The following is a 57,671-nucleotide window of genomic DNA, read 5'->3' as shown; positions in this document are numbered from 1 at the left end:
ACCAACCACATTGTAAAAGGAGCCAAAAATCAATCCATATACAAAAATCAACACTGCAATTACTATTTCCATCCAAACACCCTATTTCCTGCTTTTTAAGCTTTCTTTATCTTCGTACATATTCAAGTCAGCTTCGTGAAAAAGATCCTCAAAAGTTACTCCTTGATCGGGGCAAAAGGATACTCCGATACTTGGTGTTATCTCAATCTGAATATTATTATATGTAAATTTATTTTCGCTAAATGTTCTACGCAATCTCAAGAGCCAAGCGTCAAATACTTCACGCGATGGAAAATTGTCTAAAAATAATACAAATTCATCGCCACCAAAACGTGCTATTAAATCTCTTTCACTTACTGCATCTTTTAATAATTCCGCAGTATATTGGAGCACCTGATCCCCAATATTGTGACCAAAGCTATCATTAATCGTTTTAAAATGATTTAAATCTAGCAAAATAAAATATGCCTCAATTGAAGGTCTTCTTGATAACTCTATGAGTCTCTTGTTAATATGAGTGACAAAAAATGCCCGATTATGCAAATCCGTAAGCACATCATGGTAGGCCATATGCATAATCATCTTTTCCTTTTCAACCTCGCTAGTTACATCTCGAAGCATAGCGTAGTATGTTCTTTCCTTACCCGTGACTACATACTTAGCATCTATAGAAAAATGTAAGATTCCATCCATAAATAGATTATCTAATGCTAAGGGGTAATCTCGAAGCGTTCCTGTTTGTTGAAGTTCGTAAATTAGCCTCCGAACTACATTTTTGTTATGATCCGTCTGAGCATATTTCAGCAAGTTCTTATCTATACTATCACTCATATTAAGGAGAAATCTGCCTTGTTTATTAATCTCTAATATATCTAAGTTTCCATCTACAATTATGATAGGAATAGGACTAATATCGAACAGTGTTCGGTAACGCCTCGATATATTCGGTAACAAATCATTATGCAGGAAGGAAAATGCGATAAAAACAGAGAATACGATTCCTTCGTAGAGAAACGGATAAGGTGGTATATACTCTCCAAAATTTGGATATCCCAGCCCAATCTTTATTGTAAGAGATAATACCGTGCAACCTATCAAGAAATGTAACATTTTGTGTCGCTGTATATTCTTCGCCTTACGCAACCCGAGTAATAGAATTACTAACATCGAGATATTCAAGATACCTGAAAAGGTCAACATGGTGTAATATACACCGTTAAATACAGGCACATACCAAATACCTTTATGCTCATGTATAAAAGAAGGAAGCTTTCCCCATAAAAGAACTTGAACAACCAGCATCAAAAAAAGTGGTAAATAAAAGATAAATGGATAACCAAACTTATGTAACCGCTTTTGTATGTTGGCAACATGGATATACAAATGAAAGGAGAACCCCACTATTAACAAACCAATAAGGCTAAAAACAACCCCTGATATTGGAGAGCTATATTCAATGGGGAGAAGATGCCGAAAGAACTCGATTAAAAAAAAGATACTGTAGGTTGTCAAAATGGCAGCTACCAATCTATTTTCCAGCCGCCTTGACTGCCGGGACATTACGACACATGCTAAACCAAACAAAAATAGGGCCGGAAGGATATATACAGCTATATAAATACACACTTGAGATATCGACATATATATTCTTCCAATCCATGCTTTATTATCTATTAAAATGAGAGAAGATAAGATTTACACAAGAAGAAGGTAAAATTATTCATCCCCATAATAGAATGTGGTGACTTGAATAGTTGCACTTACAGCCTCCTGAGTATCTCTATCATAGAGTTCTTCTTCTCCAGCTAGTGAAAATTCAATTTCATCTATCCGATAAATACGCTCTAAGCTTTCAATCTCTTTGATAAATGTACTTAGGTGATCATAGTCCTTCGCCCACACCGTAATTTTAAATGTGATTAACTTTAATTGGGGTGGGAGTGTAGTATTAGCTACTGGCGAGACTGGTGTATCAGGCGCTAACTCTCCATCTAAAAGTTCCTCCTCTGTTATAACTGGTTCATTTGAAGGTACCTCTGTTTCAGTAGTTGCCAATGAAGAATCTGCCACGATTTCATCATAATTATTAAAATCAATCGACGCTATCCTTGCCTCGCTAATTAGTTCAACTTTTTCAATTGATTGAACAAGCCTATCTAGTTCACGTGTAAGAGGAACTTTTTTTTCTAAAAGAAAAGTATTTTCTTCCTCCACTACCGATGTATTTAGCTGCGTACTAAGCAAGTCTATTTCATTACGGACATTGCTGATAATAACTTCTTTAGATTCCTTTTCTTCCTTCAATGGATTGATGAGAAAAAAGTATAAGGCACCGAGTAATACTGCTACTAGAGCAACTAACAGAAGATATCCTGTCTGTTTATTACTTACTAATCCATTCACTTTTGGGGACCCCCTTCTCGTAAATAAACATTCTCGATTTCTAAATATAAAATCACAGAATTTCTCCATTGTGCATCAAAGTCAATCGTTTCACTTTCCGTATCCTGTTCTCCTAAGGGCTCAAAGCTAGAAAGTTTTTCAACCTTAACATCATGGAAATAAGGGCTATTTAACAGCTTTTCAATAAAAGCAGATATCTCAGTTATTGTTTCAAAATCTGCCTTTAGTAAAACTCCTTCTTCATTAAACTCATAATTACGCAAATAAGTATTTACTACTAGTAAGGATTGAATTTCATCTATTAAAGGACTTACAGGGTATGAAACACTCTCTACAAAGGTAACGGAAGAAGAAAGACTTCCTTGATTTCCTGTTTGCATTGCATCAACCTCAGAGCTCAGCAAGTCCCTTTCCACAGAAATCTCTGTTTCCTTACTACTCAAAGATTTCAAATCACTCTTTAAAGAAAAGTATTGAATGCATAGAAAAATTAAGAGTAATCCTACTAAGATAGCTCCTATGATCACTAAAAGATTACTAGATTTTCGTCTTTCTATTGGAGGCAATAAATTAATTTCAGGAACCATTATAATGCCTCCTTATGTACAAGTCCGATAAGAGATATATATTTTGCTTTCAGATTTGGGTAAATCGCTTGAACATTACTATCATCTACAAATCGAATAGGAGTATCATAATTAACACGCATTTGCGAAACAATATAATCCATTTCCGGAGAATCACCTAAAATAATAATTTCATTTACTTCTTTTTCTCCTTTATATAAAGAAAAACGATAGAAGTTTAATATACGGTCAATTTCTGCAATCTGATCGATCAGCTGTGCACGATATTCTTCCAAGTCACCTTCAAAATAAAATTCTAGATTTTGCTCCGTCTTCTCACTAGGTTTCCAATCTAGTATTGAGGTTTCTATCGATTGGTAGCGTAAAAATTCAAGCTTACCAGGAGTATAAATAGAAATATTTATACCGTTAATCGACCAATCAGTAATTAGATAAATCTTACCTGTTACAAAACTTTTACTTTTATCCAAAAAGCGAATAGTTGAGAGGGCTTTTATATCTGCATGAGTTGGATGCAAAGACAAATCATCTAAAATGCCTGCCATTTTAGTCACTTCCTCAGAGGGAGCTGCAAAAAGTGTAGCTTCTCCATCGTTCGGTGTATCATCGTACACATCTATAAGAGGTTGCGTAAAGGGAAGATGTATTGTACGGCCAAGCTCCATTTCCACATATCCTTTTAACCTAGAGGATTCCATGTCTCCCGGATGCTCAAATGTCTTCATCATAATAGAGCTATCTGGAACAAAAAAACGAACATCGGCCTTTTTTATCCCCCATTTTTGGATAAGCTCTTTTAATAATTCAAACAAAGCCATTTCATCTTTAATGACATCTCCATCAATAATTCCAGGTGGTATACTAGACTCAAAAACCTCTCCTTCACTCACATTTGAAGTACTCATGACAATGGCTCTGATAACATATTCATTTATGTCTAAAACGACAAAACGTTTCTTTTTTTTATTGAACAATTTGGTCAATCCTCCATGGTCTTGCGTAAGTATGATTAATTTCACGTTTCAACAAATGAATGACTTCATTTGCTCAAAGGAGAGATTAATTGAATATTAATAGAAGTACAGCAGACTGATGCCTGCTGTACCAATTATTACTGGTTCATTGCTTGGTTTAAATCTGCTTCTGTAATAGAAGTCTGACCAACCGTGAAGCCACCATCAACCGAAAATTTTTCATCGTTTTCAATATCATCTAATCTTTCATAATTAACAGTCCAAACACCATCAGCAGATTTGGCAACAGAATCATCTTCGCCTATTGTAATACCTTCAACTACTTCCTCTAAAACAGTGTTATCACAGGTAATTCCTGTACTATCAGTTCCTTCACAAGCACCATCAATTACTGCTAATTTTGCACCAGCTAATATATTGGAAGCATCTGCTAAAATAGCTTTGTCTCTGGAATTATTAATAATATTCCCTATTGCTGGTACTGCGATTGCTGCAACTATGGCTAAAATTACGATAACGGCTAAAAGTTCAATTAAGGTTAAACCCTTTTGGTTTTTCAATAACTTTCTTGTCTTTTTCATTTTATTTCCTCCTTTAGTTGTTAACTCTAAATTTTCATGCATTCTATTCTTAGTAATTTTATTTCACCTCCTTAAATGGGAATTTATATCAAATTTGCTCGTACATACTAAACATCGGTATCATGATCGCCATTACAATTGTTCCTACTATTGCAGCTAAGAAGACAATCATTAATGGTTCAATTAAAGATTTGAGTGTATCAACCGTTCGATCCACGTCATCCTCATAAAAGTCTGCTATTTTTTCTAGCATGTAATCAAGTGATCCGGTTTGTTCTCCAATAGCTGTCATCTGCGTTACTAAAGGAGGGAAAATCCAACTTTTTTCCAAAGGTGCAGATAAAGTGCTTCCTTGTTCAAGGCTTGTCCTAGATTCACTAACTACTTTAGCCACAACAGGGTTACCTATTACTTTTTCAACTATTGTCAGTGCTTGTAATATAGGCACTGAGCTACTAAACAATGAGGAAAGCGTTCTAGTCATTCTTGCAATGGCTGATTTCTGAAGTAGCTTCCCAAACACTGGCATTTTCAATAAAAAAACATTAAAAGAATAATAGAATTGTGTATTCTTGTTATAAAGCAAGTAAAAGCTTATTAATATGATAAAAATTGCGGCAAAATAGAAATACCAAGAGTTTTGCAGTGATTCACTGAATCCCATTACCATTTTCGTTATTAGTGGTAGCTCTGCCCCCATGTCATTGAACATGGTGACAAATTGAGGAACAATTGTAAGCATTAAAAATACAGATACAATAATCGTAAGTACTAGTAAAATAACAGGATACGCAAGTGTAGATTGAACCTTCTTTTTCAAGTTAAATTGCTTTTCATAAGAAAAGGCTAGTCTTTCTAATGATTCATCTAGGTTACCCGTCGCTTCTCCAGCTCGAATCATATTAACAAACAAAGCGGGGAAAACCTTAGGGTATTTTGCTGCCGCTTCTGAAAAAGAAAGACCTGAACGTACATCTTCTTCTACATCTTTTAGACTTTTTTTCAAAGGCTTGCTGGAGGTTTGGTCAGCTAAAATTTTGGTAGATTCCAAGATGGAGACTCCAGCACGGATTAGTGTAGCAAATTGTCTAGCGTAGATAACAAAATGTTCATTTTTAACTTTGCCACCAAGGGATAATTCTTTGTGAAGAATACTTTTAGACTCCTCAAGCTCCCTAGGATTAATTCCTTGAGATCGTAATTTAGCTACAGCTGCTTGTTTATTAGTGGCTTCGATAATGCCTTTTTTTAAACTTCCATGAGAGGTTCGACCGTTATACTTGAAAACTACCATTAATATTCACCTACATTTAAAAAGGGCTTAGCTGCTTCTAGAGAAATCTTTCCGCTATTCAATAATGATTGAACTGATGATTCTAAAGTATGCATACCTAATGCTCGACTAGTTTGCATGACGTTCTGGATTTGATGTACTTTTTCATTTCGGATAAGGTTTGCTACAGAAGGTGTTTGAACTAATATTTCTGTTGCTGCCACACGCCCCATACCGTCATTTTGGATAAATAATCTTTGAGAAATAATGCCTTGCAAGACATTAGCTAGCTGAATACGAATCTGCCCCTGCTGGTGTGGGGGAAACACATCAATAATTCGGTCGATTGTAGTAGGAGCACTGCTCGTGTGAAGCGTTGCCATTACTAAATGTCCCGTTTCCGCTGCCGTAATAGCGGTGGAAATTGTCTCCAAATCTCTCATCTCTCCAACTAAGATTACATCTGGATCTTGCCTTAAAGCAGCTCTTAATCCATTTGCAAAACTTAAAGTGTCCGCCCCTACTTCTCGTTGATTGATTACTGATTTCTTATGCTTATGAACATACTCAATTGGATCCTCTAACGTAATAATGTGCATAGCTTTTGTTGTATTAATATAGTCAATCATAGATGCCAATGTTGTAGACTTACCTGAGCCAGTTGGTCCTGTTACAAGAATTAAACCCTGAGGCTTGTCCGCCAATGAATATAAAACATTCGGCATTCCCAAATTCTCTATTGCAGGAATCTTAGATTCAATCATTCGAGCGGCAATAGATACCTGCCCCTGTTGATGATATGCATTTATACGGAATCGACATAGACCTGGCAGCTCATAACTAAAATCGATTTCTCCTTTTTCTTCAAATTCCTCTATCTTAGAAGGCTCTAATACTTCTTTTAACATATCTGCTGTATCGTTTGTGTTTAGCTGTATGTCTCCAAAAGCTTTTAATGATCCGTTCATTCGAAATACAGGAGGCAACCCAACAGTAAGATGTAAATCCGAAGCTTTGTCCTCAAAAGATTTTTCGAGTAAATAAATAATAGAATTTTTCATTTTTTACACCTCAATCTACAGTTGCCACGCGTAACACTTCTTCAGTAGTAGTTAATCCAGCTTTTACCTTAAGCAGGCCATCCTCTAGCAGACTAGAGAATCCTGTTTTTTTCATATGCTCTTTAATTAATGATGGGCTTTTAGAAGTTAAAATTAGATCCTTAACAAATTCATCCACAACTAAAACCTCGTGAATTGCTAAACGGCCTCTATACCCAGTTTGGTTACAGGCAGGACAGCCCCTACCTTTTCGAATTTGTTCAATCTGTATGCCTCGTTCAGCAAAAATTTCTTTTTCTCTTTCATTTGGAGCTTTCATCTCTCCACAATCTCTGCAAATTTTACGTACTAAACGTTGTGCTACTATTCCTACTAATGACGAGGAAAGAAGGAATGGCTCAACTCCCATATCCTTAAGGCGAGACACCGATTCTACTGCGCTATTCGTATGAAGAGTACTTAAGACCAGATGCCCAGTTAGTGATGCTCTTACTGCAATTTGAGCTGTTTCTAGATCTCGTATTTCACCAACCATTACTATGTCTGGGTCTTGACGTAATATAGATCTTAGCCCAACAGCAAAAGTTAAACCTACTTCTTCCCTCACTTGAATTTGATTGATTCCATCCAATTGATATTCCACCGGATCTTCTACCGTAATAATATTCACATTTTCATCATTTAACTGATTCAATGCAGCATATAGAGTGGAAGATTTACCAGAGCCAGTGGGACCAGTTAAGAGAACAATTCCATTTGGACGCTCAATCATTTTGCTAAAAGCAGTTAAATTTCTATCATTGAAGCCTAGCTTTCCTAAGCTATTTAAAGCACTGCTTAGATCTAATATCCTCATTACAACCTTTTCACCATATATTGTTGGAAGAGTAGCTAATCGGATATCAATTGCTTTCATATTAACTGTCAGCTTGATACGTCCATCCTGTGGAATACGATTTTCGGTTATATTCAAATTCCCCATAATTTTTATACGAGCTAACACGACATTTTGCATATATTTTGGAAGAGAACGCTCTGATTTCAACATTCCGTCTACTCTGTAACGAACACGGAGATCATTCTCCTGTGGGTCAAAGTGAATATCACTTGCCCTTTGAGCAACTCCATTAGCAACGATTTGATTTACTAAACGTACGATAGGTGAATCCTCATCAGTAATCTGAGTATCATTTTCTATCTCTTTAGGTGACATATCGATCAATGCTTGGTCCATTGATTCCTGCAAGTCATAATATTTAGTTATAGTTCGATATATATCATCCTTAGCGGCAATACTAGTTTCGATTTGGCAGCCAGTTGCCATTCTAACTTCTTCAATTGCAAAATAGTCCATTGGATCAGCCATCGCAATTAATAATTTATTTCGGTCCTTTTTAAGTGGCATGATATATGTCCGCTTCGCCAATTCTTTGGGAACTAATTGAATCAATTCAGGTTCTATTGAATATTGATTTAAATTCACATGTGGAATTCCTAATTGGAATTCTAATACTTCTATTAATTGTTGTTCTGTTAAGAGGTTTTCTTTAATAAGAAAATCCCCTAACTTTTCTTCACGACTTTTATGTGTTAATGCATATTCCAACTGTTGATTACTAATAACATTGGATTCTACTAATAAATCTCCTAAGCGTTTACGGGCATTCATTTTCACAGTTTACCACCCCTAAAAATTATTTAGATCCATCTATGATGTTTCCTGCCTTGTCATAATAACTTCCCTCAGGTAGTTCATCTGTGTTTTCATTATTTATTGTATTGGAAATAGAAGGGTCCGTCGAAACCTCATCGCCCTCTGTCGAAATAGGTCCCATGTCTGCTAAGCCATCTCCATTTAAATCAATTTCCAGATCTGGATCCTGAACAGTAGGTGTTTCTGGTACAATCACTGATTTAATAATAATTCTATTTTTAGGAGGATAATAATCTTGTGATACGAGCTCTTCATTTTCAAAAGGTCCTATTTTATCTGAAATTGTACGATAAACAGATACTCTCAATCCTGGCTTTCCCTCTTCTACTAGCTGTTCTTCACCTGGTGCTAAGTCAGGCGAATATCTATAAATGGTTCTTGGTTTAATTTCCTGCCGTCCTCTAACCTGATACTTTCCTTCAGTTTCAGTGGGTACAGCATAGATTTCTACTAAGAAACTGTTGTCCTTCAAACTAAATTTTAAGCTAGCCGGTTGATCAGTCGTATTTATAAACTTAAAATCTTTACTATTACTAATTTCCGCTTCGATGCCTGCCTCCAAATAAGGTGGAAGCACTCCTTGAGAATGACGTTCCACTATATCAAAATCAGTTTTAAGTACTACACTGTATAGAATGGATGCCACATAATTTAACGTTTCATCAGAGGGGACAATATTTATTTTCTCTATTCTCTCTTTTAGAGAAAACACTTCCTCACTCCCGATAACTTGTTCATTAAGAACGGTAACAATATCATTTAAACTCGTAGTATTTATCATAATTTCTTCGAGAGTAAAAGCAACACGCTCTAATGGTATTAGGGATAAGTCTAATGGAACGCTTTCTATAGGCTCACTAGAAAGGATTCCTACTTTTTCTCTTATATTCCCTAAAGTTTGCTCTGCATTTAAGTGAGACTGTTTTTCTATTAGCCTATTAACCTCTTGACTCATAGTAAATTCTATTGGTAAATGAACTACTGATGAAGTTTTCCAAAAAGTGAACCAGGGTTTCTCTGTTCTTGACAAAAATTTATCGACAGTTCCTTCCACATTAAAAGTGAACCATTCTGCTTGCAGAGTTAATTCTTCTCCATTGTCATTAACTACAGGAATATTATTCTCCCATTCATTAATCTTTTCATTTAGGAAGGAAATTATTTCTGCCTTGTCTGAGGACTGGACCTCGAATCCTCCAATGGAAGAAGCAGGATTATTATTAGCTTCGGCACTCAAAGGAAACAAACTTCGAATAGGAATTGAGATTAATAAGAAAATGAATAGAAAATATAATAACTTTTTTTTAAAAATAAACTTCATAAATCGCACTCCTTTAAACCTATCCACGAAATAGTTAAAAAGAACCTCATAATTAGTCTTTCTAACTACATTTCTTCGAAATAAAGTACAGAATAATTTCTTTGATTCCATCTTTATAAACCTTTTTACTTATTTATATACGAATAAGCTGTCGAATACAAGTAATTTATGGAATATATAATACTATGATTACATAAAAAGCATTTAATTTACAGCCATATACTACTTGTGCTAGAAACTATAGTAGTAAAACTAAATAGGAATAAGTTATAAATTTACTGTAATATATCTAATAACTTTCTATTGTGAGAAAACAATCATGTATATCGGATGTATATCTACATCAAGGAACTTTTATTGAATAATTATGAACAAAAAAAAGGAATTAAAGTTATGAACCAGAAGGTTAACAACATAATTCCCATTTCCCTTTTATTTTTCTATCAATACTTCTCTTTCTATTAAATCAACTTCATTTTGTTTAGCAGGGATAAAAATCTCTTTTTTAGGTTCAAATTGAGGTATTACTTTTCCATGAGTAAGAACGGTACCACCACTTGCCGAGAACGTATTTGCAACTATCAATCCATTAACTTGTCCGCCACCTGAAAGATCAAAATGAGCATTAGGAGCAAGATATAAATTAGTATATCCTTTTACACCACCGCTGATTTTAAAGCTAGAACCACCTGTATAAATATCTCCAAAGTATCCGCCTCCACCAGCCCCTAGGTTAATATTGGCCCTTTTAGCATAAATGGAACCATAAATGTATTCTCCACCTGAAGTTTTAATTTCTTCAGCTCCACTGTAAAAGATTTTAATTTTGTCTACGTTTTTGCTATTGCTATTTATAGTACTTGAGCTATATATTCCAATGGAGTTTTTAACATATAACGTAAGTTTCCCTGTTCCTATAATTTCTATATGCCCACTTAAATCTAGTTTATCAATTACTAAGGCTTTATCAGTTGAGCCGACGTCAATAATTAATTTATTATTGCTATTAATAATTAGGTTTTTAAACTGTAAATTCCCGTTATTGTCACCTAATTCACTCATTTTCAATATATAATTATTTGTTAAGTAGTTACTGATTAGCAAATTTCCATCTTTAATAACATACGTTGATTCATGTGGGTTTTTCGACACTACCAAATCTTTCGGTATATTATAGGTGGGTATGACTGGATAATCTGGAAGTTCATATATTCTCTTTACGTTTGAAATAATTTCTCCGTTATGTTTTGTACCACCGCACATAATTACTTCATTTTTCCAGTCTAAGCATTTTTTGAAATTATCTTTTGCTCCTCCTAAAGCAACATTCCCATTGATAGTAGCACTTCCGGACAATTCAATTGTTTTATTCACATACAAGGCTAAGTTTTCATACTCATTATCTTCAGGCAAAGGATCCTCAGGAGAGCCCTCTTCAGTATCTCCGAGTCCTAAATCGACTATAAAGTCTTGACTAGCATTTCGGACCTGTTTTCCAATTTTACCTGTAGATTCAATTGTATATTCAAAGGGATCTATACTTTTTTTAATAAAATTAACTGTAGCTTGGGGTCTTACCAAGCTATTATTGTCATCATAATTTTCTTCAAAAGAATCAACTATGGTTACTTCTTTATCTTTAATTTGAGTATTAATTCTACTATTGAATTCATTCTTTAAAATTTCTTTAAAATTAAATCCAGTTTGTTGCTCCAAAGGTAGATTCTCATATATATTTTTTTTTCTAAGTGTTTCATCATAAGCTTCGTTATATATTTTTTTAATTTTTTCTTCCATAGCTGTTCTAGTTGTAACTATTCCAGCCTCTGCAATATAAAATGTTGTTTGATCAGCCCTCTCACTGCTAGATAATTTTGATACATTCCACGTAATTGATAAAATTGCAAGTCCGAGAACTGAAGTTAAGATCAGCAATAGCAAAGCACTTATGAGAGTAAAACCATTTTCCTTTTGAGTAAGATGAGCTCTATATTTATATTTAAACAATTCAGTCACCTCTTCTAATAATTATCTCAGTTTTTTCACTTTTATTTTGTAAATTTGTAACTTCTATATCCCATTTGTTATTTGATACCGAAACTTCAAAACTTTTAATATGATTGACAAATATTTTGTCATCTTTATTTATAGCTTGCTTATCTTCATCAAATGAATATGTAATTCCATCTAAATCTATTTCCTTTTCACTAATCCAAACAGGTTTTTTTGATTTCCTTATATCCTTTGTTATTGTTTTCAAAGCGAAAGATATATCTGTTAAATTCATATTTTCATTGAGTTGTTTTTTATGCTGTGTAGAGATAGAAAATAAAATATTAGAAAAAAGCCCTATGAACAAAGAAATAATTATAATTACTGCAAGTATTTCAATTAGAGTGAATCCATTATTCTCTTTTAGACGTTTCAACTTTTACTACCTCCACTCTATAATATTCTCCATTTTCACACGTAGAGGACCCTCTTTATTATCATAAACTTCAATAACCAAGTGGTATAAAGAAGTAGATTTACTTTGCAGTTTTAATTTAACTTTTATAAAACCATTATTTGTAACGTCAGCTTTTTCAAAAATTTCTTCTTCAGTATTTGCACTTACTACACTGTATCCTAAATTTTCAATTCCTAATATTCTATCACTGTTTTTTATACGTACACTTAACTCATAAAATCTTTCCATTTCTGTCTGGGCTAGATACGTGGCATCTACTATTTTTTCTGAACTTTTACCCGTTTTTGCTGATTGAAGAAAAAAAGTTAAAAATGACAATAAAATGATAGTAACTATAATTATAGCTACTAATAATTCAACTAGGGTTAAGCCTTTTTCATTATGTATATCTTCATGAATAAACACAATAATCAACCTTCCATGATAGTAATTAATGTTATTATTACAGATAAATGTAGCTATTACTATTGTAATCCATCATTTAAATAAAAAGACGAATATAGTCACAATTAAAGTGACAATATTCGTCTCCTATTCTATATTTTAAATAAATGTTTTTATTTCACATACTCCGCAACTCTATTCCGTCCCGCCTGTTTTGCCCCGATGTATAGAGCGCGATCGGCATTACGGATAAGGGAATTCCCCTCATCACTATCCTCAGGTGCTGTTGAAACTCCAATACTCGCTGTGATAAAGATAATCTCTTCTCTTGCTACATCTGCTAAACCCTGTTCTACTATGAAAGGAGTTTGCTCAATTTTCATACGGAGCTGCTCTGCTAAGTTAATAGCTTGTAATTTGGTGTAGTTTGGAAGGATAACAACGAATTCCTCTCCGCCATATCTCCCAACCGTGCCCTCTCCACCGATTTCTTTTTTTATAAGTTGGGCAAATTCTTTTAAGATTAGATTTCCACTATGATGACCATAAGTATCATTTACTGCTTTAAATTTATCGATGTCCAGCATGATTAATGACAGTGAATGATACGCCCCAGCTACTACTTTTTCCATTTCAGTAGCAATTTGTCTATCTAAATATCTATAATTATATAGCTTAGTAAGTTCACATATTTCACTTTGAGCTACTGCTTCTCTTACATATCTTGCTTTTTCTAAGGAAACAGCAAAGTAAGAACACAATAAATGAACAATATTCAATTGGTAAGGCTCAAATGCAAATTTACTTTTTGTTGCAAGAACCAATACACCTTCAATTTTCTGATTTCGATAAATCGGTACAGCCATCACGCTTTGCATCTCCATGGATAAAAACGAAGGTTTCATATGAAGCCATTCCGTTTGTTTATTATAGAGGATTGGTTCTCCTTTTTGATAGACATTCCCAACAAAGCTATATTTTATTTCTTCATGTGAGGATTCTAATTCTTTCTTAACCCCATCTTCAACTGCTCGTAAAATTATAAATTTATCGATCACATTGTCAACTATATAGGCAGTATCAATAGGAAACATTTTAGAGACTCGCTCTACAAACATATCTAATATTTCAGCAGAAGTTAATCTTTCCGCCAATTCGTGCCCAAACTCGCTTGCCTTGTTCAGATCATTATTTACTTTTTCAGAATCACTATACAATCGAACTATTACTGTGATTGTTATTAACGGTATTCCCATTAACAACAATGCGATTGGTCCAGTTGCCGTTTCAAATAAATATAGGCTTAAGCCAAATGGTAGTGTCATTAAAAGGCAAGCTGTTTCCCAATAAAAATCCTTCGTTAGAAAAAACGGCTTAAACCCACAAATAAGCTCTCTAATATACAAAATCACATGGTTTAACAATATATATGAGATAGCATATAGAGAGCCGTATAAGATTACATCCATTATAGCTATACTGCCGACTTCAAATCCTAAGCCCAAAATAAGTGATCCACAAATTACTGAAAGTAAAAAAAACATAAATGAATTGAAGAAGTATTTAAATAAGGTTTCACGGGTAATTTTCATATGGTATATAACAGGAAACATACTCAGCTGCATAGAAATTAGTTCAGCTAATAGACCATACTTCATAAATATCGCAGCATTTACCCATAATACAAGAATAATTGTAGAACCGGCTATAACAAATGGAAATACGCTAGATAGTAATGCTAATAGCAAATAGTATCCGTAATTTTCCCATTCGGTAGGTTTGGTTGGGGAGTTTATATATACTAAAAAAGTCCCAATTGGAACAAAAATGAACCAAAGTGAGATCATTATATTTTTAGCTCTCTGAGTAAATACCATCAACCATATCCCCCTTCCTTTTAGGCCATTACTTTTTTCGCAGTTATATTATATAAAAATTATATCACAAGAAAACAGAATAATTAAAATTACATTTTACCTGTTTATTCCTTTTAACTCGGTAATTAGATACAGAGAACCAGTGACTATAGTAATAACTTCTTCATTTTCTGAAATTAGGTCTATATTATTTATATCTTTAGTTATACGTTTCTCACTGTGTGTACAGTGTTTAAACAAAATATTAGCATCTAAAGCTCTTTCATGTTTAAAATCTACAAACTCAAAACTTGCAGCAATTTCCTCTAGTCTTTTTAAAATAAACATATAATCCTTGTCTTTTAATATACCTATTATAAAATGGATACGTTCGTTAGGAAAGTATTGCTTAATCGTCTCTACTAAGGCGTCAATGCTTGCCTTATTGTGTGCCCCATCCATATACGTTCTCTCACTCCACTTTTCCATTCTTCCAGGAAGTGCTGCCATACTAACTGCTCTTTGTACCTTCTCTTCATCTAAAGTGTATTCACTTTCAATTAATGCAGTAATAGCTAGTGCCATATTCGATAACTGATGGCTTCCAAGCATTTGTGGCATTAAATCACTAAATTGATGGTTGTGATATGTATAGCTTTTACCTATCATTTTAAAATCTTTGTTTATTTCAATAAGCTCCGCCTGTTTCTCTTTTACCTCTTTATCTACTACCTCTTTGGCACTTTGGGGGATTTCCCCTATTATCAATTTCCCATGTTCTTTTAAAATTCCTGCTTTATGCCAGCTTATTTTCTCGATAGTGTCACCAAGGAAGTTCGTATGATCAATAGATATACTCGGTATAACTGCTAAAGAATGTTGAATTACGTTCGTGCTATCAAGTCTTCCACCCATTCCGCTTTCCAGGAATACAATATCTAAATCGTGTTCTTCAAAAATTAAAAATGCAACTACTGTTAAAAGCTCAAAATCAGTAAGCATACCACTTATTCCTGCTAGTCTAAGCTTTTGAAACGCCTTGTCCATTTGATCCTCGGTAACATTATTGCCGTTTATTTGTATTTGATCGTGTACATCGATTAAACAAGGAGATGTGAAGCTACCATATGTTAAGTTGTGCTCCTTTGAAATTGCTCTCATAAAGGCAATCGTTGAGCCTTTCCCATTTGTGCCAGCAACATGAATTATTTTGTGTTTTTCCTGCGGATTTCCCAATTTATTTAAAGCTTCCTGAATACGCTCTAGACCAGGTTTAATCATAGTTTCACTAGTAATATCCCATTTTATCTTATAGTTATTAAATTTTTTTATTTCCAAGTCATTCACCCTATTCCGTCTTCGTTACTTTTCTGCTAAACTTCTTGTGAACACATTATAACACGTACCCGTGGAGGTCATTAATTATGCAAACTTGTTGGATCGTTTACAATGGTAGCCTAACTCATGATAAGTTTCTCGATCAGGCTCTCCTCCTGAAAGAAGCAGCAGAAAAAAAAGGCATACTAGCAGTTTTAGTAAAAAATTATGAGCTTCTGATGAATGTTCATGAAAGCTTATCAACAAGGCCTGATTTTGTCGTCTTTCTAGACAAAGATATTTTGCTTGCAAAATATCTAAAGAATGAAGGCATACCAGTGTTCAATGATCCAAGCGTGATTGAGATTTGTGATAACAAGGCGCATCAATATCTCGCGCTGGCAAAAGCTAACGTGCCAATGCCTCTGACGATTATAGCACCTAAAGTCTATCCTGAGTTCTCTATTTTGAACACTGGCTATTACGAGCAGGTTTTACAAGTACTTCAGCTACCTATGATTATTAAAGAAGCACATGGCTCATTTGGTCAAAGAGTTTATTTGATAGAAACAAGAGAGCAATTTTTTGAAAAGGTGGAAGAGCTAAAAGGGATTGAATATGTCTTCCAGCAATTCATCCATACGAGTAGAGGAAGAGATATTCGCGTCAATGTGGTGGGAGGTCAAGTTGTGGCTTGCATGCACCGTCAATCAGCTACCGATTTCCGTGCCAATATCACAAATGGTGGGACTGCAACTGAAATCGTTTTAACAGAAAAACAAAAAGAAGTGGCTATTCAAGCTGCTGCTGCATTGAATGCTGAATTTGCTGGGGTCGATTTGCTCTTTGGTGAAGACGAAGAACCACTAGTTTGTGAGGTTAATGGAGTAGCACATATTCGTAACATTTATAATGTCACTGGCATTAACGTAGGAGATGCCATGATTAGCTATATATTATCTAAAATCGGAGCTGTTGTTATATGAATGGCTTGTTGATATATGAATTAAAGGAAATCGAGAGAAATCAAAATTTCATCGATCGCCTTATTAAAGCTGCAAGGAGTCACGGACATACATTGAATGTGATAGATGATCAACAGCTAGAATTTCCAGAAGTAGATTTTATCTTTTTTAGAGCTCGTAATCCTGAGCTTTCCAAAAAGCTTGAACAACGAGGATTACCTATGTTCAACCGGGCTGAGGTCAACGTCATTGCAAATGATAAATACAAAGCAATTCAGCTAGTTCAAATGCTAGGAATTGCAACAGTACCAACGAAAAAAATAAAAGATATTCATGAGATCGATCAGTACCCTATCGTTTTAAAAACTATTGAGGGACATGGCGGCTTACAGGTAGAGCTTTTGGACAATAAAGAAGCTGCGGTAGAGTTTCTAACAAAGTACGGCTCACAAGAGATTATTGCCCAAAGCTATATAGAAACGAATGCAACTGATGTAAGAGTATTTATGCTGGGCACTGAGGTCATTGGAGCTGTAAAGAGAATCGGTGCTCCAAATAGCTTTAAATCCAATTTTAATTTAGGTGGAACTGTTGAAAATTATGAGCTTTCTGCAAGCCAAGAAGCAGACGTAGTAAAAATTGCAAAAGCGATTAAAAGTGATTATATAGGAATCGATTTCCTCCTTTTACCCGATGGGAGATGGCTTTTCAATGAAATAGAAGATCCGGTTGGTGCAAGATCATATTTCCAAACAACAAAAACGGATATTGCTATACCAATCATGGATTACATCGATAAACAGTTAAAAAAGCACGTTGAGCATTGAGCTCAATGTGTTTTTTTGTGTTTGAATGCTATGCTATGCGGTCTCTGCAAGTTTCTGCTCCATCTGTACAACATTTCATTCGTTCTCTGCAAGGTTTTACTCCTCCTCCGCAATGTTCTTCCTCTTCTCTGCAATGTTCTACTCCGTCTCTGCAAGGTTCTTCCACACTATCCGTGCTAAAACCCATTTCTAAAATGGTTCTCAATTACTCCAGTAGCTCTACTTGTATTTATTCATAAAAATAGCATAGCAAACACCTCTAGGGTGCTTGCTACGCTTACTAATTACAAGTTATTTAATTCCTCAAGACGTTTTAACACAGTTGCGTGTTTTTCTAGGTAATCTTGTTCTTTGGCACGCTCTTCTGCTACTACTGCCTCAGGTGCTTTTGAAACGAAGCGTTCGTTGGATAGCTTACCTTGAACTAACTTCACTTCTTTTGCCCATTTTTCTAATTCTTTTTCTAAACGAGCTTTTTCAGCATCAATATCTATTAAGCCTTGTAGTGGAAGGTACAATAGAGCACCTGTAACTACTGCTGACATCGATTGACCTGGATCTTCTAGGTCTTGACCGATCACTAGAGGCTCTGGGTTACAGAAACGCTCTAAGTATTTCGCATTAGCCTCTAACACAGCAAGCGTGTCGGCATCTTTCGCTGAGATGTATAGAGGCACTTTTTTGCTCATTGGTGTTTGTACCTCTGAACGTATATTACGTACCGAGCGGATAATCTCTGCAAGTAATTTCATGCTTGCTGCTTGGCTTTGATCAGAAAGCTCTTCGTTTACAGTCGGCCATGAAGCTACGGTTATTGACTCCCCTTCATGAGGAAGGTTTTGCCAAATTTCTTCTGTGATAAAAGGCATGAATGGATGTAATAAACGCATCGTATTGTCTAATACATATGCTAGAACGGAACGAGTCATATGCTTCGCTTCCTCGTCCTCCCCGTTTAGCGGTAGCTTAGACATTTCGATATACCAGTCACAGAAGTCATCCCAGATGAAATTATAAAGTGCACGACCAACTTCACCGAACTCATACTTCTCAGAAAGTCTTGTTACTTGTTCAATTGTTTCGTTTAAACGAGTAAGAATCCAAGCATCTGCTACAGACTTTTTGCCCTCTAAGTTAATTTCTTCGTATTTCAAGCCATCCATATTCATCAATGCAAAGCGTGATGCATTCCAAATTTTATTGGCGAAGTTCCAAACAGCCTCTACTTTTTCTACTGAGAAGCGTAGATCCTGCCCTGGAGATGAGCCAGTGCTTAGGAAGTAGCGTAGTGAGTCTGCACCGTACTTTTCGATTACATCCATAGGATCAATGCCGTTTCCAAGAGATTTCGACATTTTACGACCATCTTCTGCACGTACTAAACCGTGAATTAGTACATCGTCAAATGGGCGAGTTCCTGTAAATTCTACTCCTTGGAATATCATACGAGACACCCAGAAGAATATAATATCATAACCTGTAACAAGGGCATTGGTTGGATAATACTTTTTCATTTCTTCATTTTCTACATCAGGCCAACCAAGAGTTGAGAAAGGCCATAGAGCAGATGAGAACCATGTATCTAAAACGTCTTCATCTTGCTTCCAATTTTCTTCATCTGCTGGCGCCTCGTGCCCAACATAAACTTCTCCAGTTTCTTTATGGTACCATGCTGGAATACGATGTCCCCACCAAAGTTGACGGGAGATACACCAATCATGAATGTTTTCCATCCAACGTAGATAAGTTTTTTCAAAGCGATCAGGTACGAAGTTTACCTTGCCCTCTGATTCTTGAAGCTTAATAGCTTCTTTTGCAAGTGGCTGCATTTTAACGAACCATTGTGTAGAAAGGTATGGCTCAACTACAGCTCCACTTCGCTCTGAATGTCCAACGGAATGTGCATGCTCTTCGATTTTGAATAATACTCCTGCTTCTTGAAGATCCTTCACAATTTGCTTACGACATTCGAAGCGATCCATACCTTCATATTTACCAGCATTTTTATTCATAGAGCCATCTTCATGCATCACTAGTATTCTTTCTAAATCATGGCGGTTACCAATTTCAAAATCATTCGGGTCATGAGCTGGAGTAATTTTAACTGCACCACTACCAAACTCCATATCCACGTAATCATCTGCTACGATTGGAATTTCACGGCCAACGATTGGTAATTTTACTTTTTTACCGATTAAATGCTTGTAACGGTCATCCTCAGGGTGTACCGCAACAGCCGTATCCCCTAGCATTGTTTCTGGTCGAGTTGTTGCAACATCGATCGAACCAGTACCATCTGCAAGTGGGTAATGCATATGATAGAATGCACCCTGTATATCCTTATGAATTACTTCAATATCCGAAAGTGCTGTTTTAGTAGCTGGATCCCAGTTAATGATGTATTCGCCACGGTAAATCAAGCCTTTGTTATATAGATTAACGAATACTTCTTTTACTGCGTTAGAAAGGCCTTCATCTAATGTAAAACGTTCACGTGAGTAGTCTAAGCCTAAGCCTAGCTTTGCCCATTGCTGACGAATATGCCCTGCGTATTCATCTTTCCATTTCCATGTTTCTTCAACGAATTTTTCTCGGCCAAGGTCATATCTAGTAATATTATCAGCGCGAAGTTTTTCTTCCACCTTTGCTTGAGTAGCAATTCCTGCATGGTCCATTCCTGGTAACCATAGGGCATCATAGCCTTGCATACGCTTCATACGAATGATAATATCTTGAAGCGTAGTATCCCAGGCGTGACCTAAATGTAGCTTACCAGTTACGTTCGGTGGTGGAATCACAATTGTATATGGTTCCTTTTCACTCTCTGGATGCGCTTCAAAAAATTTGCCTTTTAACCACCACTCGTAGCGACCTTTTTCAATTGACTGCGGATCATACTTGGTAGACATCGTTGTCTCGTTTGTCATATCGTTTCCTCCTAAAAAAGAATATAAAAAAACTCCTATCATCACTAAAGGACGAAGGAGTTTGTTCGCGGTACCACCTTTATTCGCAGATGCAATAAAACACATCACGCTCTCAATTAGATAACGGCTTCAAACCGGCAATTGCTACTGTTAGTTCACAAAAGCTGCTCTTGGGCTACCTTCAAATGGTGGCTAACGGAAACATTTCAGCAAATTGTTTCCTTTCTTTAGATAACCGTGTCATTTTACTCTTCCCATTCATAGCATCCATATATAGCTGTTTTTATTGTATAGGATATTATTATATGCCGTCAAGCATAGTCTTGTGAAAGGAGGAAAACACTATGAAAAGAGGATACAACCCCTATCTTCTGCCAGATTGGCTACGAAGAACTCGTTTTTACGTAAAAGGCATCATTATACCAATCGGTTGCTTTCAACTTGTTCGTGTATTGATCGTTCCTACTACATGGGATTTTATCTTGCTAGTCTTTTTGGCATTTCTCGGATTTTTATTGTTTAAGGACATTATTTGATGGAAAGGAAAGCTTAGTATATCCGTCCTCTAAATCTAATATAAATTGCAGTTCTGACTCACCTTCGACTGAGCTTTCCGTTTCATTATGTTTTATAGCAACTTTAGGCAGATCCTGTTGATCATCCTCATTTGTAGATTGTTGCTCAGCACTCACTACTCTTTGTGTTGGCTTTAACGGCTCTACTGTTACTTCTTCTAGTTCTTCACTTTCTAATTGAACTTGCATTGTATCTTCACTTGACTCTTCATCCTGGGTAAAATTAAATGGTAAAACCTCTACCACTTCTGTTTGTTCTTCTTCCTCTTCTATTAGATCTGTCATTACCACTTCTGTTTTCAGTGGTCTTGACGTTTCGTATTCACAATTCACAAACCAGACAATTTCAATTCCATCCGATTCTGCTTTACAATTTATATTTTCTACACTAATACTTGGAGACGTATCCTGTTGTATTCTCTCCTTACTGATTTCTACGCTCATCGGAACAGCATATTCAAAATATCCCAGCTCTCCTTGTAAATCTAAATCCTCAATTTCTGTAAATTCGCTTGTTGCATGGTGTTCAACTTCTCCTTCTTCAAACTCCACATGACATGTAATATGATAAATACCGTTTATATGCACCATTTCGTCTATTTCCTCTTGAAAATATTGCGGAGTCACCTTAATTGTCTTAACTTCCTTTGGTACACCAAAACTTTGCGGAAAACAAAACTGTTCCTTTACTTCCCAACTTTTCACTTCCATTTTTCATCCTCCTTCGTATAGGACAAATTATGTTTCAACGTAAGAAAATATGAAAAATACCTTTCATTTATGCTTCGCTTTCCAAAACTTTGATTAAGGACTTATTCAGACGAGACCGCTAAGTATGAAATCGAGCATTTCTTGTTATTTTTGCTGTATTGTTATAATAGACCAGCCACGAATAGACCGAGTATCCCTTGTAAAGCAGATATATCTTTTCAAATAAAAAAATACCCCGTAAAAATTAGATTAGTGTCTAAGTTTTACGGAGCAGTTAAATTTTTTAGTTTGTTTGTTATTATCTAGCTAGCTTTTCAAAAACAGTATGGAAAGCTTGGATTGTTTTATTGATATGTTCCTCTGTATGTGCAGTAGATAGGAACATCCCTTCAAATTGAGAAGGTGGTAAATAGATACCTTCCTCAGCCATTAAACGATAATATTTTGCAAATAAATCAAGGTCAGCTGTTTTAGCTACATCATAGTTAATAACGTTTTCGTTAGTAAAGAAGAAGCCAATCATAGAACCAGCACGATTTACTGTATGTGGAATATTGTACTTGCTTGCCGCTTCTCTGAATCCTTTTTCAAGCATATCTCCAAGCTTAACAAAATATTTGTACGTGTCTTCATTTAAGCGAGATAATGTTTCATAACCTGCTGTCATTGCTAAAGGATTTCCAGATAAAGTACCTGCTTGGTATACAGAGCCTGCCGGTGCAATCATTTCCATGATTTCTCGTTTACCTCCGAAAGCACCTACTGGTAGGCCTCCCCCAATTACTTTTCCTAGACAAGTTAAATCTGGTGTAATACCGAAAAAGCCTTGTGCACAGTTATAACCCACTCGGAAACCAGTCATTACTTCATCGAAGATTAAAACTGTTCCATTTTTCTCTGTCAACTCACGCAATGCTTCAAGGAAGCCTTCAATTGGAGGCACAACGCCCATGTTTCCTGCCACTGGCTCTACAATTACTGCTGCTAAATCGTCACCGAAGTTTTCAAACACATAGCGAACGCTTTCGATGTCATTATAAGGAACGGCAATTGTGTTTTTAGCGATAGACTCGGGTACACCCGGGCTGTCTGGAAGACCTAAGGTAGCAACACCAGATCCAGCTTTAATCAGTAGACTATCTCCATGACCGTGGTAACATCCTTCGAATTTTAATATTTTGTTACGTCCTGTATAACCACGTGCTAATCTCAATGCACTCATGGTTGCCTCCGTACCAGAAGAAACCATACGGACCATCTCAATAGATGGAACACGCTCCATTACTAATTTGGCAAGCTTATTTTCGATTAAAGTAGAAGCTCCAAAGCTAGTCCCAGTTGCAGCTACCTCTTGAATAGCTTTTACTACGTTCGGTTCAGTGTGACCTAAAATAAGTGGTCCCCATGAAAGTACATAGTCGATGTATTCATTGCCATCAATATCCTTTAAGATGGCTCCCTTTCCACTCTCCATGAAAATTGGATCCATGTCTACGGATTTAAATGCACGAACAGGACTGTTAACCCCACCAGGCATTAGTTCCTTTGCTTCTGTAAATGCTTCTTTAGATAATTTATATGATTTTGACATTATTTCTCCTCCAACCAACGCACTACATCTTTAGCATGATACGTTAAGATAATATCGGCTCCTGCACGTTTCATTCCTGTTAAAGTTTCTAGAACTGTTTCTTTTTCGTTTATCCATCCGTTGATTGCAGCGGCCTTCACCATTGCATACTCTCCACTTACGTTATACGCAACGATTGGAGCATCAAAATTATTTCTAATATCGCGGATAATATCCAAATATGCTAGTGCAGGTTTTACGATTAAGAAATCTGCTCCCTCTTCCATATCAGAAGTTGCTTCACGAACTGCCTCCATACGGTTAGAATAATCCATTTGATACGTTTTACGATCTCCAAATTTAGGAGCTCCGTCCGCAGCCTCACGGAATGGACCGTAATAAGCTGATGCATATTTCACTGCATAAGACATAATCGGCACATCTTGAAATCCAGCTCTGTCCAATCCTTGACGAATAGCAGTAACAAATCCATCCATCATGTTTGAAGGTGCGATGATATCTGCTCCCGCTTGAGCTTGACTCACAGCAGTTTTTGCTAGTAAGTCCAACGATGGGTCATTTAAGATTCTTTCATGCTCATCAACTACTCCACAGTGACCATGATCTGTAAATTCGCATAAGCAAGTATCTGCGATAACCACTAGGTTTGGATGACGATCCTTAATAAAGCGGATAGCCTTTTGTACAATTCCGTGATCATGGTACGCTTGAGTTCCTTCAGCGTCCTTTGTCGCAGGCAAACCAAATAAAATAACTGATGGTATCCCTAATGTAACGACCTCGTCTACCTCTTCTCCCAAACGGTCTAAAGAAAATTGAAAAACTCCCGGCATAGAGTTAACGGGATTTTTGATATTTTCTCCATCCATCACGAAAATTGGATAGATTAAATCCTCTTTATGTAAGTATGTTTCTTTTACCATTGATCTGATACCAGCCGATTGTCTTAAACGGCGATGACGTTGAAAATATAAATCTGCCATTTCATTCATCCCTTCCATTGAGCTAGCGCGTAAACTACCTCTGTTAAAGTATATGTTCTTGGCATTACTTGTGTAGTAATACCTAATGATTTTAAATGATTCTTTGTTACATGGCCAATAGCACATACCGTAAAACCATGATAGCCTAGGTTCTTGCCTATCGTTTGGTGGAAAGCATTGACCGTAGAAGGACTAGTCAATACAACTGAACAGTTTTTCCCACTATTGAGCATTTCCTTAACTTTTTCTACGTTATCTTCCAACGTGACTGTCTCATAGACTGTCCATTCATCAACTGGATTGACCAAACCATCTACGATTGTTTTCTTTGCAAGATTACCTCGAAAGAACAAGCAGGACTCCTCTGGTGCTGCAACCTGAGGAAACTCTCGAATAAATACATCGGCACTAAAGATGCTCGGCATAAAGTCAATCGAGAAACCCAATTGCTCTAGTGCTGATGCAGTCCTAGATCCAACAACAGCTATTTTCACTTGAATATATTCAATCTCTAAATTGTTTCTAAGTATTTTTTGATGAAAGGCAGCGACACTTGCCTGACTAGTAAATATAAACCATTTAAAAGCATTACTGTTTAAGAGTTTATCTTTGTCATCCGTCTCTATAATCTCCTTAGTGGCTATAAACGGGGCTAGAATTGGTACCCCTCCTAAACTAGCAGTTAGTGCTGCTGCCTCTTCTGATCTATTCACCCCTGTAAAAATGACATGTTCATTTTGTAGAGGTGAACTTTTAGACATTTAAATCAGCCTTAACCTTCTGGATTAAATCATAAGCTCCCTGTTCCGTTATAATACGTGCTGCTTCTTTCCCTACTGACTCTGGGTTTGTTCCGGACACTACTTCCTTATATACAACAGAAGCATCTGGTGCAGCTACAAGTCCTGTAAATGTTATTTCATCGCCTTTAATGATAGCATGCCCAGCAATCGGCACCTGACATCCTCCGTCCATGGCAGCTAAGAAAGCACGCTCTGCATGAACAGCATCCCAAGTCTCTTTATCCGATAGCTTTTGAAGCTCAGTTAATAATTCTAAATCATCCTCACGACATTCAATCGCTAATGACCCTTGTCCTACTGCAGGGACGCAATCTTCTACAGAAATATATTCGGTTACTACTTCATCGCTCCAGCCAAGTCGCTTAAGCCCTGCTGCAGCTAAAATAATCGCATCATATTCTCGGTCTTGAAGCTTTTGCAATCTAGTATCCACATTACCTCGTATCCATTTAATCTCGATATCTGGACGTAGTAATAGTAGCTGAGCGCTTCTACGTAAGCTACTTGTCCCAACAACTGCTCCTTTTGGTAGGTCCTTAAATTTAACATGACCCGTGGAGATGAAAGCATCACGTTCGTCTACACGTTTTGGTGTACATCCCATTACTAATCCTGGAGGCAAGACAGATGGCATATCCTTCATGCTATGTACAGCAAAATCAATTTCCTTGTCATATAATGCTTGTTCAATTTCTTTAACAAATAATCCTTTTCCTCCAACCTTGGAAAGCGTTACATCTAAAATTTGGTCACCTTTAGTGACAATCTCTTTCACTTCAAACTCAAATGGAGCCCCCATATCCTTCATTTGTTGGATGAACCAGTTTGTTTGTGTTAAAGCTAACTTACTTCTTCTTGAACCTACAATAATTTTACGCATTGACTCGCTACCTTTCTTAATACCATAAGTGGAATTGTGATAATCGACTACCTAGTAAGAAATTTATTAAAACAAATAAAAATGCATATACGTGAATCCACGCATAGTTCGTCCCTTTAAACCTTGCGCGCCTTCTTATTAATAGAACGACAATATATATAACTAATAGAATAAAGGAATTAACTATCTTAAAATCAAATATTGAAAACTCATTTAAAGATATATAAGCCCATTGTAACCCAAGAACGAGACTTACAAACAATAAAGGGATTCCTGTAATGATTGACGTCGTCATTCCAGTTTCCGTATGCTGCAGAGATGGCAATCTAGTGAATTGCTTTGTCCATTTTTTCTGTTTCAATACTCTATACAATATCAAATATAGTACAGAAAAAACAAACGAAAGAGCAAATGCAGCATAAGCTAAAAATGCAAAAGTAATATGAATAAACAATAACTCTGAACGTAGGGCATCACCCACAGGCGATTGCTCCAATTGGCTTGGGGCAAATGTATGGATGGTCATAAATATGAATCCAATAATGTTTAAAAAGAATCCTGGTAAATCTGACTTAAAGACCAGCTGCATGATCAAAGAAAGCAATATGATGAGCCATGCATAGAAATATATACCCTCAAATAGCGATAGAATAGGAAATCGCTTCATCTCTATCATATACATGACTAAAAACACCGTTTGTAGTAGCCAGACGATGGATAATAGTCCTACCGCCAAGCGATGAACTTGCCGATCTTTGTTGAGGTAATCGATGAAATAGAAAACAAGGCTAACGGATTGGAGGACGACCATAATCTCGTGAAGCCGTGTCATCGTCAAATCAGCCATATCATTTCTCCCTTTATACAATAAAAAAGGTGCTTTTATATCTCTCTAGTTTCGATAAAGATACAAAAACACCTCCTGTAGATTAATTGAACGATAAGTTCTCTTTTAATTCTTGATTCAATAGCGATTGCTTTAAATTGATTTTAGCTTTTTCTGCTTGAACTTCTACTTCCTTCTTTACATCTTCTTCAATTCCAAAGATTTGTTGGAACAATTGGAGCTGTTCAGCAGGATTCTTAGATGTAGAAAGTTCTTTTGCTTGTAGAATCGGCTCTTTCAAAAGTTGGTTAACAATCGATTTCGTATGTTTATTTAATATCTTGCGCTCGCGATCCGTAAGGTTAGGCATTTTGTTTTCAATAGAACTCATTGTCTCTACTTGAATTCTATTCGCTTTTTGGCGTAGTGCGGAGATAATCGGTACAACCCCAAGAGTAGTTACCCACTCATTAAATTGATCGATTTCGGTCTCAATCATTTTATTAATTTGGGCAGCTGCACGTTCACGCTCAGCAAGGTTCGCTTCGACAATCCCTTGTAAATCATCGATGTCATATAAGAACACGTTTGGTAAATCACCTATTTGTGGATCTAAGTCACGTGGCACAGCAATATCGACCATAAACAAAGGCTTGCCTTTACGTAATCTGTCTACGAATTGCATTAACTCATAGTCAATTACATATTCAGTTGCACCAGTAGAGCTGATTAGAATATCAGCCTCAAGTAATGCACATTGAAGCTCATCCATAGGTTTAGCATTGCCTTCAAATTTTGAAGCAAGCTCCTTCGCTTTTTCATAAGTACGGTTAATAACCGTTACTTTTTCAGCACCGCTGCCGTGAAGGTTTTGGATAGCTAGCTCGCCCATTTTTCCTGCTCCTAGGATTACTACATGCTTGTGGTTTAAAGAACCAAATATTTTTTTCCCTAGTTCAACTGCTGCATAAGAAACTGATACTGCATTTTCCCCAATAGATGTCTCAGCATGAGCGCGCTTTGCAAACGTCACAGCTTGTTTAAATAATTGGTTAAATATTGTACCCGTTGTCCCATTTTCTTGCCCGTTTAAAAAGCTTTTCTTCACTTGTCCAAGAATTTGAGTCTCTCCAAGCACCATGGAGTCAATACCAGCAGTAACACGGAATAAGTGATTATTCGCTTCATTGTCTTCATGAATAAATAAATATCTAGAAAGGTTCTCCATTGGGATATCGAACCAATTCGCTAGAAATTGTTTTACATAGTATCTTCCTGTATGCAATTGATCTACAGTTGCGTATATTTCTGTACGGTTACATGTAGATACAATGACGTTTTCTAAAATACTCTTCTGTTCCTGTAATGCCTGCATCGCATTCGGAAGCTCAGCCTCGATAAAAGAAAGCTTTTCACGAATCTCAACTGGGGCAGTACGATAATTGACACCTACCACGAGTGTATGCATGGAGTCATGTCACCCTTTCACGTTCATTTCATAAGTCCTATTATAGCATAGGTTCACAAGTAGATAATTTGTCATTTGTGAACAAGCTATGAAATCTTAATTAGAATTATTATAAATTAATAATAACAAAAAGTATTACTCAATACAAACATTCTGTCCAAAATTATTAAAGATTAACTATTCACATAAAAAAAGATTAACTAAGGATGGTATTCCCTAATCAACCTTTTTTAATCTTAAAACTGTAACATTAACTTCCACCGTTTTTATTAGCTCTTTCTGAAGGAAGATAGTAAAATATTACATTCTGCTTTCGATTTCTGCCCAAGCTGCATCGAAGCCTAAACCTGTTTCAGAAGAGAAGATTACTAGAGGATCATTTTTGTCCATTTGCAGCTCTTCTTTGACAATCTTCTTATGCTTGTCCCATTTCCCTTTAGGAATCTTATCAGCTTTTGTAGCTATAACAATACAAGGTATATTGTAATGCTTTAAAAAGTCATACATCATACAATCATCCGTTGTTGGGGGATGCCTTAAATCAACAATTAATAAGACAGCCTTCAGAACCTCACGGGAGGTAAAATAAGTTTCAATCATTTTACCCCACGCTGCGCGTTCTGACTTTGATACTTTTGCATAGCCATAGCCAGGTACATCGACAAACAATAAATCCTCTTCCAGCTTGTAAAAGTTTAACGTTTGTGTTTTCCCCGGCTTAGAGGAAATACGAGCCATACTCTTACGACCAATCATTTTATTGATAAAGGAGGACTTCCCTACATTGGAGCGCCCTGCAAGAGCAAATTCCGGTAAATCTCCCTCTGGATACTGAGCTGGTCTAACAGCACTTATTAATAGTTCAACGTTATGAATTTTCATTTATTTTGCCTCCTCTAATGCCAGTTGAAGCACCTCTTCAGCATCGGAAACAAAATGGAACGTCAATACTTCGCGAACACTTTCTGGTATATCTTCAATATCACGCTCATTGTCTTTTGGACAAATAATTGTCGTTAGACCTGCGCGATGTGCACTTAATGTCTTTTCTTTTAAACCACCAATAGGTAGCACACGTCCTCTTAAAGTTACTTCACCAGTCATACCAACTTCCCGAAGAATTGGGCGTTTAGATAATGCTGAAACAAGCGCGGTAACAATAGTAATACCTGCTGATGGGCCATCCTTAGGAACAGCACCTTCCGGAACATGAATATGGATATCCTTGTTTTCATGGAAGGTTGGATCAATTCCAAAATCATTGGCTTTCGATCGTACATAGGACAAAGCAGTTTGAGCAGACTCCTTCATAACATCACCAAGCTTACCAGTAAGCTGTAATTTACCAGATCCGGCAGATAAAGACACCTCTATTTGGAGTGTATCTCCCCCTACCGTGGTATAGGCAAGACCTGTTGCTACGCCTACTTGATTTTCTGACTCAGCTTGTCCATAACGAAACTTGCGTTTACCAATCATGTCTTCCAAATTCTTTGCAGACACAGTGACACGTTTTTTGTCTCCAGATACGATTTGAAGAGCAGCCTTACGACAAATATTTGCCAGTACTCTCTCTAAGCTTCTGACTCCAGCTTCACGAGTATAATAACGTAAAACATCTATTAGAGCATCATCTTTAACTTGTAGTTGGGTTTTCTTTAAGCCATGTTCTTTAAGCTGCTTTGGCAGCAAGTGATTTTTGGCAATAGAAAGCTTTTCTATTTCTGTATAACCAGCAATAGAGATAATTTCCATACGATCTCTTAAGGGACCAGGAATTGTACTTAAGTCATTAGCAGTAGCAATGAAAAGTACATTCGAAAGATCATATGTTTCCTCAATATAGTGATCACTAAAGGAATTATTCTGTTCAGGGTCTAGTACCTCTAGCATGGCTGCTGCAGGATCTCCGCGGAAGTCATTAGACATTTTATCGATTTCATCTAGCAAAATTAGCGGATTAATCGTTCCTGCCTTCTTCATCCCTTGAATAATTCTTCCTGGCATGGAACCTACATATGTTCTGCGGTGTCCACGAATTTCAGATTCATCTCTTACTCCTCCAAGGGAGATTCGTACGAATTTACGTCCTAGTGATTCAGCGATAGATTTGGCTAGAGAGGTTTTCCCTACTCCTGGAGGTCCAGCCAAGCAAAGGATTGGTCCTCTGAGCGATTTAGTCAATTGGCGAACAGCCAAATATTCTAAGACACGCTCTTTTACTGTTTCAAGTCCATCATGATCACGATCTAAAATTTCTTCAGAACGTTTAATATCTAATTGGTCCTCAGTAGACTTAGACCAAGGGATAGAAACAATCCACTCAATATAATTGCGAATGACTCCACTTTCTGGAGCTTGCGTTGGAAGCTTCTCATAACGATCCAACTCTTTTAACACATTTTTTTTGGTCGTTTCCGGTAAACCAGCTTCTTGGATGCGCCTTTTTAATTCAGCAACCTCACCTGTCTTACCTTCTTTATCTCCGAGCTCGGTTTGAATGGCCTTCATTTGCTCACGAAGATAAAACTCTTTTTGCGTTCTTTCCATAGCATTTTTAACACGATTATTTATTTTTTTCTCAAGATTCAAAATTTCTTGTTCATTATAAAGCTGCACGATTAAGGTTTCCATGCGTTCTTTAACATCCATGATTTCTAGAATCTCTTGTTTGCCAGATATTTTGAGCGGTAAAGCTGCCGCAATCATATCAGCTAATCTACCTGGTTCTTCAATATCTGCTACAGAACGGTAAGTTTCCTCTGACACTTGCTTGGAAGCCTTAGTATACTTTTCGAAATTATGTAATAAAGTACGCATTAACGCTTGATCTTCTTGATCAGCTTTTTTTGGCTCGATATACGCTGACACGGTTACTTCATCCATTTTGTTTGTAACTTTATATTCATCCCAAATTGCACGCTGAAGTCCCTCAACTAATACCCTCATCGTTCCGTTCGGTAACTTCACAACCTGTTTTATATGCGCAAGAATCCCTACAGGATATATATCCTCTTGGCTAGGATGTTCTACACCCAAATCCCTTTGTGCGGAAATAAAGAGTTTTTCTTCGCGTTTCATTGCTGTATTTAAAGCATCAATTGAACGCTCGCGCCCTATATCTATATGTAAAACCATAGTAGGAAATATAAATAAACCACGAAGGGGTAAAACTGGGTAATATGTTTTTTCTGCCACTTTGGAATTCACCTCCATCATATTGTATCCTTTATGTATCCTAATAATACAGTAAACCTCATGATAAAAAGAGGTAGTTTTCATCTTATAAAGAGAAATAGCTGACATCCTTGCTCGCGCCTATGCACGTAGTTTGGAAGCCAGCTTTTTCAATGGCTATTAAGCCGATGTTTTTTCGTTATCTAAATCTTTTAGTTCAGAACCATCTTCTAATAAAAGTTTAGGACGTGCGTGCTCTGTAATTGTTTCTTTAGTAATCACACATTCCACGATATCTTCTCGTGATGGTAATTCATACATTACATCTAGCATTGTATTTTCAATGATAGAACGTAATCCACGAGCACCAGTTTTACGCTCAATAGCTTCCTTCGCAATTTCCACTAAAGCTTCATCTTCAAATGTTAACTTCACATTATCCAACTCAATCATTTTTTGATATTGCTTAACTAGTGCGTTCTTAGGCTCTGTAAGGATTTGCACTAACGCTTTATCATCCAACTGCTCTAGACTTGCTAATACAGGTAAACGACCGATGAATTCAGGGATTAGACCAAATTTCAATAAGTCCTCTGGAATTAACTGAGATAACACAGATTTTGCATCTTCTTGAACTTTGTTAGGATCTGCACCGAAACCAATTACTTTTTCACCTAAACGGCGTTTAATAATCTGTTCGATTCCATCGAATGCTCCTCCAACGATAAACAAGATGTTCGTTGTATCAATTTGAATAAATTCTTGATGAGGATGCTTACGTCCACCTTGTGGTGGAACACTAGCTACAGTACCCTCAAGTATTTTAAGAAGGGCTTGTTGTACCCCTTCACCTGAAACGTCTCTAGTGATAGAAGGGTTTTCAGATTTACGTGCAACTTTATCTATTTCATCTATATAAATAATGCCTTTTTCTGCTCTTTCAATATCATAGTCTGCTGATTGAATAAGCTTTAAAAGGATATTCTCTACATCTTCCCCTACGTATCCAGCTTCTGTTAAAGAAGTAGCATCTGCAATAGCAAATGGAACGTTGAGAATTCTAGCTAAAGTTTGAGCAAGTAATGTTTTACCGCTACCAGTTGGTCCGATTAAAACTATATTTGATTTAGACAATTCTACTTCATCAATTACGCTATTAGAGTTAATACGTTTGTAATGGTTATAAACAGCTACTGCAAGTGATTTTTTTGCTCGCTCTTGGCCAATTACATATTCATCTAAAATAGCTAAAATTTCTTTTGGTTTTGGAACTTCTTTGAACTCTACTTCTTCCTCTGTGCCAAGTTCTTCTTCTACTATTTCAGAACATAAATCAATACACTCATCACAAATGTAGACACCAGGCCCCGCAACAAGTTTACGAACTTGTTCCTGTGGCTTGCCACAAAAAGAACATTTTAAGTTCCCTTTTTCATCATTGAATTTGAACAAAATATTCACCCCTATTCAAGCCATTATCTTACAAGATTCTTTGTTCGGAATCAAATAATAAGTTTGGTCAAGTTTTTTTTACATCAGACGCTGTTACGTCTTATTGCAACACTTAGGTATATACAAAAGCACCATTACAAAAAGAGCCTCTGAATTTCTTGCAGAACAATATGCAATTTAAACTACTATACCACATAACATTGGGTAACAAACAAACAACGGTAACAGCGCCATACCTTTAAAAATATGTATGTATAAAACAAGGCACAGACAGATGCTGTACCTTGTTATATATTATAACGCGTTATGTGTAATTATGAAATTTTAGCGTTTTCTACTAAGAATTCCACAGTTTTTTGGAAGCGAAGGTCATTTGCAAGAACTTCTGTACCACCAAGTGCACGTTTAATATCGTCAGCTGACATATTGAATTGTGCACTCATTTTTTCTAGTTCAGCGTTGATATCTTCTTCAGACGCTTGAAGATTCTCTTTCTCAGCAATTGCTTCAAGAGTTAATGATACTTTCACACGATTTTTAGCATCTTCTGCCATTTGTCCGCGTAAAGCAGCCTCGTCTTGACCAGAGAACTGGAAGTAAAGATCTAAATTCATGCCTTGTTGCTCTAAACGTTGACCAAATTCTTGTAGCATACGATCAGTTTCTGTTTCAATCATTGCTTCTGGGATATCGATAGTAGCGTTTGCTGCAGCAGCTTCTACTAAATCATCACGTAGGTTTTGTGCTGACATTTGTTTTTTCTCTTCAGCAGTAGTTTCTTTAAGTTTAGCACGTAAAGCATCAATGCCTTCTACTTCAGCATCAATTTCTTTAGCTAGGTCGTCATTAAGCTCAGGAAGTTCTTTTCCTTTTACTTCTTTAACTGTAACTTTGAAAGTTGCTGCTTTCCCTGCTAATTCAGCTGCATGGTACTCTTCTGGGAATGTAACTTCTACATCTTTTGAATCGCCAGATTTAACTCCTACAAGTTGACCTTCAAAGCCAGGGATGAAAGAGTTAGAACCGATTTCTAATGGGTAGTCTTGACCAGCTCCACCTTCAAACGCTTCTCCGTCTACAAATCCTTCAAAGTCGATTACAGCAGTATCGCCTTCAACGATTGCATCTTCTTTTACTACTAATTCAGCTAAACGAGCTTGTTGAGCTTTTAATTGCTCTTCAATTTCTTCGTCTGTAACTGTTTCATCTACTTTAGTTACTTCAAGTCCTTTGTATTCACCAAGTGTTACCTCTGGTTTTACTACTACATTAGCAGTGAATACTAAAGGTTGACCTTTTTCCATTGATACGATGTCGATTTCTGGACGATCAACTGGATCAATACCAGCTTCTTCAACTGCTGAAGCATATGCATGTGGAAGAATGAAATCTAATGCATCTTGGAATAAAGATTCAACTCCGTACATTTTTTCGAAAATTTGACGTGGCATTTTCCCTTTACGGAAACCAGGTGCATTAATTTGCTTTACCACTTTTTTGAAAGCTTGATCTAAACCGTTGTTTACTACATCAGCAGCAACTTCAACTGTTAAAAGACCATTATTTCCTTCTTGTTTTTCCCATTTAACTGACATTTATTCTACCTCCAATAAATAAATTACAATAATTTAGTAGCCTGTATATTAAAAGTTTGAAACTTAACAGGACAGTTTTTCACTAATTATATTGACAACCTGTATATTATAGCATAATTGACTAGACTTTCAACATTATTGATATACAAGTATGTTCGTCCGATTACCTTTCGAAAAAAGAAAGGTTATCTTATTTCCTTCATACTTTATAATCCTTTAAATCGGATAGGTATGTCAACTATAAACAAAGAAAAAATCATTCGCTAATTTCGTGAAAAAAGCTTCTTTTCTTTTTTCACCATGCAATTTTTCCCATCACAACTTCTTTTGAAGCACCAGTTGCAGATGGAAGATTGTTCGTTCTTTTCTTAAAACATTGGTAACCCAACAGAGCAAAAATGACAGCTTCTTTAGCATCGGCAACCATTCCATACTCTTCAATTCCAACTACAGAGATATCCTTTGGAAGATATTCTTGAATACTATTAAATAGTGTTTGATTATTTCTTCCTCCGCCGCTGATTAAAACTTCTTTTACATATGCAGTTTTTCCATGAGTTAAGATTTCTTTAGCTATAGTTTTTGCAGTTAACGCGGTGACAGTAGCTATTCTATCTACTTGATTAATATATAAACTCTCCGCTTCCTGCCAAAGTTTCCTAGCAAAACCCACTCCGAACATCTCTCTACCCGTACTTTTAGGGTAATTCTGTTCGAAATAAGGGTGATCAAGTAGCTTATTTAGCCACCTTTCATCCACCATACCCCTACGTGCAATATCTCCATCTCGGTCAAAGGATTCCCTACCTGCAGTTGCCCATGACACGAAAGCATCAATAATCATATTTCCAGGACCAGTATCATACGCGATAACATTTGCTGCTATAGCACCCTTAGATAAGACGGTTATATTAGATATGCCTCCAATATTAACGAGGACTCTTCCATAATTTTCTTTTGCATAAAGCATGTGTTCTGCGTATGGTACCAATGGAGCACCACTTCCTCCTACAGCCATATCACGTGTTCTAAAATCCCCAACTGCAGTTATTCCCGTACGCTCGGCCAAGACTGCTATATCACCTATTTGTAAGGTAGATATTATATCCGTTCCTTCAATTTTAATAGGATCAGGTTGATGGAAGATCGTTTGGCCATGTGAACTTACAAGTAATATATCACTGGGCGTTAATCCTGCCTGTTGAATAACAGTTAAGGTAACTTCAGAAAAAACTTCTGCTAAATACATATTCATTGCACTAATGTTCTCTATCCTAGCCAGTTCAGGTATACAAAGCTCTCCAAGCTGTTCTTTTAGCTCTCTAGAGTATGGGACAGACAAATAATTCACTAGATCTATTTGTAAATAGTCCTGAGCATCCGATATTTTAACGAGTGCTGCATCTACTCCATCCAAGGATGTTCCCGACATAAGACCTACTACATAGCTTGTTTGTCCTTCCAATTGCCTCTCTCCCCATATGAGATTTATGTGCCCATCAAAACATATTAAAGCAGCTTTCGATATGAGGTATATCCTTTCCATACCTCATAATCTAATTTACGATAAAAATCGACAAGCCCAGTCCAATCTATGACAATATTTTTAATATTTCTACTTCGTAGAAAAGCTATAGCAGCCTCAACAATCGCAATGCCATATCCACTGCCTCGTTGTGTAGAATCAACTCCTAATGGACCGATTCCTCCTAATTCTCGGTTAAATAGAGGAGCCCAATAAACGTTTTGTGCAATCATAGGTGAAGTAGCATCATTTATTCTTGAAAAACCAATAATTTTGTTTTCTTTTTTGAGAACGATAAACTCTCGACCAGTACCTCCTCTTTGGAAATAATGAAGAGCCTCGTACTCCCATCTACCTGGGAAACAACGATGAAGAAATGCAAGGAAATGCTCTCTATCCTCAAGATTTAATAGAGAGAATTCTACGTTGTCGAAGGAAGGCAATACTTTTGTGTCCTCATCCTCATACCTACAAAGCATGTCGTACTCCTTTCCGAATGCTTGATATCCCCTCTTTTCAAACCAAGTCTCCTTACTTTGAGAAGGTACACCAGGGAAATAATGCCACGGATCTTTACCTAACAATATCTCATGCATACCAGCTGTGTGTAGAGCTTCCTCTGCATGCCTCAATAGAGCAGATCCGACCCCCTGGTTACGGTATTCATGATGAACAAGAATTACTTGTATCCATCCCGTTTTGTCTTTCATCGGGACTGACAATTCTTCCTGCCACCTTTTGCCTACAATAAATCCGATTACTCTATCCTGCTCATCGACAGCAATTCGCGAAGCCTCATGACAGACATTTTCATCATGAAAACTATTTTGTTCAAATAGCTCCTTACGCATAGGAAACTCACTACCTAGCTCTATATTCCATAAATTCACCAGTTCATCTAGCCTTTCCACATGCCACGCTATAAGTTTCATTATTTCACCTCTTCTACTTAGTTTGTTCTATTAAATGTTTCTAAAAAAAACTCATCGATGTCCACTTTTTCTTCTAAGAGAGCAGCAACCACAGCTCCACCAGCCGGCAATATTTTAGGGAAAATCATTTCCACCCTGACACCTTTTTCTTTAATGGTTTGCTCAATGGATTCCTTCAAAATGTCATATCTACTAAACAAGCCTCCTACTAAAACAACTGAAATGGCCTTGTCTCCTTGAGTGAATAATTGACTTACAACTGTAGAAATTGCTATACCAAGCTCTGCTCCATTTTTTTGTATAATCTTTTTGGCTGTTATGTCATCTTGCTGTACTGCCTCCATAACTAACATGGTTAACGAAGATATTAGCTTTTTAGGGTTTTCAGACTGATAAATATTTGGAATAATATCTGGTAATTCATCTTTGCCAAAATGCTTCGTAAGGAGTTCGCACAAGAGCGTTGGTTTAGTAATACCATCTCTTGCTTTAAATGCTTCCTCTAAAGCATCTCTACCAATTGCATAGCCGCTTCCCTGATCCCCAAATAGGTGGCCCCAGCCTCCTACACGCGCTCTTTCGAATATTTGGTTAACACCATATGTAATTGCTCCTGTCCCTGCAATTTGTACTATTCCAGGTCTACCTATAGTTCCGGAGTACAGTGCTGTAATAGCATCATGATCTATAGTAATATTTACTCCTGATGGAAAGAGGGAAAGGAGCATTATTTTCAAGGCTTCTTGATTGGAGGTATTGCCTGCTCCTGCCATGCCAGCAAATACTCGTTTTACCTGTTTGAAATCATCTGGTGCAGATTCTTTTAAATTAGTTACAAGCTTTACTAATTCTGCTTGGACAGCTTTCTTTCCTGTACTATTTATATTGGTCCCACCAACTGTTGCTTTTGCTACTACTTCCCCCTTATATGTAGCAATAATTCCGGTTGTTTTCGTTCCTCCACCATCAATTCCTATTACATACATTTTGTCTCCACCCCTTTTTGACAATAAACAAGCCAACTCCTAGGAGAGTTAGCTATGTAATAAATTATTTTTTGGAATCCTTCGACAGAAAATTGACCGCATCTCGTGTGGCATCAAGATACTTAACAGTTTCCTCGTATTGTAGAGATGCAACTCCCATAAATAGAATATCCACCACCTGAAGCTGTCCAATTCGAGAGGAAGTAGCGCCACTACGAAATGTTGACTCTCTTGTTGCTGACGTATAAAGCTTTATATCCGCTATCTTAGAAATAACTGAGTTTCCATATTTGGTTATACTAATAATAGAAATGCCTTTTTGTTTAGCTAGCTCCAATACTTTAGCTACTTCTGCTGTTTCTCCAGAAAATGAAACAGCTACTACAACGTCTCCTTCCTCCGCTGTTGCTACTAAGGTCATCGCCAAATGAATATCTGGAAAGGCATAAGCATTCTTGTTAATCCGCAAAAACTTTTGTTGGGCATCTTGCGCAATTATATTAGAGGCTCCTACTCCAACAAAATGCACTGTATTTGCAACTTTAAGAAGTTGAATAGCCTTTTCTAGTTCTTCTGTATTTAACATTTCTGCAGTTTCACGTATCGTTTTGATACTATTATTTGTCATCTTGTCAATAATGGATAAAATAGGTTCATTGGGCTCAATATCTCTAAACCCGTGCTCTGTCGTCTTTTGCAAATCTCCTGCAATACGTAGCTTTAGGTCTTGTAAACCTTTTAAGTCTAATGATTTACATAGCCTAATGACTGCGGCTCCACTTGTAGAGCTTCTTTTACCTAATTCGATTGCCGTTAAAGAAATTGCCTCTTGAGGATGATTTAATATGTACTTTGCAATTTTTCTTTCAGAGGGCGGCAATGTGTTCACCATTTCGTTTAGCATAACTAGTCCACCGTTGGCAGATGACATAATAATCAACTCATTTCTTTATAAAATATGGCTTTTTAGCTAAGGCACTACAGCATCTTTCTTACTGATGAAGGACTTCAAGAATATGGTTTGTATTCATAACATAAACCTTCCGCTCTAATATGAAGCAACCCATAACCGATTGTATTTCCTTGGTTTTTACTTACATATCCTTTTGGCGCAGAATTACCTGTAATAATAAAACGAACTCCTCCATACTCCCACTGATCAAGCGTATGTAAATGTCCAAACAAAACTACAATGTCACTTGAGGGCACTTGTCTCTTATATTCAATTAGAATTTCTTCTAATTTCTTTGTATCTTTCCTATCCATTTCATGGGCAGTTCCAAATCGATCCTTAGTTGGAACATGTGTAAGAATGACAATTCGCTTTTCATTGTTAGATGCTAAAACTTCCTTTAAATAAGTAAACTGGGTCGAATCAGATTGTGTAATACTTTGCTCTATCGCACTGTTTAATATAATAAATAGTACATTCCCATAATTGAAATGATAGGCTGGGGAACCCATGAAGTTCCGATATAGTTTTAAATTGCCTTGAAACGCCTCATGATTGCCTGCTAGAGTCAATATCGGCTTCTTTGCGTTAGCCAGCAGAAACTCTTTAAAAAGTATGTATTCCTCTTCTGTTCCTTGATCTACAAAGTCACCCATATGTATCACAAAGTCCGAGGAGGCTTCCATAGAATGTCCTAGCGCAGCCTTTCCGTATTCAAGTGAATGTGTATCGGGAATAATTGCTATTGAATAGCAGTCTTCAACCTTTGGTGAATTGAGAGTTTGGATAAAAAACTCTTGCTGAAAGAGGTCCATTTCATTCCCAGCTCGATCCCTTGCATAAATTGAGAAATGATGGTTCCCATCTTCTAATCTAACGTTAGCAATTGCGTAACCCCAGCCAGTTTCTTCATCATATATAACTTGTTGCTGTCTATTGTTAATAGTGATGATAATTTCTTTTCCTTCAATCCCACTTTGATCATCTAACAGTCGAAAATTTATCCGGGGTGTGGCTGTGTACACCACGGCTGAATTGGTTGGCGTTACATTTGATAATATAGGTTTTTCAAGATCTTGACTTAAATCTACTCTATAAGTTTTCTCTAGATGTGGTACTGACCAATTACCTGCCAGATCCTTTGCATGAACACTTATAGTATAGTTCCCTTCAGGAAGATCTTGTAAATGATAAGAAATCTTGTTCTTTTGAATGGAATGAATAACTAATTCATTGTTTACCTTCATTATAATAGAATTCAGGTCTACTCCTGACATAAAATCACTCACTACGGCAGAAAAAACAAACGAATTTGAATAGACCTTTTCTTTTTCAGGTAATATGTCACTAAATACGGGTCCAGAAAGATCCTGATCATCCACATACACAAAAAGAATTTGATCTAAATAGAACTTTCCATTAATACTGGAGTCTTTTTGGTAAATCATATTTGTTTCTACCGCATATATTTGCTCCAACCTTAATGGAAGCTTCCAGTTTTGCTCTATCTCTGCGTCTAAGTACTTCCAACCTCTCCAGCTAATGTTACCGTCTGTTAGGTTTACTACTTTTCGCTCATTGTCCCCATCTATAATAGTTGCTCGGAGCCATGGTGTTTTCCCATCGCTATGTACCCACATAGCTATCTTTTTAGGTCTCTGCTCTGTCAATAATTCCTTCTTAAACTTAATATACATGGCTCCATTCCCTGTAACCCAGCCTCCGAAGTTAAAGTTAATTTGCAAACTATGATTACCATGTTTTACGTAATCCTTACTTAGAGATAAATCATAGGAGGAGACAAAAGAACGGTTAGTGTCATAGTCACTAAGTTTGGCACAGTCAAAATCATCCAAGATTAGCTTCTTTAGTTCCTTCATCATGCACCCTCCTCTTATGATTTCGTTCCGGCCAATTCAATTGCCTTTCGAACAAATCCATTTGCTTGTTCAATATAATCCTTAGCCGCTTTATAATCTACATTCGCTTTCATCATTACTATCGCAGGTTTTACTTCCTTATTTGTTAGTCCTAAATATTTCTCTGTCTCTTCATAAGACTGTTGAGTAATAGTTTGGATGATTCCCTTCGCTCGCTCTTCTAGCTTTTCATTACTAACTGAAACGTCCACCATTAAATTTTCATAAACCTTTCCTAGCTTGATCATTACTGTAGAGGAGATCATATTTAGGATTAACTTATGAGCAGTTGCTGCCTTCATTCTAGTAGAGCCAGTAATTACCTCTGGTCCTGTTTCTACTTCAATTTTTATAGCTGCATATTCACTTATAATGGAATTTTTGTTTGCAGTTAGACTGATGGTTTGTGCTCCAATCTGACTAGCATACTCTAATGCTCCTATCACATATGGTGTTCTGCCACTCGCTGCTATTCCCACTACTACATCACAACTAGCTAAGTTTCTTTCTATTAAATCTTCTTTACCCATTACCGGGCTATCCTCAGCGCCCTCTACAGCTTTTTCAAAAGCGTTCAATCCGCCAGCCATAATAGCTTGTACTAAATTTGGTGATGTTCCAAAGGTAGGAGGACATTCCACAGCATCTAATATTCCTAGCCTTCCACTGGTTCCTGCACCAACATAAAATAATCTTCCACCAGACTTCATGGATTCATATACAACATCTACTGCCTTTTCAATTTCCTCCAAGACTTCCTGAACACATTTAGCGACATTTAAATCCTCATCATTAATCAAGGTTAAAATGCCTTTGGTAGACATATTATCAATATTAGTCGACCTATCATTTCTCTGTTCTGTTGACAGCTTAGTTAAATTAGCCAAATCCTTCATTTTAATCATCCTAGTTATATAAGTCGTATATTTTCTTTTCCTTCTGAAATCCTTCGATAAGAGCTAGACAGTTCTCTATATATACCTCGGTGGTTCCTCCCCACACTCTGTCCCTCAGACTTTTAGTTCCAGCCAATAAATCGAAAAAGTACTTCTTTTGCTCATTTTTTATGAATGAGAAGTCAGTTGGGTACATTTCCGCTATTGTTTCTAAAAGCAATAGCCCAGTTTTCCAGGAATTCAATGTATTACGATTTACTACATGTAACTGTATGCCACTACAGATTACATCCTTATACTTTTGATACGTCGGCTTAAAAGAAACTGGCCTTGCTATAACTCCTTCTACCCCTCTATCATTAAAAGCTTTTGAAAGACTATTACCGTCAACATAAGGAGCGCCAATCCATTCAAATGGTCTCGTAGTTCCACGGCCTTCAGATAAATTGGTACCTTCTATTAAACAAGTTCCAGCGTATAAAATATTCATATCAATGTTAGTTGTATTTGGAGATGGAGGGACCCAGAACAAAGGTGTATCATCGAAGTACATCGATCTCTTCCAGCCCTCCATTGGTACAACAGTTAATTCACAATCATAGCCAAATTTGTATTTAAACAGCTGTGCAAGTTCTCCAACTGTCATGCCATGTCTGTTCGGAATCGGTAATAGTCCAACAAAGGAACGGACATCTTCTTCTACTAAATTTCCTTCCAAACGCTCCCCAGAAATAGGATTTGGTCGATCCAAAACGACAAATTGTTTTCCTTGCTCTGCACAGGCTTCCATCACATAGGCCATTGTATAAATGTATGTATAGTACCTCGAACCAATATCCTGCAAGTCAAAAACTATTACATCGATAGATTCCAGCATTTCCTTCGTCGGCTTTCTGGTTTTACCGTACAGACTGTATACAGGAAGATTAGTATATGGATCGAACGAAGACTGTACCTCTTCCCCCTCCTTGGCATCCCCACGTATACCGTGCTCTGGACCATATAAGGCTTTGAGAGAAATGCCCGGATGTTCATAAAACAAATCAATCGTAGGAGTAAGCTTTTGATTCACTCCTGTCATATTCGTAACAAGACCAATACTTTTTCCAGTAAAGCGTTTATATTCTCTGTCTAAAAAGACTTCTAATCCTAGCTTCATTTGTTTCCTCCACCTATTTAGACATTTGAGGGCTCATATTTTGTAAAGGTTTTAGATGCACCCCACGTGAGGATAAAGGCAGTAACACTTCCTCCAAAGAAAAAAAGTAGTGCAGGGATGGTCATGAAAGCTACATAGTGAACAAAGCCCAATATAGCAATCATTGCAATTGTAAGTACTGGATGAATAACGCCTATTACGAATGCCCATTTAATATTTTGTAAAGCATTAACATTAAAATGAACAAAAATTGGAAAAGAATATAACAACACTATCAACAACACTATATAGAGCGCAATAACCCCATAGCTTGCAACAAAATAAACCATATTTTCCTGTGCTCTTAATATTTGGAGCTCAATATATAAGAGATAGCCTACTCCAGCAAGGAGGTAGCCAAGCAAATTTGCTTTAAAAAATTCCTTGCTATACGATTTCCAGAAGGTTTGAAATATTTTAATATCTGTATCTCCCGAAACCCATTTTCTCACAACTGCAAACATGCCAGCTGTAGCAGGCATCAGCCCAAAAAAGAACAAACCTACTAATGTGAAGACAAACCATAATATGTTAACGTAAGCTAATCTCATCGCCCACAAGGAAAACTGATAGTATCCATTTACAAAACCATTCATAGTAGTCTCTCTCCCTTCATGGATGGTTTGAAGTTACTTAAGTTAAGACAATCTATTATTCTTTAATAGAACCGATTAATACACCTTGAACAAAGAATCTTTGTAAAAACGGATACACGATTAAAAGTGGTAACGAGGAAATAATAATAACGGCGTATTTTATTAATCCGCCTGTTCTCACTTGCTGGATGAGAGACTCAGTTTGCTCTCCTGAACCTTCCCCTAATTGGGCCTGATTCACTACTAAAATTTCCCGCAGTATGAGCTGAAGTGGGTATTTGTCACGGTCTGACAAGTATATTAATGCATTAAAATATTGGTTCCATAAACCAACTGCATGGAATAATGCCATAACCGCAATAATCGGCATAGAAAGTGGTAATACTATCTTGATAAACATATAAAAATCTGAGGCACCGTCTATTTTTGCAGCCTCTACTAATTGGTCAGGTATACTGCTCTGAAAGAATGTTCTAGCAACTAGAATAGACCAAGCACCAACTACTCCCGGGATTACTAATGCCCACATTGTGTCTAGCATTCCTAATGTTTTAATCACTAAATAGGTCGGGATTAAGCCACCGCTGAACATCATAGTGAATAGCACTAACCATAAAATATATTTGCTTCCCATTAATTCTTTTCGAGAAAGCGCGTATGCACATGGCAATAGTACAAACAAATGTAGGAGAGTCCCTACTGCTGTGTATAAAATTGTATTTCTATACCCTAGCCAAATAGAATCATTTTGTAATATTTTCCGATATCCTTCGAACGTGATATCTACCGGCCATAGCCACATTTTCCCTGAGCTAACCGCTAAGGGGTCGCTTATAGAAGCACTAATTACAAAAACAAGTGGATACACAATTAGGATTACAATAACTGCTAAGAAAATTTTGTTTAGCACATCAAAACCCTTGTCTGACAAACTAAATTTATTCATAGGAACCCCTCCTTACCATAAGCTATTATTACTAGTTTTTCTTGCAACATAATTGAAGGTAATTAGTAATGCGATATTGATTAAGGAGTCAAATAAACCAATAGCTGCAGCAAAGCTATATTGACCTTCTAATAACCCTGCTTGATATACATAGGTCTGTATGACATCTGATGTTGCAGAGTTTAAGCTATTCTGCAATAGTAAGACTTTTTCAAATCCTACTGACATAAAGCTACCAATATTTAAAATAAGCAATACAATGATTGTTGGGAAAATGCCTGGTAAGTTGATATGTAATATGCGTTGAAATTTAGATGCTCCGTCGACTTCCGCTGCCTCATGTAGCTCAGGGTTAATCCCCGCCAAGGCTGCTAAATAGATTATCGAGCTCCAACCTAAAGTTTGCCATACTCCTGACCAAACAAATATATGTCGAAACCAACCTGCATCATCTAAAAAACGAATTTGGTCTCCACCAAATAGTGTTATTATTTGATTCACTAAACCATTTACTGGGTCTAAGAATATAACGATCATTCCTACTACTACCACTACAGATATAAAGTGAGGAGCATATGTAAGTGTTTGAGCCCATTTTTTAAACGCTCCATTTTTTAGTTCATTTAACGAAAGAGCTAAAATAATTGGCAAAGGAAAAAGTAGCAATTGATATAAGCTAAGTAATATAGTATTTTTGATTAATCTCCAAAAATAGTACGAATTAAAGAATCTTGTAAAGTGATCAAATCCAACCCATGGACTTCCCCAAATCCCTTGATTGGCCATAAAATTTTTAAAGGCTATTTGCAATCCATACATCGGAACATAATGAAAGATTAAAAAATATAAAAGGGCAGGAAGTAAGAAAACATAGAGTTGCCAGCTTTTCATAAAATTTCTTTTGAATTTAGCAAAACGGCTAACTTTTGGAATCACCACATGCTCCTGTAATTTTGTTTCATTTAATTGCATTTATTTACCCCCTTCTCCACTCCGTTGTTCTAGAATTGCCGAGGAAAAACATTCCTCGACAACTTTAGAAGGCTGCATATTCTTATTACTTTTTGTATCTTTCATATGCTTTTTGTTGAATCTCCATGAATTCCTTTAGTCCCATTTTTTCAATAGTTTTCACATAAGAATCCCACTCATCTAGAGAAGTTTCACCAGTAATGAATTTTGCCTGCATTTCCTGTACATATTTATTGATATCAGCTTTCAGGACATTTACTTGATCGTTTTCTTCAGCTGTGTAAGTAAAATTAGGCCAAACTTCATCAATTAGATATGGCTCAAGCTCTTTAGTAGCCTCGATATCTCCTGGTGCATTTTCAGAACCAGTGAAATAGTCATCTGTAATCATTACAGGGTGATTTCCACCTGGATTGATTAAATATTTTGCAAGCTCCTGTGTCATCGTTAAGCCATCTTTACTGTTTGTAATTTTTTCTAATAGCTTCGGTCCATCTGCAGTCTCTTCATAGGTCTCTCCTTCGATACCCATAAAGAACATCAATGCTCCTTCATCGCTATAGAAATGATCTAACCATCTAACCGTTTCAGCAGGATACTTGTTCTCACTCGTAATAGCAAAGTTCCCTAAGTCTCTTAGTGGCGACGTAACTCCTGTATATAGCTTTTCTCCATCTGGTCCAACCAATGCGTTACCTACCACGTAGTCCTTACCAATTTCCTCACCAAACAATTCTACAGGATTATAGAATTGAGTAGCTCCGTATAATTCCTCTGCTGCACCAGCCAAATATTTAGGTACGTCAATGGAATAGATGCCTTGATCAATCAAACCTTCTGAGTACAATTTATGCATATACTCTAACATTTCTTTATATTCTGGAGCAGTAGAGAAGAAACGTAGATCACCAGCTGAGTCTGTATCTACCAATGTATGAAGTTGTCCTTTGTTTTGTATTCCGAACGCCCCTGAAATCCAATGTAGGATACGGGTCATAGAGACACTACTTAAAGGAATCTCATCGTTTTTACCATTTCCATTTAAATCTGTTTCTTTTACAGCTTTCAAATAAGCATATAGTTCATCTGTCGTTTCAGGATTTTTCATCCCTAATTGATCAAGCCAATCTTTTTTTATCCATGGTTTAGCTCCTATTAATAGAGAAGTAAACTCAGGAGAATAAATAGTAGGGAAGGAATAGATTTTACCGTCTGGGAAAGTAAGTCCTTTTTTAATTTCAGGATTGGCTTCCAAAACCTTGTTTAGGTTTGGTGCATACTCCTCGATTAAATCATTTAATGGGATAAACGTTCCTTGCTGACCGTATTTTTGTAAATCCCCTACGGGTATCGTCGCTGCATAAAAAACATCTGGCAATGTTCCACTTGCTAAGGCGAGATTACGCTTTTCTTCTAACCCATCAGCAGGGACTTGTTGCCATGTTATGTCCATATTTGTCATTTTTTCATATTCATTCAATATTAAAACGTCATTCCAATCATCAGCTGTAGTCGCTGACTTACCAGCAAAAATATCCAGTTTAATAGTTTCGTTGACTATTGGCATTCCTGTTTTGTTAAAATTTTTACTGTCTGGTTCAACTTTACCTTTCGCTTCATCATCCGAACAAGCTGCTAAGGCTAAAGCTGCGATTAGAGCTAACGATACTATTTTCTTACCTCTCATTTGTGATACCCCCTAGTTTTTTTGAAATAGTTTTGTTACTAAATGACCAACTATTTTGTAAACACTCTTCCCTCCTTACACTATGTATCCCTCACCCCCTTAAAGAGTCCCATTTACCGTTAAGGTAACTGGAAGGTCTCCACTAACCAAGGATTTTCCTAATATTGCTTTAGCAGCGGTTCTCAAAGCGAGATAAGTAAATTCATAGGTTGCTAAGTATGCTGCTACTTTTGGAAAGTACCTAAGATCATAAGGATTTCTCATTGCTACCCCTACCACTGGTATGCCTAATTTTAAAAGCTTTTCATATAAATCTATTTCGTAACTCTTAGATGAAACTGATAATGTGCCAATAACTATCACTTCAAATTTCTTTGCCCTTTCAATGAGCAATTTCATTTCTGTTATATTAAATGTCTCAGAAATATCATAACCCTCTACATGATCACTAATTTCCTTCATCGCATCACTAAGTGTTGCTTTTATTTCTTTCGTATCCTCTACCCCGTATATATAATGATTTACAGGATTAATAACTAATATCTTTTGATTCGTTTTCAAGGGTAATAAGCTTTCATTTTTTACAATCGTAACGCTCTCTTGAAATACTTTCTCAGCTAGCTGTCTATGTTTTTCGCTCCCTAAAGTCGCAAATGTAGAATGGAAGGGAGTAGTTTCCCATGACAAATACTTTTCCTTAAGCTTATTGAGTCGGTCAAGGGAAGCTTTAATAGTTTCTTCTTTCAACACACCTTCAGCTAACGCTCTTTTTATTTCTTTTATCGTACTTATCTGCACATCAAGTGTATGAGAGACCATTACCAAGTCTACACCTGCGTTAAGAGCCTCCACGGCACCTTTTTCAGTCCCGATAGTTTCTGAAATAGCCTTCATTTCCATACAATCTGTTGTTACCACCCCATCAAATCCTAGTTCCTCTCTCAGCAAACCATTAATAACTTTTTTGGATAAGGTAGCAGGAACATTCTCTCTATCTTCTATTGCGGGAAAATAGACATGTGCAGACATAATAGTATCTGCTCCTTCATTAATACATTCTATAAATGGTACTAGTTCTACTTCATTTAACCTTTTTCTGTTATGACTGATAACAGGTAGTGCTAGATGAGAATCAACATTCGAATCTCCATGTCCAGGGAAATGCTTAAGAGTCGTTATTATTCCCGCTCTTTGCATTCCTTTCATCGATTTTTTCCCAAATTCAGCAACTAGGCGAGGATCCTCACCAAAAGAGCGAACTCCAATAACCGGATTATCTGGATTATTATTAACGTCTAATACAGGCGCTAAATTCCAATTTACCCCTAATTCCCTCAGTTCTTGTCCTGTTGCAAAGCTAACGTTGAAAGCGTTTTCAATATTACTTGTAGCCCCAATAGCCATGGCCCCCGGAAATGCTGTAGTACCATTTCCCAACCGACGAACTACCCCATTCTCTTGATCCAAGCATATAAGAAGAGGATATAGGTATCCTGCTTTTTTTGCCTCTAGTTGAAGAGTAGAGGTTAAATCTAGAAGTTCATTAGGTGAACCAATATTGTGACTAAACAATATAATTCCACCAATACGATTCTCATGTATAAGTTGAATAATACTTTCTGGTACTGTCTTACCTTTAAATCCGACGACCATTAATTGCCCGACCTGAGTAGATATATCACTTTTCCCCAAATAAACACCTTCTTTTTCATAATAAAGAAATTTAATTGTTCATAATATAATGAAATATCATTTTATCGATAAAATCTGAATATTTAATAACATAACATATTTATTTTTAAAATGAAACATAATTTTTGAATTTTTATATTTTTTTCGTTTTAATATTTCAAATAAAACAAGATTGTGAATGCTAGTGCGAGATAAGAGCAAATAAGCCTCCTCCCACTCCAATTACTATAGGATTCTGTTTCAAGTACTAATTCTTATATTTTCTTGTTAATCCTCTTTCACTAAATTAGAATGACTTTTAGCTCGTTAAACAACAAAAACCTAAAGTCCTTTTTCAAGGCTTTAGGTTTTTGTTTAATCGCTTACTTTTTAATCTTTGTTTCTTCGGCATTTTTACTTTCAACACCGGTGTATGAAATAGTTGTTACGCCATAAGTGTATTGCTTATTCGTATCTACCTTTTGATCGGTGAATGTTGCAAGACCATTTTTGTCATATACAACACCTACTATATTCTTTGGATTACTATAATCACCTGCTTTATTACCTTCAAAGCGATAGATCACATATTTTCTAGCATCAATACGTTTTTTGTTGTCTATCGTAACTTGTATAGATTTGCCTTGTTTTTTGGCATTAACTAATATAGGTTTTTTAGGCTCTGCGGGACCATTCCACGCCGTAGAAGGAGTCAAGGCCTTCGTTTGATAAATTTCATTTTCAACTATATCAGCGTATCCAATCTTGTTTGCCAGAATATCTCTGAGAGTAAAATGCATCTGGCCATTCGTCTTTCCGTTTGCTCGGTTGTCCAAAATCTGCTCTGGCAATTCATATGGATTATTCCATGCAGTATCAAAATTAGCATTTACCTTATAATCTGCCATTCCAATGTAAAGGTTGATTGGATAGCCTTCTGTCTGGCTGCTCCACCAATCCAAAAGTACAGAATAATTCGCAATAGCTAACTGTCGAGACCAGTATACCTGTGGGGTAATATAATCGATATATCCTGATTGTATCCACTCTCTACTATCAGCAAAAAGTGAATCATAGTGAGCAGACCCATTGGTATCGCTACCTTCCGGATCATCCTTGCTATTTCTCCAAATACCTGACGGAGAAATTCCAAACTGTACCCACGGCTTAATATTTTTAATGTTAATATTGATATTCTGAACAAGCTCGTTTACATTATTACGTCTCCAGTCGCCAATATCATCAAAATTACCGCCGTATTGTAAATAAGTTGCTGCATCATCAAAATTTACGCCTGGATAGAAATAATCATCCATGTGAACAGCGTCTACATCGTATTTAGTAACTAGTTCTTTTACAGCGTCTATTAAGTAGCTTTGAACACCTGGAATGCCCGGATCCAAATAATATTGAGTTCCATTTTTCACCACCCATTCAGGATGAAGAGAAGCAATGTTATTTGGTGCTAATTCCTCTAGTTTTTGATTTGCCATTGTAACGCGATAAGGATTAATCCAAGCATGTAATTCCATGCCATGTTCATGTGCTGTATCTAGCATTATTTGCAGAGGATCATAGCCAGGGTTTGTCCCTTGTTTAGACCCAGTTATATAACGAGACCAAGGCGCCAGCTCAGATGGATATAGAGCATCTGCTGTCGGTTTTACCTGAAAAACAATTGTATTAAAGTTTTTTCGCTCCAACTCTTTTATTGTAGAGCGAGCCCATGATGTATAAGCAGCTTCATCCAACCCTGGCTTCAAATCAATATTTGCGACGGTAGATATCCATGAAGCCCTCATTTCCACTTTAGGAGAAATTGTACCCACCGCACTTCCTGTTTCTATACTTGTAAAGACTAGGGTGAACATAAGCAACACAGCAAAAAAGGTTTTAACATACCCCTTATTCATTCTTTTCCTCCTTTTTTATACTTCCTTTTTTCTTTTTTTAACTTAAACTATGATTTAAGACCTCCTTTTGAGTTAAACTTTATATAATACTAAGTTAATAGTTTGAAACCAGAAGAAAATTGCCATAACACCAAATTTAAATATGTAAAATTATTGAATTTTATTAAATATTAGCAATAATTTGTATATTATTTTAATCAGTAATAAAAGTCAATGAAATTTTTGTCTTAATAAAATGTAATTTCAAATTCTTTCAAAAAAAAACTCATTAATTACTACTGAATTCCAGTAATAAATAATGAGTTTTCCTATTCTTAAGAAAAGATATTTTGAATAACTAAAAAAAGTATTTGAAAAAGAATTTATTTTTCAATCGAACTTTCTACTGTCTGTATAAAATCCAATAAAGGATTAGTGTTCAGATTTTCTTCCCCAAACATTATTTGCACAAATTGAATGTAAGCCGTAGCAATCTCCTCATCTTTATAGCCTTGCCAATCAAATGGAAATAAAGCATATGCATGACGATGAACAAGTTCAGTCGTAAGCATTAGCTTAGTAGGATCTTTTTGCAGATATTCTTGGATATGCTGGTTTATCTCTTCCATTCGATCAACACCAGTATGTGGAGGTGGTGAAGAAGGAATAACCTTTTGTGATAAACCAAACTTGCTAATAGAAACTTCTTCCGTCACACCTGCACTACCTAATAGCAATAGGGCTAAGGTTTGGACTGTTGGAGATATGTCTGTACATTCTGTAATAGCTTTAATCTCAGGAATTGCTTGTAAAATATTTTTGTAAAAAGCTTGTTGCAAAATCTGTTCTTGTTCCGTGAAACTTAACTGTGTGAATGACTTTAACTTAAGTTTGTCCTTTTCGATAGGGTCAAGAGGAGCTTCATCCTCCTCTTCTAAAATATTCGTTTCGTTTGAAAGTCTATTGCTTAAATCTCTCAGCTGATGAAAATTTGTCTTCCGTTCCTCTGAAAAATTATATTCCTTTAATATTCTGTTTATCACTCTATTTAACTCTCCGTACTCCTTCAAATCTAACAGAATTGTCAAATAGAGCTCAACAATTTGTTCAAATACGGGAGATTTCTCTTCTAACAAACCTTCGCATATTTCCTTCGCTTCAATTGCTCTTCTAGTTTCTAGCAAGGTAAGTACATATACACTTAAAATTATGTCGTCCAGCTCTACATATTTCTTAGCCTCATCGAAGCAAGCTGCTGCTTTCATATAATTATTCTCTTCAGCAAATGCAAGGCCGTCACTTATTAAGGTTTCCACCATTCCCGGAAACACGATCAGATTCTCATTTGTCTGGAGGTTATGTTTTTTCTTTTTCACTATGTTCAGCCGCCTTTTGTATTCTATGTATATGTTTTATTTTATACTAACTCTTACTTATGTTCTAATTACAAGATGAATTATTTGTAAAATTAGTAATTACATTCAATCTTCTATGCATAATTGCGTTAATTTCATAATTCCAATTATTATATAGAAACACGAACAATTGAGAAGAGAATAATGAAATCTAAATGCTTTCAACGAGTAAAATGTTATTGATTTGTACTTTAGGCGGACGCTTTCCATGGCATGAGTGATAAGCCACCACCGCCATCTACGGGCACGTTTGTGATACCTTATCTTTCTCACTCACCCCACTGGAGTCGCGGCTGCCGCTCCAATCATCCATGGACAAAAGTTCGTGTTTTACTGGTAAAGTGCTATTTATGAAATTAACTAAATTAAAAGGATATTCCTATTTTTTTTTATGGAATATCCTTTAAAATCTAATTTGTTTTGCTGTCTTTTTGTCTGCTAATTGTATCATTCATCGATATTTTTTTATCTTATTTGCTATCTTTAGGAAGAGAGTTTTCAAGAATTGTGTGATTTAAATCCTGCTCCTGAAAGCTATTTGGTTGTCTCATGTCCATATCTTCGTTGTGTTTAACTGAGTTTGAGTTACTTGGACCCTGCTCCTGAAAGCTATTTGGTTGTCGCATATCTTTATCTTCGTTTTTTTCAGCTGAGCTTGATTTACTTGGATCCTGCTCCTGAAAGCTATTCGGCTGTCTCATGTCTTTCTTCACTTGTTTGTCCATTTAAATCTCCCTCTTTCTCTATATGGATTTATTATATATATTCCCTTTAATACCAGTGTGAAACCTGACCTTTTTTAAGTAATGTATAATTGGGGAGAAATAAAATATAATTGTTTTCCTTTGGGTCACCTACCAGAGCGCAAGATAGGTCCGATTTAAAATAAACTATGTACTATTATTAAATTAATCAGTTTCTTATACTAATAAAAGCCATCTGCTAAACTACTATACAGATGGCCATCAATAATTATGCAATTTGTTCACTTGTTTCTTCTATAAGAAGGTTATACAGGGATTGATCTGCTTGGTATGAATCTGTATAGGTAGACAAGCTATGTTTCTTTACTGTTTCAAAATACATAGGTTCTACTATATTGTATATTTGATTGAGTTTCTCCGCATTCGACCAAGCAGTTTGCTCAAATGAGAGATTCATTTCATGTTCTTCCAGAAGTATCTCTAATAGATTTACATCATTATAGAGCTCTTTTAGAGTATGAGTTTGCTTTATGTTATATATTTCAATTGTACGGTCTAAAGTACTCATTAATGCATTGCGATCAATAGCATGACCTAATTCATGAATCGTCAATATTTCCACATATAATTCCAAAGAAATTAATGCCGGCATTTCGCTTTTGGCTATAAGTAGCCTATTCATATCTACTCCAATATAGTTTCCTATAAAGTTGTAGCTCATATTAATTCCAGAATTATCTTTTCTAATTTCTATCTCCATATCTACCGCTTTTACAGTAGATTTGATCAGTTCTTCAATTCCAAAGTTTATTTGAAAATCGTTCATTTAGTTATCTTTTCCCCTTACTTGAATTTTTCCAAGGACAAGTTGACCAACGACTTATACTATATAATGATAAATGCATTTTTACAATTAGTTTGCATCGATATTTCAAGAATATGTCGTTATCCTGATATCATTTCCAAGGAAATAATAAGAAGACTCCAATGCATGATTTTACTAATGCAAGGAGGAAAATAGCTCCTATTCATAAAATAAAGTTCCTGTTATAGGCATAACTAAAAAAATACCCAAGTCATTTAAGACTTGGGTATAACATAATTAATTTTGTTGTAAATTATTAATTTTAAATGGAAAGTTAATTATTTGAGCCCCGTCGACTCGCTTCGCCGCCTTTGCGACCTGCTTCTTCTCAACTCATTTTGCCATTACTTCCACTATTACCGTTGTTGCCGGAGCCGCTGCTTGCTTCTCCGCCTTTACGTCCAATCTCCTCGTAGAAATCTTGGCCATGGTTTTGAGAGGTTGCTTCTCCACCCTTTTGACCTATTTCTTCATAAAACCCACGATCATGATTATTGGAGGTAGCTTCTCCGCCCTTACGTCCCGCTTCCTCTACTGACATGCTTCGTCCACGTTTGTTTTGGTTGTTGTTAGCCATTTTAATCATCCTCCTATAGTGTAATCATTTTAGTTTTTTTTAAGACTTCTTCTAAGGTTCAACATTGTTTCAAAGGTATAATATTCTAATTTAGTTGTTGGAGCCTTGACGACTCGCTTCGCCGCCTTTGCGACCTGCTTCTTCTCGACTCATTTTGCCATTACTTCCATTATTACCGTTGTTGCCGGAGCCGCTACTTGCTTCTCCGCCTTTACGGCCAATCTCCTCATAGAACTCTCGATCATGATTATTAGAGGTTGCTTCTCCACCTTTACGGCCCGCTTCCTCTACTGACATGCTTCGTCCACGTTTGTTTTGGTTGTTGTTAGCCATATAACAATTCCTCCTCATTCATGTTTTGAGCTATTGATTCGAGCTCACTATTCATATTCCCATCTGAAAATAGCTAAAACATTTAAAAGCTAAAATAGGAGGTTTCTCTTAGCTCTTATGAATATTTAATATGTTTTTTAACTGTTCTAGTACTTTTTTGAATGCTTCTCCGTTTTCTACATGCCAAAAGTTGTTAAATAGATTTCCGTGCTTTTCAATTCTTTCCAAAGCAATTGGTATCGAAAAAAAAGTCGGACTTAGTTGTTCGTTAACCTCCTCCCACTTTAAGGGTGTAGCGACAAAACCACCTTCATTCCCTCTAGTAGAATATGGAGCAATTATTGTTTTTCCTTCGTGATGTTGCACATAATCCAAGTACAACTTGTTATTTCTATTCTTTTTCATTCGTTCCGTAGTAAAAATATCGGGATTTTGTTCACATAAGAAATCGCAGACAAACTTTGTGAAAATCCTAGTTTCTTCATAAGAAAATAAATTTTTAGGTAAAGGTATATATATTTGTAATCCCTTGCCTCCAGATGTTTTGATAAATGAAATAAGAGAAAAATTATCAAATATAGCTTTCATTTTAAGAGCTGCATCCACTGCCATCCAAAAATAATCCACTGATGGTGGGTCTAAGTCAAACACAATTTCTGTTGGCAATTCTGAATGAATAGTTTGAAATGGTATATGGAATTCTAAAGCTATCTGATTCCCTAACCATAGAAGTGTTTCGATATTATTACAAAGGACATACCTATTATCTTCAAAGAACTTAGTCTTCACATAATTGGGAACGTTATCCTCCCAGTTCTTTTGATAAAAAAGTTCATCTGAAATTGCACCATGAGGATAACGAATGACAGTAAGTAAACGGTCTCGTAAAAAAGGAAGCATATAGGACGAAACCCGCTGAAGATAGTATAGGTAGTCTTCTTTTTTTATATCATTTGAAATCCATAATGGCTTATCAGGATGGGTAACCTTCACATTTTCAGGAAGTGAATATAATTGTAAATAAAATTTTCTTCTCGTACAGTTTAACGGATCACATTCAAAATTAAATCGATGGAATCTAGGCTCTCTTAAGCTTTTTCCATCAAAATCTATAGAGGCAATATCCACACATATAGAAGGTTCAATTTGCCACTTATTTCTCCCAATTTTTTGACCATTGCTATAAAAAAACTTTTGAAGAGTAACTAGCTCTTCTTCCATTAAACCATGACTAAAATTGACCACATCTACTAATTGTCCTTCGTCATAAATCGCACCAAAAAAATAATTATTACTCTTATCAAAAACTGTTAAGATGATGGTTGTAATCTTCCAGTTTTTTATCTTTATCCAATCAGTGGAACGCTTGTCACTTGTCCATCTGCTTTTTTCTTTCTTGGCAACCATTCCTTCTCCATTGTGAGCTACAATTTTCTCCCATAGTGGCTTACTATCCTTATGTAACTCAATCATTTGTATACGATTATTATCCTCGCTATTTATGTTTAATGGCAGTTTAAGATTTTTGAATAAAAGAGAGAGCTTATCCTTACGGTCAGCAAGTGTTTTGTTAGTAATGTCCTTGCCTTTATATATTAAAAGATCAAAAATAGCAAGATGACAAGGGAAATGTAATAGATGGCTTTCAATTGCCTCTTTTTTTCTCATTCTTCCCCTTGTTTGTACGATTGTAAAATGGCTTTTGTAACTATTAATCAAATGTACGATTTCTCCATCCAGGACTAGAGGTAAATAGGGTTTTACTTGCTCTTCAATGGTATAACAAAATTGTATAATTTCCGGAAACATTTTATTGAGGATGTTTTCATTTCTACTTTTTAAAATAGGCTCAACCTCCCATTCTAAAATACAGCGAAATCCATCATATTTAGTTTCATAAAGCCAATCCTTATCCAAAGGAATATTTTCACATGCAGTTAAAAGCATCGGTTTAATATGATTCCCCTTCTTTCCTTTTTTGTTAGCTTTTGATTATTTTATCTTCCTAATACATAAAACGAGTCAAAAGATTACATAGTAAGGGAAAAGGAAAAGCAGGTGGAAATATATGCATACAGTTTGGAAAGGAAGCATTAGCTTTGGTCTAGTTAATATTCCTATTAAGCTTCATGCTGCAACTGAAAATAAAGACATTAAACTTCGCCAGCTTCATAAGGAATGCATGAAGCCCATTTCCTATAAGAAAGTTTGCGAGGGCTGCAGTGAAGAAGTGAAAAGTGATGACATTGTGAAGGCTTATGAATACTCTAAAAATAAATTTGTAATACTGGATGAAGAGGAACTTGAAAAACTGCGTAAAGAAAATGAGGATAAAGCCGTTGAAATAATTGATTTTGTCAAACTTGAAGAGATTGATCCTATATTTTTTGAAAGAAGTTACTTTATGGCTCCAGACAGCGGTGGTTCGAAGGCATACTCACTATTAAGAAAAGCACTAGAGGACTCTGGAAAAATCGGAGTGGCTAAAATTATTATTAGGGCTAAAGAGCAGTTAGCAGTGGTTCGAGTTTATAAGGAAATGCTAGTGATGGAAACCATCCATTATCCGGATGAGGTGAGAAATGCTTCGGATGTCCCGAATATTCCTCTTGAACAAACTGTAGTAAAAAAGGAATTAGAAACTGCTCTATTATTAGTTGATCAGCTAACTACTGAATTTAATCCTGACAAGTATACGGATGATTATCGAACGGCACTTATGGAATTAATTGAAGAGAAAAAAGTTAGTAACCCAACTGTAGAGGCTGACAGTAAACAGCCCGCTGTTGCATCAAATGTTACTGATTTAATGGAAGCACTACAAGCGTCCTTAGACAAAACGAAAAAGAAAAAGACTCCTGCCCGGAAAAGAACTCCAAAGGCA

General features: G+C 36.3%; 50 protein-coding genes and 1 other annotated feature (2 of these 51 only partly in view). Of the genes, 4 read left to right on the top strand and 46 right to left on the bottom strand.

The window, feature by feature from the left end:
• The 15 genes from ACQKNZ_RS09290 to ACQKNZ_RS09220 all read right to left on the bottom strand — a co-directional run.
• Window positions 1-72, bottom strand: the beginning of a protein-coding gene (locus ACQKNZ_RS09290) for a prepilin peptidase (RefSeq protein WP_427659331.1). The gene continues 684 nt to the left of window position 1, outside the view; only the first 72 of its 756 coding nucleotides appear in the window; it begins with the start codon at window positions 70-72; the stop codon falls past the left edge of the window.
• A 9-nt stretch (window positions 73-81) separates the two neighbouring features.
• Window positions 82-1,641, bottom strand: coding sequence for a diguanylate cyclase domain-containing protein (locus ACQKNZ_RS09285; protein ID WP_427659329.1), 1,560 nt, complete (start codon window positions 1,639-1,641; stop codon window positions 82-84).
• Window positions 1,642-1,716: 75 nt separating this feature from the next.
• The gene (locus ACQKNZ_RS09280) at window positions 1,717-2,403 is read right to left on the bottom strand and encodes a potassium transporter (protein WP_427659327.1); all 687 of its coding nucleotides are present in this window, start codon (window positions 2,401-2,403) and stop codon (window positions 1,717-1,719) included.
• The gene (locus ACQKNZ_RS09275) at window positions 2,400-2,990 is read right to left on the bottom strand and encodes a PilN domain-containing protein (protein ID WP_427659325.1); all 591 of its coding nucleotides are present in this window, start codon (window positions 2,988-2,990) and stop codon (window positions 2,400-2,402) included. The genes ACQKNZ_RS09280 and ACQKNZ_RS09275 overlap by 4 nt, the downstream gene beginning before the upstream one ends.
• Window positions 2,990-3,964 (bottom strand): type IV pilus biogenesis protein PilM, encoded by a 975-nt coding sequence (gene pilM, locus ACQKNZ_RS09270; RefSeq protein ID WP_427659323.1) that lies wholly within the window; start codon window positions 3,962-3,964, stop codon window positions 2,990-2,992. Before pilM ends, ACQKNZ_RS09275 begins: the two co-directional genes overlap by 1 nt.
• A gap of 137 nt (window positions 3,965-4,101) precedes the next feature.
• Entirely contained in the window at window positions 4,102-4,545 is a 444-nt protein-coding gene (locus ACQKNZ_RS09265) for a prepilin-type N-terminal cleavage/methylation domain-containing protein (RefSeq protein WP_427659321.1), read from the bottom strand.
• 88 nt (window positions 4,546-4,633) lie between these two features.
• Complete coding sequence (locus ACQKNZ_RS09260) at window positions 4,634-5,839, bottom strand: type II secretion system F family protein (protein ID WP_427659319.1); 1,206 nt, start codon at window positions 5,837-5,839, stop codon at window positions 4,634-4,636.
• Window positions 5,839-6,879, bottom strand: coding sequence for a type IV pilus twitching motility protein PilT (locus ACQKNZ_RS09255; protein ID WP_427659317.1), 1,041 nt, complete (start codon window positions 6,877-6,879; stop codon window positions 5,839-5,841). Before ACQKNZ_RS09255 ends, ACQKNZ_RS09260 begins: the two co-directional genes overlap by 1 nt.
• A gap of 10 nt (window positions 6,880-6,889) precedes the next feature.
• Complete coding sequence (locus ACQKNZ_RS09250) at window positions 6,890-8,548, bottom strand: ATPase, T2SS/T4P/T4SS family (RefSeq protein ID WP_195762020.1); 1,659 nt, start codon at window positions 8,546-8,548, stop codon at window positions 6,890-6,892.
• A 25-nt stretch (window positions 8,549-8,573) separates the two neighbouring features.
• Complete coding sequence (locus ACQKNZ_RS09245; RefSeq protein ID WP_427659315.1) at window positions 8,574-9,914, bottom strand: VanW family protein; 1,341 nt, start codon at window positions 9,912-9,914, stop codon at window positions 8,574-8,576.
• A 432-nt stretch (window positions 9,915-10,346) separates the two neighbouring features.
• Complete coding sequence (locus tag ACQKNZ_RS09240) at window positions 10,347-11,921, bottom strand: DUF7305 domain-containing protein (protein WP_427659313.1); 1,575 nt, start codon at window positions 11,919-11,921, stop codon at window positions 10,347-10,349.
• 1 nt (window position 11,922) lies between these two features.
• Window positions 11,923-12,342: a prepilin-type N-terminal cleavage/methylation domain-containing protein gene (locus tag ACQKNZ_RS09235; RefSeq protein WP_154310557.1), complete on the bottom strand. Its 420-nt coding sequence runs from the start codon at window positions 12,340-12,342 to the stop codon at window positions 11,923-11,925.
• Window positions 12,343-12,348: 6 nt separating this feature from the next.
• A complete protein-coding gene (locus tag ACQKNZ_RS09230; protein ID WP_195761992.1) occupies window positions 12,349-12,789 on the bottom strand; it encodes a type II secretion system protein in 441 nt (146 codons plus the stop codon).
• Window positions 12,790-12,941: 152 nt separating this feature from the next.
• Window positions 12,942-14,645: a sensor domain-containing diguanylate cyclase gene (locus ACQKNZ_RS09225; RefSeq protein ID WP_154310553.1), complete on the bottom strand. Its 1,704-nt coding sequence runs from the start codon at window positions 14,643-14,645 to the stop codon at window positions 12,942-12,944.
• Between the two features lie 96 nt (window positions 14,646-14,741).
• On the bottom strand, window positions 14,742-15,962 hold the full coding sequence (locus ACQKNZ_RS09220) for a bifunctional folylpolyglutamate synthase/dihydrofolate synthase (RefSeq protein ID WP_427659310.1): 1,221 nt from the start codon (window positions 15,960-15,962) through the stop codon (window positions 14,742-14,744).
• An 86-nt stretch (window positions 15,963-16,048) separates the two neighbouring features.
• Here ACQKNZ_RS09220 and ACQKNZ_RS09215 point away from each other — a divergent pair, with 86 nt between their 5' ends.
• Window positions 16,049-16,927 (top strand): ATP-grasp domain-containing protein, encoded by an 879-nt coding sequence (locus tag ACQKNZ_RS09215; protein WP_144535677.1) that lies wholly within the window; start codon window positions 16,049-16,051, stop codon window positions 16,925-16,927.
• The gene (locus ACQKNZ_RS09210; RefSeq protein ID WP_427659308.1) at window positions 16,924-17,733 is read left to right on the top strand and encodes an ATP-grasp domain-containing protein; all 810 of its coding nucleotides are present in this window, start codon (window positions 16,924-16,926) and stop codon (window positions 17,731-17,733) included. Before ACQKNZ_RS09215 ends, ACQKNZ_RS09210 begins: the two co-directional genes overlap by 4 nt.
• A 284-nt stretch (window positions 17,734-18,017) precedes the next feature.
• On the opposite strand, the gene ACQKNZ_RS09205 is transcribed toward ACQKNZ_RS09210, so the two are convergent.
• The gene (locus tag ACQKNZ_RS09205; RefSeq protein WP_427659306.1) at window positions 18,018-20,660 is read right to left on the bottom strand and encodes a valine--tRNA ligase; all 2,643 of its coding nucleotides are present in this window, start codon (window positions 20,658-20,660) and stop codon (window positions 18,018-18,020) included.
• 44 nt (window positions 20,661-20,704) lie between these two features.
• Window positions 20,705-20,931 (bottom strand) — a binding site (T-box leader).
• Between the two features lie 73 nt (window positions 20,932-21,004).
• On the opposite strand from ACQKNZ_RS09205, the gene ACQKNZ_RS09200 reads away from it, so the two are divergent.
• Window positions 21,005-21,196: a hypothetical protein gene (locus ACQKNZ_RS09200; RefSeq protein ID WP_144535671.1), complete on the top strand. Its 192-nt coding sequence runs from the start codon at window positions 21,005-21,007 to the stop codon at window positions 21,194-21,196.
• On the opposite strand, the gene ACQKNZ_RS09195 is transcribed toward ACQKNZ_RS09200, so the two are convergent.
• From ACQKNZ_RS09195 to ACQKNZ_RS09050, 30 genes are all read right to left on the bottom strand, one after another.
• Window positions 21,173-21,946 carry a hypothetical protein gene (locus ACQKNZ_RS09195; RefSeq protein ID WP_154310547.1) on the bottom strand — a complete coding sequence of 258 codons (774 nt, stop codon included), beginning with the start codon at window positions 21,944-21,946 and terminating at the stop codon, window positions 21,173-21,175. The genes ACQKNZ_RS09200 and ACQKNZ_RS09195 overlap by 24 nt on opposite strands.
• Window positions 21,947-22,244: 298 nt before the next feature.
• Complete coding sequence (gene hemL, locus ACQKNZ_RS09190; protein ID WP_340863388.1) at window positions 22,245-23,537, bottom strand: glutamate-1-semialdehyde 2,1-aminomutase; 1,293 nt, start codon at window positions 23,535-23,537, stop codon at window positions 22,245-22,247.
• Window positions 23,537-24,520, bottom strand: coding sequence for a porphobilinogen synthase (hemB, locus tag ACQKNZ_RS09185; protein ID WP_427659303.1), 984 nt, complete (start codon window positions 24,518-24,520; stop codon window positions 23,537-23,539). Before hemB ends, hemL begins: the two co-directional genes overlap by 1 nt.
• A gap of 5 nt (window positions 24,521-24,525) precedes the next feature.
• Window positions 24,526-25,281, bottom strand: a complete 756-nt coding sequence (locus ACQKNZ_RS09180; protein WP_427659301.1) for a uroporphyrinogen-III synthase — start codon at window positions 25,279-25,281, stop codon at window positions 24,526-24,528.
• Complete coding sequence (gene hemC / locus ACQKNZ_RS09175; protein ID WP_154310541.1) at window positions 25,274-26,203, bottom strand: hydroxymethylbilane synthase; 930 nt, start codon at window positions 26,201-26,203, stop codon at window positions 25,274-25,276. The genes ACQKNZ_RS09180 and hemC overlap by 8 nt, the downstream gene beginning before the upstream one ends.
• 16 nt (window positions 26,204-26,219) lie before the next feature.
• The gene (gene ccsA / locus ACQKNZ_RS09170; RefSeq protein WP_144535659.1) at window positions 26,220-27,050 is read right to left on the bottom strand and encodes a cytochrome c biogenesis protein CcsA; all 831 of its coding nucleotides are present in this window, start codon (window positions 27,048-27,050) and stop codon (window positions 26,220-26,222) included.
• Window positions 27,051-27,132: 82 nt separating this feature from the next.
• Entirely contained in the window at window positions 27,133-28,497 is a 1,365-nt protein-coding gene (gene hemA / locus ACQKNZ_RS09165; protein WP_340863390.1) for a glutamyl-tRNA reductase, read from the bottom strand.
• Window positions 28,498-28,797: 300 nt separating this feature from the next.
• Window positions 28,798-29,379 carry a ribosome biogenesis GTP-binding protein YihA/YsxC gene (gene yihA, locus ACQKNZ_RS09160; RefSeq protein ID WP_144535655.1) on the bottom strand — a complete coding sequence of 194 codons (582 nt, stop codon included), beginning with the start codon at window positions 29,377-29,379 and terminating at the stop codon, window positions 28,798-28,800.
• Window positions 29,380-31,713 (bottom strand): endopeptidase La, encoded by a 2,334-nt coding sequence (gene lon, locus ACQKNZ_RS09155; protein ID WP_427659297.1) that lies wholly within the window; start codon window positions 31,711-31,713, stop codon window positions 29,380-29,382.
• Between the two features lie 141 nt (window positions 31,714-31,854).
• Window positions 31,855-33,126, bottom strand: a complete 1,272-nt coding sequence (gene clpX / locus ACQKNZ_RS09150; RefSeq protein WP_144535651.1) for an ATP-dependent protease ATP-binding subunit ClpX — start codon at window positions 33,124-33,126, stop codon at window positions 31,855-31,857.
• A 314-nt stretch (window positions 33,127-33,440) separates the two neighbouring features.
• Complete coding sequence (tig, locus tag ACQKNZ_RS09145) at window positions 33,441-34,721, bottom strand: trigger factor (protein WP_144535649.1); 1,281 nt, start codon at window positions 34,719-34,721, stop codon at window positions 33,441-33,443.
• A gap of 295 nt (window positions 34,722-35,016) precedes the next feature.
• Window positions 35,017-36,186: an anhydro-N-acetylmuramic acid kinase gene (locus ACQKNZ_RS09140; protein ID WP_427659294.1), complete on the bottom strand. Its 1,170-nt coding sequence runs from the start codon at window positions 36,184-36,186 to the stop codon at window positions 35,017-35,019.
• Between the two features lie 44 nt (window positions 36,187-36,230).
• Window positions 36,231-37,178, bottom strand: a complete 948-nt coding sequence (locus tag ACQKNZ_RS09135) for a GNAT family N-acetyltransferase (protein WP_340844558.1) — start codon at window positions 37,176-37,178, stop codon at window positions 36,231-36,233.
• Between the two features lie 17 nt (window positions 37,179-37,195).
• On the bottom strand, window positions 37,196-38,164 hold the full coding sequence (locus ACQKNZ_RS09130; protein ID WP_427659292.1) for an N-acetylglucosamine kinase: 969 nt from the start codon (window positions 38,162-38,164) through the stop codon (window positions 37,196-37,198).
• Window positions 38,165-38,228: 64 nt separating this feature from the next.
• Window positions 38,229-39,095: a MurR/RpiR family transcriptional regulator gene (locus ACQKNZ_RS09125; protein ID WP_222123055.1), complete on the bottom strand. Its 867-nt coding sequence runs from the start codon at window positions 39,093-39,095 to the stop codon at window positions 38,229-38,231.
• A 77-nt stretch (window positions 39,096-39,172) separates the two neighbouring features.
• Window positions 39,173-40,996 (bottom strand): metallophosphoesterase, encoded by a 1,824-nt coding sequence (locus ACQKNZ_RS09120; RefSeq protein ID WP_195761991.1) that lies wholly within the window; start codon window positions 40,994-40,996, stop codon window positions 39,173-39,175.
• A gap of 14 nt (window positions 40,997-41,010) precedes the next feature.
• Window positions 41,011-41,931, bottom strand: coding sequence for an N-acetylmuramic acid 6-phosphate etherase (gene murQ, locus ACQKNZ_RS09115; protein ID WP_151113626.1), 921 nt, complete (start codon window positions 41,929-41,931; stop codon window positions 41,011-41,013).
• A 10-nt stretch (window positions 41,932-41,941) separates the two neighbouring features.
• The gene (locus tag ACQKNZ_RS09110) at window positions 41,942-43,090 is read right to left on the bottom strand and encodes an exo-beta-N-acetylmuramidase NamZ family protein (RefSeq protein WP_427659289.1); all 1,149 of its coding nucleotides are present in this window, start codon (window positions 43,088-43,090) and stop codon (window positions 41,942-41,944) included.
• A gap of 17 nt (window positions 43,091-43,107) precedes the next feature.
• On the bottom strand, window positions 43,108-43,725 hold the full coding sequence (locus ACQKNZ_RS09105; RefSeq protein ID WP_144535640.1) for a YesL family protein: 618 nt from the start codon (window positions 43,723-43,725) through the stop codon (window positions 43,108-43,110).
• A gap of 55 nt (window positions 43,726-43,780) precedes the next feature.
• Window positions 43,781-44,671, bottom strand: a complete 891-nt coding sequence (locus ACQKNZ_RS09100; protein ID WP_144535639.1) for a carbohydrate ABC transporter permease — start codon at window positions 44,669-44,671, stop codon at window positions 43,781-43,783.
• 12 nt (window positions 44,672-44,683) lie between these two features.
• A complete protein-coding gene (locus tag ACQKNZ_RS09095; protein ID WP_186318042.1) occupies window positions 44,684-45,643 on the bottom strand; it encodes an ABC transporter permease in 960 nt (319 codons plus the stop codon).
• Window positions 45,644-45,728: 85 nt separating this feature from the next.
• Complete coding sequence (locus ACQKNZ_RS09090) at window positions 45,729-47,330, bottom strand: extracellular solute-binding protein (protein ID WP_427659286.1); 1,602 nt, start codon at window positions 47,328-47,330, stop codon at window positions 45,729-45,731.
• Between the two features lie 99 nt (window positions 47,331-47,429).
• Complete coding sequence (gene nagZ, locus ACQKNZ_RS09085) at window positions 47,430-49,022, bottom strand: beta-N-acetylhexosaminidase (protein ID WP_427659284.1); 1,593 nt, start codon at window positions 49,020-49,022, stop codon at window positions 47,430-47,432.
• Window positions 49,023-49,384: 362 nt separating this feature from the next.
• Complete coding sequence (locus tag ACQKNZ_RS09080) at window positions 49,385-50,914, bottom strand: glycoside hydrolase family 10 protein (RefSeq protein ID WP_427659282.1); 1,530 nt, start codon at window positions 50,912-50,914, stop codon at window positions 49,385-49,387.
• A gap of 362 nt (window positions 50,915-51,276) precedes the next feature.
• Complete coding sequence (locus tag ACQKNZ_RS09075) at window positions 51,277-52,269, bottom strand: DUF3196 family protein (RefSeq protein WP_154310526.1); 993 nt, start codon at window positions 52,267-52,269, stop codon at window positions 51,277-51,279.
• Window positions 52,270-52,778: 509 nt separating this feature from the next.
• Complete coding sequence (locus ACQKNZ_RS09070) at window positions 52,779-53,033, bottom strand: hypothetical protein (protein ID WP_427659280.1); 255 nt, start codon at window positions 53,031-53,033, stop codon at window positions 52,779-52,781.
• Window positions 53,034-53,280: 247 nt separating this feature from the next.
• The gene (locus ACQKNZ_RS09065; RefSeq protein WP_195761990.1) at window positions 53,281-53,838 is read right to left on the bottom strand and encodes an integrase; all 558 of its coding nucleotides are present in this window, start codon (window positions 53,836-53,838) and stop codon (window positions 53,281-53,283) included.
• A 367-nt stretch (window positions 53,839-54,205) separates the two neighbouring features.
• A complete protein-coding gene (locus tag ACQKNZ_RS09060) occupies window positions 54,206-54,454 on the bottom strand; it encodes a KGG domain-containing protein (protein WP_427659278.1) in 249 nt (82 codons plus the stop codon).
• 90 nt (window positions 54,455-54,544) lie between these two features.
• Entirely contained in the window at window positions 54,545-54,787 is a 243-nt protein-coding gene (locus ACQKNZ_RS09055) for a KGG domain-containing protein (RefSeq protein ID WP_427659276.1), read from the bottom strand.
• Between the two features lie 108 nt (window positions 54,788-54,895).
• On the bottom strand, window positions 54,896-56,734 hold the full coding sequence (locus ACQKNZ_RS09050) for a DNA ligase D (protein WP_427659274.1): 1,839 nt from the start codon (window positions 56,732-56,734) through the stop codon (window positions 54,896-54,898).
• A 121-nt stretch (window positions 56,735-56,855) separates the two neighbouring features.
• Here ACQKNZ_RS09050 and ACQKNZ_RS09045 point away from each other — a divergent pair, with 121 nt between their 5' ends.
• Window positions 56,856-57,671, top strand: partial view of a Ku protein gene (locus ACQKNZ_RS09045; RefSeq protein ID WP_154310520.1) — the 5' portion only. The gene runs 12 nt beyond the window's last position; the window shows 816 of its 828 coding nt (coding positions 1-816); the start codon lies at window positions 56,856-56,858; its stop codon lies off the right edge, out of view.

The sequence above is a fragment of the Psychrobacillus sp. NPDC093200 genome (assembly GCF_050280345.1).
Lineage (GTDB): Bacteria > Bacillota > Bacilli > Bacillales_A > Planococcaceae > Psychrobacillus > Psychrobacillus faecigallinarum.
The sequence above is the reverse complement of the archived record's forward strand: the minus strand, read 5'-3'. Positions and strand labels throughout refer to the sequence as shown.

Coding starts and splice junctions, on each gene's coding strand:
- ACQKNZ_RS09285 (WP_427659329.1), bottom strand. CDS start 1,641: ATGTCGATATCTCAAGTGTGTATTTATATAGCTGTATATATCCTTCCG.
- ACQKNZ_RS09275 (WP_427659325.1), bottom strand. CDS start 2,990: ATGGTTCCTGAAATTAATTTATTGCCTCCAATAGAAAGACGAAAATCT.
- ACQKNZ_RS09265 (WP_427659321.1), bottom strand. CDS start 4,545: ATGAAAAAGACAAGAAAGTTATTGAAAAACCAAAAGGGTTTAACCTTA.
- ACQKNZ_RS09260 (WP_427659319.1), bottom strand. CDS start 5,839: ATGGTAGTTTTCAAGTATAACGGTCGAACCTCTCATGGAAGTTTAAAA.
- ACQKNZ_RS09255 (WP_427659317.1), bottom strand. CDS start 6,879: ATGAAAAATTCTATTATTTATTTACTCGAAAAATCTTTTGAGGACAAA.
- ACQKNZ_RS09250 (WP_195762020.1), bottom strand. CDS start 8,548: ATGAATGCCCGTAAACGCTTAGGAGATTTATTAGTAGAATCCAATGTT.
- ACQKNZ_RS09245 (WP_427659315.1), bottom strand. CDS start 9,914: ATGAAGTTTATTTTTAAAAAAAAGTTATTATATTTTCTATTCATTTTC.
- ACQKNZ_RS09225 (WP_154310553.1), bottom strand. CDS start 14,645: ATGGTATTTACTCAGAGAGCTAAAAATATAATGATCTCACTTTGGTTC.
- ACQKNZ_RS09215 (WP_144535677.1), top strand. CDS start 16,049: ATGCAAACTTGTTGGATCGTTTACAATGGTAGCCTAACTCATGATAAG.
- ACQKNZ_RS09210 (WP_427659308.1), top strand. CDS start 16,924: ATGAATGGCTTGTTGATATATGAATTAAAGGAAATCGAGAGAAATCAA.
- ACQKNZ_RS09205 (WP_427659306.1), bottom strand. CDS start 20,660: ATGACAAACGAGACAACGATGTCTACCAAGTATGATCCGCAGTCAATT.
- ACQKNZ_RS09200 (WP_144535671.1), top strand. CDS start 21,005: ATGAAAAGAGGATACAACCCCTATCTTCTGCCAGATTGGCTACGAAGA.
- ACQKNZ_RS09195 (WP_154310547.1), bottom strand. CDS start 21,946: ATGGAAGTGAAAAGTTGGGAAGTAAAGGAACAGTTTTGTTTTCCGCAA.
- hemL (WP_340863388.1), bottom strand. CDS start 23,537: ATGTCAAAATCATATAAATTATCTAAAGAAGCATTTACAGAAGCAAAG.
- hemB (WP_427659303.1), bottom strand. CDS start 24,520: ATGGCAGATTTATATTTTCAACGTCATCGCCGTTTAAGACAATCGGCT.
- ACQKNZ_RS09180 (WP_427659301.1), bottom strand. CDS start 25,281: ATGTCTAAAAGTTCACCTCTACAAAATGAACATGTCATTTTTACAGGG.
- hemC (WP_154310541.1), bottom strand. CDS start 26,203: ATGCGTAAAATTATTGTAGGTTCAAGAAGAAGTAAGTTAGCTTTAACA.
- ccsA (WP_144535659.1), bottom strand. CDS start 27,050: ATGGCTGATTTGACGATGACACGGCTTCACGAGATTATGGTCGTCCTC.
- hemA (WP_340863390.1), bottom strand. CDS start 28,497: ATGCATACACTCGTGGTAGGTGTCAATTATCGTACTGCCCCAGTTGAG.
- yihA (WP_144535655.1), bottom strand. CDS start 29,379: ATGAAAATTCATAACGTTGAACTATTAATAAGTGCTGTTAGACCAGCT.
- lon (WP_427659297.1), bottom strand. CDS start 31,713: ATGGAGGTGAATTCCAAAGTGGCAGAAAAAACATATTACCCAGTTTTA.
- tig (WP_144535649.1), bottom strand. CDS start 34,721: ATGTCAGTTAAATGGGAAAAACAAGAAGGAAATAATGGTCTTTTAACA.
- ACQKNZ_RS09135 (WP_340844558.1), bottom strand. CDS start 37,178: ATGAAACTTATAGCGTGGCATGTGGAAAGGCTAGATGAACTGGTGAAT.
- ACQKNZ_RS09130 (WP_427659292.1), bottom strand. CDS start 38,164: ATGTATGTAATAGGAATTGATGGTGGAGGAACGAAAACAACCGGAATT.
- ACQKNZ_RS09125 (WP_222123055.1), bottom strand. CDS start 39,095: ATGTCATCTGCCAACGGTGGACTAGTTATGCTAAACGAAATGGTGAAC.
- ACQKNZ_RS09120 (WP_195761991.1), bottom strand. CDS start 40,996: ATGAAGGAACTAAAGAAGCTAATCTTGGATGATTTTGACTGTGCCAAA.
- murQ (WP_151113626.1), bottom strand. CDS start 41,931: ATGAAGGATTTGGCTAATTTAACTAAGCTGTCAACAGAACAGAGAAAT.
- ACQKNZ_RS09110 (WP_427659289.1), bottom strand. CDS start 43,090: ATGAAGCTAGGATTAGAAGTCTTTTTAGACAGAGAATATAAACGCTTT.
- ACQKNZ_RS09105 (WP_144535640.1), bottom strand. CDS start 43,725: ATGAATGGTTTTGTAAATGGATACTATCAGTTTTCCTTGTGGGCGATG.
- ACQKNZ_RS09100 (WP_144535639.1), bottom strand. CDS start 44,671: ATGAATAAATTTAGTTTGTCAGACAAGGGTTTTGATGTGCTAAACAAA.
- ACQKNZ_RS09095 (WP_186318042.1), bottom strand. CDS start 45,643: ATGCAATTAAATGAAACAAAATTACAGGAGCATGTGGTGATTCCAAAA.
- ACQKNZ_RS09090 (WP_427659286.1), bottom strand. CDS start 47,330: ATGAGAGGTAAGAAAATAGTATCGTTAGCTCTAATCGCAGCTTTAGCC.
- ACQKNZ_RS09080 (WP_427659282.1), bottom strand. CDS start 50,914: ATGAATAAGGGGTATGTTAAAACCTTTTTTGCTGTGTTGCTTATGTTC.
- ACQKNZ_RS09070 (WP_427659280.1), bottom strand. CDS start 53,033: ATGGACAAACAAGTGAAGAAAGACATGAGACAGCCGAATAGCTTTCAG.
- ACQKNZ_RS09065 (WP_195761990.1), bottom strand. CDS start 53,838: ATGAACGATTTTCAAATAAACTTTGGAATTGAAGAACTGATCAAATCT.
- ACQKNZ_RS09060 (WP_427659278.1), bottom strand. CDS start 54,454: ATGGCTAACAACAACCAAAACAAACGTGGACGAAGCATGTCAGTAGAG.
- ACQKNZ_RS09055 (WP_427659276.1), bottom strand. CDS start 54,787: ATGGCTAACAACAACCAAAACAAACGTGGACGAAGCATGTCAGTAGAG.
- ACQKNZ_RS09050 (WP_427659274.1), bottom strand. CDS start 56,734: ATGCTTTTAACTGCATGTGAAAATATTCCTTTGGATAAGGATTGGCTT.